The 55,128-nt window shown below is 62.4% G+C and carries 58 protein-coding genes (1 of these 58 only partly in view); 32 read left to right on the plus strand and 26 right to left on the minus strand.

From position 1 onward, the window contains the following. Positions 1-16: 16 nt before the first annotated feature. Positions 17-622 carry a hypothetical protein gene (locus tag QFZ88_RS25705; protein ID WP_024926116.1) on the plus strand — a complete coding sequence of 202 codons (606 nt, stop codon included), beginning with the start codon at positions 17-19 and terminating at the stop codon, positions 620-622. A 9-nt stretch (positions 623-631) separates the two neighbouring features. On the opposite strand, the gene QFZ88_RS25710 is transcribed toward QFZ88_RS25705, so the two are convergent. Both QFZ88_RS25710 and QFZ88_RS25715 read right to left on the minus strand, forming a co-directional pair. Then, the gene (locus QFZ88_RS25710; protein WP_024926117.1) at positions 632-1,213 is read right to left on the minus strand and encodes a GNAT family N-acetyltransferase; all 582 of its coding nucleotides are present in this window, start codon (positions 1,211-1,213) and stop codon (positions 632-634) included. Between the two features lie 98 nt (positions 1,214-1,311). Next, positions 1,312-2,238, minus strand: a complete 927-nt coding sequence (locus tag QFZ88_RS25715) for a LysR substrate-binding domain-containing protein (RefSeq protein ID WP_024926118.1) — start codon at positions 2,236-2,238, stop codon at positions 1,312-1,314. Positions 2,239-2,433: 195 nt separating this feature from the next. On the opposite strand from QFZ88_RS25715, the gene QFZ88_RS25720 reads away from it, so the two are divergent. After that, entirely contained in the window at positions 2,434-3,327 is an 894-nt protein-coding gene (locus QFZ88_RS25720) for a DMT family transporter (RefSeq protein WP_024926119.1), read from the plus strand. A gap of 295 nt (positions 3,328-3,622) precedes the next feature. On the opposite strand, the gene mutL is transcribed toward QFZ88_RS25720, so the two are convergent. After that, positions 3,623-5,464 carry a DNA mismatch repair endonuclease MutL gene (mutL, locus tag QFZ88_RS25725; RefSeq protein WP_024926120.1) on the minus strand — a complete coding sequence of 614 codons (1,842 nt, stop codon included), beginning with the start codon at positions 5,462-5,464 and terminating at the stop codon, positions 3,623-3,625. A 41-nt stretch (positions 5,465-5,505) separates the two neighbouring features. Next, on the minus strand, positions 5,506-6,408 hold the full coding sequence (locus QFZ88_RS25730; RefSeq protein ID WP_024926121.1) for a LysR substrate-binding domain-containing protein: 903 nt from the start codon (positions 6,406-6,408) through the stop codon (positions 5,506-5,508). Positions 6,409-6,501: 93 nt separating this feature from the next. Between QFZ88_RS25730 and QFZ88_RS25735 the strand changes: the two genes are divergently transcribed. Genes QFZ88_RS25735 through QFZ88_RS25745 form a run of 3 tightly spaced genes read left to right on the plus strand, consistent with a single transcriptional unit; the run spans position 6,502 to position 9,125 of the window. Beyond that, complete coding sequence (locus QFZ88_RS25735) at positions 6,502-8,058, plus strand: trimethylamine methyltransferase family protein (protein WP_373426412.1); 1,557 nt, start codon at positions 6,502-6,504, stop codon at positions 8,056-8,058. Positions 8,059-8,092: 34 nt separating this feature from the next. Continuing rightward, positions 8,093-8,569: a DUF3828 domain-containing protein gene (locus tag QFZ88_RS25740; RefSeq protein WP_024926123.1), complete on the plus strand. Its 477-nt coding sequence runs from the start codon at positions 8,093-8,095 to the stop codon at positions 8,567-8,569. 4 nt (positions 8,570-8,573) lie between these two features. Next, a complete protein-coding gene (locus QFZ88_RS25745; protein ID WP_307419718.1) occupies positions 8,574-9,125 on the plus strand; it encodes a hypothetical protein in 552 nt (183 codons plus the stop codon). A gap of 57 nt (positions 9,126-9,182) precedes the next feature. On the opposite strand, the gene queF is transcribed toward QFZ88_RS25745, so the two are convergent. After that, positions 9,183-9,641, minus strand: a complete 459-nt coding sequence (queF, locus tag QFZ88_RS25750) for a preQ(1) synthase (RefSeq protein ID WP_024926125.1) — start codon at positions 9,639-9,641, stop codon at positions 9,183-9,185. A 60-nt stretch (positions 9,642-9,701) separates the two neighbouring features. On the opposite strand from queF, the gene QFZ88_RS25755 reads away from it, so the two are divergent. Next, the gene (locus QFZ88_RS25755; RefSeq protein ID WP_024926126.1) at positions 9,702-11,747 is read left to right on the plus strand and encodes an NADH:flavin oxidoreductase; all 2,046 of its coding nucleotides are present in this window, start codon (positions 9,702-9,704) and stop codon (positions 11,745-11,747) included. Between the two features lie 12 nt (positions 11,748-11,759). On the opposite strand, the gene QFZ88_RS25760 is transcribed toward QFZ88_RS25755, so the two are convergent. Further along, the gene (locus QFZ88_RS25760) at positions 11,760-12,860 is read right to left on the minus strand and encodes a mandelate racemase/muconate lactonizing enzyme family protein (RefSeq protein ID WP_024926127.1); all 1,101 of its coding nucleotides are present in this window, start codon (positions 12,858-12,860) and stop codon (positions 11,760-11,762) included. 164 nt (positions 12,861-13,024) lie between these two features. Between QFZ88_RS25760 and QFZ88_RS25765 the strand changes: the two genes are divergently transcribed. The 3 genes from QFZ88_RS25765 to QFZ88_RS25775 all read left to right on the plus strand — a co-directional run bounded on the left by QFZ88_RS25765 (position 13,025) and on the right by QFZ88_RS25775 (position 15,915). Continuing rightward, positions 13,025-14,212, plus strand: a complete 1,188-nt coding sequence (locus QFZ88_RS25765; RefSeq protein ID WP_024926128.1) for a glycine C-acetyltransferase — start codon at positions 13,025-13,027, stop codon at positions 14,210-14,212. Between the two features lie 11 nt (positions 14,213-14,223). Further along, positions 14,224-15,258 carry an L-threonine 3-dehydrogenase gene (tdh, locus tag QFZ88_RS25770; RefSeq protein ID WP_024926129.1) on the plus strand — a complete coding sequence of 345 codons (1,035 nt, stop codon included), beginning with the start codon at positions 14,224-14,226 and terminating at the stop codon, positions 15,256-15,258. 153 nt (positions 15,259-15,411) lie between these two features. Further along, positions 15,412-15,915 (plus strand): HPP family protein, encoded by a 504-nt coding sequence (locus tag QFZ88_RS25775; protein WP_024926130.1) that lies wholly within the window; start codon positions 15,412-15,414, stop codon positions 15,913-15,915. Here QFZ88_RS25775 and QFZ88_RS25780 read toward each other — a convergent pair. Next, on the minus strand, positions 15,842-16,357 hold the full coding sequence (locus QFZ88_RS25780; protein ID WP_024926131.1) for a MarR family winged helix-turn-helix transcriptional regulator: 516 nt from the start codon (positions 16,355-16,357) through the stop codon (positions 15,842-15,844). The two genes, QFZ88_RS25775 and QFZ88_RS25780, sit on opposite strands and share 74 nt — an antisense overlap. A 102-nt stretch (positions 16,358-16,459) precedes the next feature. Here QFZ88_RS25780 and hmgA point away from each other — a divergent pair, with 102 nt between their 5' ends. The 5 genes from hmgA to QFZ88_RS25805 are packed head-to-tail and all read left to right on the plus strand — an operon-like array spanning position 16,460 to position 20,790. Continuing rightward, on the plus strand, positions 16,460-17,773 hold the full coding sequence (gene hmgA, locus QFZ88_RS25785) for a homogentisate 1,2-dioxygenase (protein WP_024926132.1): 1,314 nt from the start codon (positions 16,460-16,462) through the stop codon (positions 17,771-17,773). Next, positions 17,770-18,669, plus strand: a complete 900-nt coding sequence (locus QFZ88_RS25790) for an MBL fold metallo-hydrolase (protein WP_024926133.1) — start codon at positions 17,770-17,772, stop codon at positions 18,667-18,669. Before hmgA ends, QFZ88_RS25790 begins: the two co-directional genes overlap by 4 nt. After that, a complete protein-coding gene (locus tag QFZ88_RS25795) occupies positions 18,666-19,679 on the plus strand; it encodes a fumarylacetoacetate hydrolase family protein (RefSeq protein WP_024926134.1) in 1,014 nt (337 codons plus the stop codon). Before QFZ88_RS25790 ends, QFZ88_RS25795 begins: the two co-directional genes overlap by 4 nt. Before the next feature lie 13 nt (positions 19,680-19,692). Next, the gene (locus tag QFZ88_RS25800; RefSeq protein WP_024926135.1) at positions 19,693-20,241 is read left to right on the plus strand and encodes a hypothetical protein; all 549 of its coding nucleotides are present in this window, start codon (positions 19,693-19,695) and stop codon (positions 20,239-20,241) included. A gap of 12 nt (positions 20,242-20,253) precedes the next feature. After that, the gene (locus QFZ88_RS25805) at positions 20,254-20,790 is read left to right on the plus strand and encodes a DinB family protein (RefSeq protein WP_024926136.1); all 537 of its coding nucleotides are present in this window, start codon (positions 20,254-20,256) and stop codon (positions 20,788-20,790) included. Positions 20,791-20,814: 24 nt separating this feature from the next. Here the strand turns inward: QFZ88_RS25805 and hppD are convergent, their stop codons facing one another. Then, a complete protein-coding gene (gene hppD, locus QFZ88_RS25810) occupies positions 20,815-21,927 on the minus strand; it encodes a 4-hydroxyphenylpyruvate dioxygenase (RefSeq protein WP_024926137.1) in 1,113 nt (370 codons plus the stop codon). Positions 21,928-22,050: 123 nt separating this feature from the next. Between hppD and QFZ88_RS25815 the strand changes: the two genes are divergently transcribed. Next, positions 22,051-22,533: an Lrp/AsnC family transcriptional regulator gene (locus QFZ88_RS25815; protein WP_373426413.1), complete on the plus strand. Its 483-nt coding sequence runs from the start codon at positions 22,051-22,053 to the stop codon at positions 22,531-22,533. A 12-nt stretch (positions 22,534-22,545) separates the two neighbouring features. Here QFZ88_RS25815 and QFZ88_RS25820 read toward each other — a convergent pair whose 3' ends face one another. Both QFZ88_RS25820 and QFZ88_RS25825 read right to left on the minus strand, forming a co-directional pair. Next, entirely contained in the window at positions 22,546-22,884 is a 339-nt protein-coding gene (locus tag QFZ88_RS25820; protein ID WP_024926139.1) for a TIGR01244 family sulfur transferase, read from the minus strand. Between the two features lie 131 nt (positions 22,885-23,015). Beyond that, positions 23,016-24,017: an aldo/keto reductase gene (locus QFZ88_RS25825; protein ID WP_024926140.1), complete on the minus strand. Its 1,002-nt coding sequence runs from the start codon at positions 24,015-24,017 to the stop codon at positions 23,016-23,018. A gap of 116 nt (positions 24,018-24,133) precedes the next feature. Between QFZ88_RS25825 and QFZ88_RS25830 the strand changes: the two genes are divergently transcribed. After that, positions 24,134-25,030, plus strand: coding sequence for a LysR substrate-binding domain-containing protein (locus QFZ88_RS25830; protein ID WP_024926141.1), 897 nt, complete (start codon positions 24,134-24,136; stop codon positions 25,028-25,030). Between the two features lie 10 nt (positions 25,031-25,040). Here QFZ88_RS25830 and aztD read toward each other — a convergent pair whose 3' ends face one another. From aztD to aztA, 4 genes are all read right to left on the minus strand, one after another. Continuing rightward, on the minus strand, positions 25,041-26,249 hold the full coding sequence (aztD, locus tag QFZ88_RS25835; protein ID WP_024926142.1) for a zinc metallochaperone AztD: 1,209 nt from the start codon (positions 26,247-26,249) through the stop codon (positions 25,041-25,043). 131 nt (positions 26,250-26,380) lie between these two features. Further along, positions 26,381-27,328, minus strand: a complete 948-nt coding sequence (gene aztC / locus QFZ88_RS25840; RefSeq protein ID WP_024926143.1) for a zinc ABC transporter substrate-binding protein AztC — start codon at positions 27,326-27,328, stop codon at positions 26,381-26,383. Positions 27,329-27,348: 20 nt separating this feature from the next. Beyond that, positions 27,349-28,224, minus strand: coding sequence for a zinc ABC transporter permease AztB (gene aztB / locus QFZ88_RS25845; RefSeq protein WP_024926144.1), 876 nt, complete (start codon positions 28,222-28,224; stop codon positions 27,349-27,351). Beyond that, positions 28,221-29,066, minus strand: coding sequence for a zinc ABC transporter ATP-binding protein AztA (aztA, locus tag QFZ88_RS25850; RefSeq protein WP_024926145.1), 846 nt, complete (start codon positions 29,064-29,066; stop codon positions 28,221-28,223). Before aztA ends, aztB begins: the two co-directional genes overlap by 4 nt. Positions 29,067-29,315: 249 nt before the next feature. Here aztA and QFZ88_RS25855 point away from each other — a divergent pair, with 249 nt between their 5' ends. Further along, positions 29,316-29,657 (plus strand): RidA family protein, encoded by a 342-nt coding sequence (locus QFZ88_RS25855; RefSeq protein WP_024926146.1) that lies wholly within the window; start codon positions 29,316-29,318, stop codon positions 29,655-29,657. Between the two features lie 15 nt (positions 29,658-29,672). Here QFZ88_RS25855 and QFZ88_RS25860 read toward each other — a convergent pair whose 3' ends face one another. Beyond that, complete coding sequence (locus QFZ88_RS25860; RefSeq protein WP_024926147.1) at positions 29,673-30,707, minus strand: alpha/beta hydrolase; 1,035 nt, start codon at positions 30,705-30,707, stop codon at positions 29,673-29,675. 99 nt (positions 30,708-30,806) lie between these two features. Beyond that, positions 30,807-31,631, minus strand: a complete 825-nt coding sequence (locus QFZ88_RS25865; protein WP_024926148.1) for an SDR family NAD(P)-dependent oxidoreductase — start codon at positions 31,629-31,631, stop codon at positions 30,807-30,809. A 216-nt stretch (positions 31,632-31,847) separates the two neighbouring features. Between QFZ88_RS25865 and QFZ88_RS25870 the strand changes: the two genes are divergently transcribed. From QFZ88_RS25870 to QFZ88_RS25895, 6 genes are all read left to right on the plus strand, one after another. Further along, entirely contained in the window at positions 31,848-32,882 is a 1,035-nt protein-coding gene (locus QFZ88_RS25870; RefSeq protein WP_024926149.1) for a cysteine synthase A, read from the plus strand. After that, entirely contained in the window at positions 32,882-33,625 is a 744-nt protein-coding gene (locus QFZ88_RS25875) for an alanyl-tRNA editing protein (RefSeq protein ID WP_024926150.1), read from the plus strand. The genes QFZ88_RS25870 and QFZ88_RS25875 overlap by 1 nt, the downstream gene beginning before the upstream one ends. Before the next feature lie 35 nt (positions 33,626-33,660). After that, positions 33,661-34,515 carry a 3-mercaptopyruvate sulfurtransferase gene (gene sseA / locus QFZ88_RS25880; RefSeq protein WP_024926151.1) on the plus strand — a complete coding sequence of 285 codons (855 nt, stop codon included), beginning with the start codon at positions 33,661-33,663 and terminating at the stop codon, positions 34,513-34,515. A 5-nt stretch (positions 34,516-34,520) separates the two neighbouring features. Further along, entirely contained in the window at positions 34,521-35,081 is a 561-nt protein-coding gene (locus QFZ88_RS25885) for a GNAT family N-acetyltransferase (RefSeq protein WP_024926152.1), read from the plus strand. A gap of 95 nt (positions 35,082-35,176) precedes the next feature. After that, positions 35,177-35,734 carry an OmpA family protein gene (locus tag QFZ88_RS25890; protein WP_024926153.1) on the plus strand — a complete coding sequence of 186 codons (558 nt, stop codon included), beginning with the start codon at positions 35,177-35,179 and terminating at the stop codon, positions 35,732-35,734. A gap of 112 nt (positions 35,735-35,846) precedes the next feature. Continuing rightward, complete coding sequence (locus tag QFZ88_RS25895) at positions 35,847-36,317, plus strand: DUF1203 domain-containing protein (RefSeq protein ID WP_024926154.1); 471 nt, start codon at positions 35,847-35,849, stop codon at positions 36,315-36,317. A gap of 202 nt (positions 36,318-36,519) precedes the next feature. On the opposite strand, the gene QFZ88_RS25900 is transcribed toward QFZ88_RS25895, so the two are convergent. The 4 genes from QFZ88_RS25900 to QFZ88_RS25915 form a co-directional block, all read right to left on the minus strand. After that, positions 36,520-37,311 carry a molybdopterin-binding protein gene (locus QFZ88_RS25900; protein WP_024926155.1) on the minus strand — a complete coding sequence of 264 codons (792 nt, stop codon included), beginning with the start codon at positions 37,309-37,311 and terminating at the stop codon, positions 36,520-36,522. A 1-nt stretch (position 37,312) separates the two neighbouring features. Further along, entirely contained in the window at positions 37,313-38,191 is an 879-nt protein-coding gene (locus QFZ88_RS25905; protein WP_024926156.1) for a cytochrome b/b6 domain-containing protein, read from the minus strand. 117 nt (positions 38,192-38,308) lie between these two features. Then, a complete protein-coding gene (locus QFZ88_RS25910) occupies positions 38,309-38,989 on the minus strand; it encodes a DUF1345 domain-containing protein (protein ID WP_024926157.1) in 681 nt (226 codons plus the stop codon). A 15-nt stretch (positions 38,990-39,004) separates the two neighbouring features. Further along, on the minus strand, positions 39,005-39,478 hold the full coding sequence (locus QFZ88_RS25915) for a YaiI/YqxD family protein (protein WP_024926158.1): 474 nt from the start codon (positions 39,476-39,478) through the stop codon (positions 39,005-39,007). Positions 39,479-39,549: 71 nt separating this feature from the next. On the opposite strand from QFZ88_RS25915, the gene QFZ88_RS25920 reads away from it, so the two are divergent. Both QFZ88_RS25920 and QFZ88_RS25925 read left to right on the plus strand, forming a co-directional pair. Next, entirely contained in the window at positions 39,550-39,894 is a 345-nt protein-coding gene (locus QFZ88_RS25920) for a cupin domain-containing protein (RefSeq protein WP_024926159.1), read from the plus strand. A gap of 171 nt (positions 39,895-40,065) precedes the next feature. Next, positions 40,066-42,078, plus strand: a complete 2,013-nt coding sequence (locus QFZ88_RS25925; RefSeq protein WP_024926160.1) for an acetyl-CoA carboxylase biotin carboxylase subunit — start codon at positions 40,066-40,068, stop codon at positions 42,076-42,078. Positions 42,079-42,128: 50 nt separating this feature from the next. Here the strand turns inward: QFZ88_RS25925 and QFZ88_RS25930 are convergent, their stop codons facing one another. Further along, entirely contained in the window at positions 42,129-42,344 is a 216-nt protein-coding gene (locus tag QFZ88_RS25930; protein ID WP_244431280.1) for a hypothetical protein, read from the minus strand. Positions 42,345-42,585: 241 nt separating this feature from the next. Then, the gene (locus QFZ88_RS25935) at positions 42,586-42,813 is read right to left on the minus strand and encodes a hypothetical protein (RefSeq protein WP_024926162.1); all 228 of its coding nucleotides are present in this window, start codon (positions 42,811-42,813) and stop codon (positions 42,586-42,588) included. A 271-nt stretch (positions 42,814-43,084) separates the two neighbouring features. Between QFZ88_RS25935 and dnaE the strand changes: the two genes are divergently transcribed. The 3 genes from dnaE (at position 43,085) to QFZ88_RS25950 (ending at position 48,005) form a co-directional block, all read left to right on the plus strand. Continuing rightward, positions 43,085-46,564 (plus strand): DNA polymerase III subunit alpha, encoded by a 3,480-nt coding sequence (dnaE, locus tag QFZ88_RS25940; RefSeq protein WP_137901734.1) that lies wholly within the window; start codon positions 43,085-43,087, stop codon positions 46,562-46,564. A 61-nt stretch (positions 46,565-46,625) separates the two neighbouring features. Further along, positions 46,626-47,423: a potassium channel family protein gene (locus QFZ88_RS25945; protein ID WP_024926164.1), complete on the plus strand. Its 798-nt coding sequence runs from the start codon at positions 46,626-46,628 to the stop codon at positions 47,421-47,423. Between the two features lie 75 nt (positions 47,424-47,498). After that, positions 47,499-48,005 carry a hypothetical protein gene (locus QFZ88_RS25950; protein ID WP_036254017.1) on the plus strand — a complete coding sequence of 169 codons (507 nt, stop codon included), beginning with the start codon at positions 47,499-47,501 and terminating at the stop codon, positions 48,003-48,005. Positions 48,006-48,071: 66 nt separating this feature from the next. Here QFZ88_RS25950 and QFZ88_RS25955 read toward each other — a convergent pair whose 3' ends face one another. After that, positions 48,072-48,953 carry a DMT family transporter gene (locus tag QFZ88_RS25955; protein WP_024926166.1) on the minus strand — a complete coding sequence of 294 codons (882 nt, stop codon included), beginning with the start codon at positions 48,951-48,953 and terminating at the stop codon, positions 48,072-48,074. 75 nt (positions 48,954-49,028) lie between these two features. Continuing rightward, complete coding sequence (locus tag QFZ88_RS25960) at positions 49,029-50,357, minus strand: DNA polymerase IV (protein WP_024926167.1); 1,329 nt, start codon at positions 50,355-50,357, stop codon at positions 49,029-49,031. A 64-nt stretch (positions 50,358-50,421) separates the two neighbouring features. Between QFZ88_RS25960 and QFZ88_RS25965 the strand changes: the two genes are divergently transcribed. Both QFZ88_RS25965 and QFZ88_RS25970 read left to right on the plus strand, forming a co-directional pair. After that, a complete protein-coding gene (locus QFZ88_RS25965) occupies positions 50,422-50,997 on the plus strand; it encodes a GNAT family N-acetyltransferase (protein ID WP_024926168.1) in 576 nt (191 codons plus the stop codon). A 149-nt stretch (positions 50,998-51,146) separates the two neighbouring features. Further along, entirely contained in the window at positions 51,147-52,757 is a 1,611-nt protein-coding gene (locus QFZ88_RS25970; protein WP_024926169.1) for a hypothetical protein, read from the plus strand. Between the two features lie 108 nt (positions 52,758-52,865). Here QFZ88_RS25970 and QFZ88_RS25975 read toward each other — a convergent pair whose 3' ends face one another. Beyond that, positions 52,866-53,519 (minus strand): hypothetical protein, encoded by a 654-nt coding sequence (locus QFZ88_RS25975; RefSeq protein ID WP_024926170.1) that lies wholly within the window; start codon positions 53,517-53,519, stop codon positions 52,866-52,868. Further along, on the minus strand, positions 53,516-53,818 hold the full coding sequence (locus QFZ88_RS25980; protein WP_024926171.1) for a DUF3572 domain-containing protein: 303 nt from the start codon (positions 53,816-53,818) through the stop codon (positions 53,516-53,518). Before QFZ88_RS25980 ends, QFZ88_RS25975 begins: the two co-directional genes overlap by 4 nt. 240 nt (positions 53,819-54,058) lie before the next feature. Between QFZ88_RS25980 and QFZ88_RS25985 the strand changes: the two genes are divergently transcribed. Together QFZ88_RS25985 and QFZ88_RS25990 are read left to right on the plus strand one after the other, a co-directional pair. After that, entirely contained in the window at positions 54,059-54,430 is a 372-nt protein-coding gene (locus QFZ88_RS25985) for a response regulator (protein ID WP_024926172.1), read from the plus strand. Positions 54,431-54,463: 33 nt separating this feature from the next. Beyond that, positions 54,464-55,128 carry the beginning of a PleD family two-component system response regulator gene (locus QFZ88_RS25990; protein WP_024926173.1) on the plus strand. It continues 709 nt past the right edge of the window, so the window shows 665 of its 1,374 coding nt (coding positions 1-665); it begins with the start codon at positions 54,464-54,466; its stop codon lies beyond the right edge, outside the window.

Below are 55,128 nucleotides of genomic sequence, written 5' to 3' on the forward strand. Positions count from 1 at the left end.
ACGTCGCCGGTTACCCATGGTCGCTGCAATCTCCCGTCTGGCTTCCCTGCTCAAGCAGGCCACCTCCGGTGAAGGCCGATTGCCCGTGGCCAAGCCGAACCCGTCCGAGGCGGAACTGATCAGAACGCTGGTCAAACCGACTGTTGGGCTGCGTGGCAACAGCCAGCCGGCGCCTTTCGCGGCGCCGTCATTGCCCATGCCGGCCGGGATCGTGCCCGCACAGAAACCGGCCATGCCGCAGGTCATCGATGCCTATCGCGCGGCGATCGAGCTGGAGGAACCCGCGACGGCTGCAAGCCAGGAAGCGGCGCGGGCGAGGGGGGCCACCGAGCCGGAAGCCGGCTTGCGACCAGCTCCTGGCCAGGCGCCCACGCGTGACGAGGCCGTTTCCGGTCGCGCCCAACCTCTTCCCACGCTCGGGCTGGCGGTGCCGCTGCAGGCCGCGCCGGGTCGGCCGGCAGTGGACGAGGTCGAAAACCGCACCACATCGCGCAAGCGGGCGACGGCCTGGGCCGGCGGCTCTAAGGGCAATTCGACGGAAATAGCGGTCAGCGCCCGCGCGCTGGGGTTTGGCCTTGCCGCCTTCGCGCTCCTCTTTCTGGTGGTGCTTGTGGTGTTCTAGGCTGTCGGGTCATGCCCGGTTCGGGCTTTGGTCCTCGCGATCTTCCCAATCGCTGCGCAGCAACGTCGTCACATGTTCGATCGTCTGCCTTCCGTCCGCCATGCAGCGGCTCTGAACCTCGGCGACGCGCCGGTATCCCAATCTGCGCTGCATCGCCCAGGAATTTTCGTTGCCGTCGAAGTATCCGTTGACCAGTTTCGTCAGGCCGAGTTCCTGAAAAGCGAACCGGATCTTCGCCTCGAACGCTTCGCGCCCATAGCCGCGTCCCTGATAGGCGCTGGCGATCCAGATGCCGCCGCCGGCCGTGCCGGCTTCGCGATCGACTTTGTTGAGACTGACCCCGCCGATCGCTGTTCGCCCAGGCTTGAGTTCTACCGCGAATTCATCGGCAGTGGGCTGGCCGCTTGCGTTTGAAATCTCGCGGCATCTGTCGATCCAGCTTTGAGCGTGCGCCGTCGTATAGAGGTGAGGCACGAAGGCCAGCCACTTCGCGGTCTCGATATCGTTCAGCCCCAGCGTTAGCTGTTCGATGTCCTGCTCGCTCCAGGGCCGCAGCGTAAGGCGCGCCGTTTCGATCCTGATATTGTCCACGATGGTGCGGTCTCTTGTGCCTTGAAATCACGGGCAAACGATTTGGCTGGAGGATGATCGAAGGGCATTTCCGTCCGCCGCCTGCGGATAAGGGGAGCCTAACGCTCCGCGTCCAGAAAACTCTGCAAGCGGTCGTCCGGCACATTCGCCGAGATAGCGATGCGCCTGGCGAGTTCGATGGCGGCGGCGCGCGGCTTTCCGGCCGGTCGGTCGAGCCAGTAGCAGACCGGATTGAGCGCTGTTCGCCGGTCGACCGCCACCACGCGGCCGGCCGCCACCTGTCCTTCGGCCAGAGGCGGCCGCGCCAGCGCGATGCCCAGCCCGTAGGCGGCGGCGTCCAGCACGAGGTTATAATCCTCGAAGCGACGGTCCTGCGGTCGCGGCCGGTAGTCCACGCCCTGTTCGCCAAACCAGGCGCGCCAGCCGGAGGCGTCCGAATCATGGATCAGCGGATATTTGAGCAGCCGCGCGGCATTGCCCGCACCGACCTCTTGCGCCAGCTGCGGCGAGGCGATGGGGAACATGTGTTCCTCGAACAATTGCATGGCGATGCGTTCGGGAATGCGTCCGCGCCCGCAGCGGATGGAAAGATCGATGCCCTCGTCGGCGAGGTCGATCTGGCGGTTGTCGACATCGAGCACGATCCTGATCTTCGGATCGCCGCTTTCGAGCCTCGCCATGCGCGGCATCAGCCACAGGCCACTGATCGAGGGAATGGTGGCCAGTCGCACCACGGCCGTGCCGCGCGGTTCCACCCAGCGGTCGGAATTGGAGGCGATCAGCGCGAAGGCCTCGCTGGTGCGCAGGTGCAGCCGGTTGCCTTCGATGGTCTGCGCCACGCCGCGCGCCCGGCGCTCGAACAGTTTCAGCCCGAACCAGTCCTCCAGCCGGGCGATCTGCCGGCTCACCGCGCCATGGGTCAGGTTGAGCTTTTCGGCGGCGGCCGAAAAGGAGCCCGTCTTGGCCGCGGCATCGAAGGCTCGCAAGGTGTCGAGCGGCGGCAATGTGTCCAAGCTGTGATCCATGCTCACAGCTCATCCTCGATTTCGTCGTTTGTCAACAAGCTCGGAAAGGGGTTTTGTGGCATCGCGAACCTGCTGCATCGGCCAGAAAATCGGAATCGATTTTCGGCAGGCACGATGCAGCAGGTTCAAAGTGTTAGAGCGTCCTTTGCGCGTCCAACAGGACGCGCGGCGCTCCAGACGGGGTGGAGAAGGACGATGAGCGCACAAATGAGCATGGCGAATTCGGAACAGCGGACGGATATGACGGCGGTGCTGGCGGTCGCGCTCACCGTGGTCGGCTGGGCTTCGGCCTTCCCGGCGATCCGCGCCGGCCTCGCCGCCTTCGGGCCGCTGGAACTGGGCGCGCTGCGCTTCGCCATTGCCGCCGTGCCGGCAGCGATCTTTCTTGCCATCAAGCGTCCGGCATTGCCCAAGCTCAACGAGCTGTGGCGCTTCGGTGTCGGCGGCGCCATCTTCGTCGCGCTTTATACGGCCATGCTGAATATCGGCGAGACCACGGTCTCGGCCGGCGCCGCCGCCTTCATCATCAATGTCAGCCCGATCTTCACCGCCATCATGGCGATGTTCCTGCTCGGCGAACGGTTTCCGGCGCTGGCCTGGGTCGGGACCTTCGTTTCCTTCGCCGGCATCGGCGTCATCGCCATGGGCGAAGGCAACGGTCTCACCTTCAACACCGGCGCATTGCTGATCCTGGGGTCGGCACTCTGTTCCTCGGTCAACACCATCGTGCAGAAGCCGCTGTTCAAGAACCATCATCCGCTGACGGTCTCGGCCTGGAACATGGTGCTCGGTGCGCTGTGCCTGTCGCCATTCCTGCCACAAAGCCTCGTCGAAGCCGCCCATGCCAGTTCCGCCGGCCTTGGCGCAGTCATCTATCTCGGCATCGTGCCCAGCTTCATCTCCTACGCCGCCTGGGCGACCGCGCTGTCGCGCCTGCCGGCCGCCCGCGCCTCGAACTTCCTCTATCTGGTTTCGCCGATGGCGGTGCTGATCGGCTTCTTCTGGCTCGGCGAGGTGCCGTCGACACTCGGCATCGTCGGTGGCGTGCTGGCGCTCGGCGGCGTGATCGTGGTCAACATGAAACGATAAGTCTGGCTTATCCGAAAGCGATCGAAACGACCCGTCGCGCCACTTTCCTGGCGCGGCGGTTCTTGTTTGGGATTTCGGAGTGGAACGGGCTTCGCGTGAACGAATTCGGGGCCATTTTGACCGAAAAGGAGCGCGCGCGGATAAAAATTCCGCAACCTGTCCGGGAAGTTCGCGCAGGATTTTGAAAAGAAATGGCTTTTCTATTTCACAATTCGGGATCGGTTGTTGTCCCGTTCACATCCTGACGCCTGATGACAGAGCAAAAGCGGACGTTGTCTAAGCGCGGATCTCGCTTCTAGCGCCGGCCGAACAGCCGCTCGATATCGCCGAGCTTCAGCTCGATATAGGTCGGGCGGCCGTGGTTGCAGGTGCCGGATCCCGGCGTTGCTTCCATCTGGCGCAGCAGCGCGTTCATCTCGTCGGGCTTGAGCAGGCGGCCGGACCGCACCGAGCCGTGGCATGCCATGGTGGCTGCGATGTGGTGCAGCCGCTCGGTCAATGTCTCGATCGTGTCGTTGTCGGCGATCTCGTCGGCAAGGTCGCGCACCAATTGCTGGACGTCGGTTTCGCCCAGCATCGACGGCGTCTCGCGCACGGCGATCGCGCCCGGACCGAAGCGTTCGAGGCCGAGCCCGAAGCGCCGAAGCGTTTCGGCATGTTGCGCGAGCCGGTCAGCGTCTTCTTCTGGAAGATCGATGATTTCAGGTAAAAGCAGCATCTGCGCCGGCACTGGACGCGAATGCAGCGCGTTCTTCAACGCTTCGTAGACCAGGCGCTCATGCGCGGCGTGCTGATCGACGATGACCAGCGAATCCCGGGTCTGGGCGACGATATAGTTCTCGTGCACCTGCGCACGCGCCGCACCCAAAACCATGCCGAGCAAGGTTTCGTTCGCCTCGGTCTGGCTGGCGCGGGCATCGGCGCTCATCGACGGTCCGGTCTCGAAGGCCGGTTGATCGCTCTCGCCGAACCCCATGTCGAGCGGGCGCTGCGGCGAGCGGGCGGGATCGTAGCCGGAGCCCGAGGCCCGGTAGGCTGCCTCGTAGCTGCGATGATTGTTGGCGGGGCCGCCATGTCCAAACGAGGTAGCGCCGGGCCGGAAAGCGGCCATCATGCCGGCGGCTCCCGTGGTTGCCGCGCGGATGCCGGCATCGGTCAGCGCCTGGCGGATGGCGCCGACGATCAGCCCGCGCACCAGGCCGGGGTCGCGGAAACGGACATCGGCCTTGGCGGGGTGGACGTTAACGTCGACCGTCGCCGGATCGAGGGTCAGGAACAGCGCTACCACCGCATGCCGGTCGCGCGGCAGCACGTCCATGTAGGCGCCGCGAATAGCGCCGGCGATCAGCTTGTCGCGCACCGGGCGGCCGTTGACATAGGCGTATTGCTGCAGCGCATTGGCGCGCGTGAAGGAAGGGATCGAGACATGGCCGGTCAGCCGCACACCCTCGCGTCCGGCATCGATGGCTATTGAATTTTCAGGGAAATCGGCGCCCATCACCTGCGCCAGCCGGCGCAACTGCCCCTCCGGTGTGTCGTCGGTCGCCGGCAATTCCAGCGTCGAGCGGTCGGAGCCGGCCAGCGTGAAACGCACCGCCGGGAAAGCGATGGCGATGCGTTTGATCACGTCGCTGGTGGCCGAGCTCTCGGCGCGCTCGCCCTTCATGAATTTCAATCGCGCCGGCGTGGCGAAGAACAGGTCGCGTACCTCGACCGTCGTGCCTCGATTGGCCGCTGCCGGCCGCACTGGGGCGATACGGCCGCCCTCGATGCTGATTTCGGCGGCGCTGTCGCCCGCCGCCGTGCGGGAGCGGATCGACAGCCTTGCCACCGAGCCGATCGACGGCAGTGCTTCACCGCGAAAGCCGAGCGAACGGATGTCATTGATGTCGGTGGAGAGTTTGGAGGTGCAATGGCGCGCCACGGCAAGCTCCAGCTCCTGTTCGGGAATGCCGCCGCCGTCGTCGGTGACGCGAATGAGGTTCAAGCCGCCGCCTGCCGTGACGATCTCGACGCGGCCGGCGCCGGCGTCGAGCGCATTCTCGACCAGTTCCTTGACCACGCTGGCCGGCCGCTCGATGACCTCGCCGGCGGCGATCTGGTTGATCATCGTTTCGGAAAGCTGGCGGATGGGCATGGCGCGATCCTAGCCGGATTCGAGCGCAGGGTGAAAGCGCGTCAGGCCTGTTCGACCAGCCAATCCCGAACCTTTTGCGCATTCTCCGAAAGCGGCCGGTTTTTCGGCCACACGACATGGAAGCTGTCGCCGGTCTTCATGGCATGGTCGGTGACCCTCACCAGCAGCCCGCTTGCCACCAGCGGGTCGGTCAGATGCCGCCAGCCGAGCGCGATGCCTTGCCCCTCCATCACGGCCTGGATGACGAGGACATAGTCGTTGATCAGCAACCCACGGTTGGTGGTGCCGGTATTGACGCCGGCGGATCGAAACCACTCGCTCCATGTCGCCGCCGCCCGGAACGGTTCCTCGAGGTGAATGAGCTGATGTGATGCAATCTCTGCGGGCGTGGCAGGCAAGCCGGCGCGGGCGACATAGGCAGGCCCGGCAACGGCGTAGATCTCTTCGCCGGCGATCGGCAGCGCGTCGTAGTCCGGCCAATCCCGCGCCGCGCCACCCCGGACGCCAAGCGGGATGCCTTCGGCGATGAGATCGAGATCGCGGTCGGCGGTCTGTATGCGCAGGTCGACGCCGGGAAGATCGTCGCGGAATTTCCGCAACCTCGGCATCATCCAGAACGAGGCAAATGCGGTGGATGCGGACAAGGTGACGTGCACGCCGCCGGCCTGAGCCCGCAGCTCTTCGGCCGATCTGCGAATGTGGGAGAGGCCGAGCGTCACGTCGGCGAAGAAGCGGCTGCCCGCCTCGGTCAACAACACCTGCCGATGACGCCGTTGGAACAGGCTGACACCGAGCTGCTGCTCCAGTCCCCGCACGGCATAGGATACGGCGGCTTGCGTCATGCCGAGTTCGCGCCCGGCAGCCGTAAAGCTCGAAAGCCTTCCCGCCGCCTCGAAAACGATGAGGCGGTCGGCCGACGGCAAGAGATGGCGCAAGCTTTGCATGAATCCAGCTTATGCTGGAGATCAATATTTTCAAGCATTACAGCCATATTCGAATGAACTAGCTTCATGTCACAGGGAGCGAAGTCGAACATGATGGTTGCGGAAACGCTGGAACAGGCGGCTGGGAAACGCGAGCGCGCCGGTCGCAGCGCGCGGCGCGAACAACGCAGCCACGGGGCGGAAGGCCTTGGCCGGCCCTACATTCTTCGCAATATCCCGACCTACGACATCCTTTCGGAAGAAAACCTGATCCGCATCGAGACGACCGCGGATCGAATCCTGGCCGAGATCGGCATCGAGTTCCGCGACGATCCCGTTGCACTCGACCTCTGGAAGCGGGCCGGGGCCGATGTGACCGGCCTGTTGGTGAAATTCGAACCGGGCATGCTGCGCGAAATCCTGAAGACCGCGCCGGCGGAGTTCGTGCAGCATGCGCGCAACCCGGCGAAGTCGGTTCTGATCGGCGGCAAAAGCGTTGTTTTCTCGCCGGCTTACGGTTCTCCCTTCGTGATGGATCTCGACCGTGGTCGCCGCTACGGCACCATCGAGGATTTCCGCAATTTCGTGAAGCTGGCGCAATCCTCGCCCTGGCTGCATCACTCCGGCGGCACGATCTGCGAACCGGTCGACGTGCCGGTCAACAAGCGCCACCTTGATATGGTCCACGCCCATATCAAATATTCCGACCGTCCCTTCATGGGCTCGGTCACGACCGAAAGCCGCGCCGAGGATTCCATCGACATGGCGCGCATCGTCTTCGGGCGGGACTTTGTCGATCGGAACTGCGTCATCCTCGGCAATGTCAATGTCAACTCGCCGCTGGTGTGGGACGGCACCATGACCCTGGCGCTGCGCGCCTATGCCCGCGCCAACCAGGCGGCCGTCGTCGTGCCCTTCATCCTTGGCGGTGCCATGGGGCCGGTGACGAATGCCGGCGCAATCGCCCAGTCCTTGGCGGAAACCATGGTCGGCTGCGCGCTGACGCAACTGGAAAGGCCTGGCGCGCCGGTGATCTTCGGCAATTTCCTGTCGTCGATGTCGTTGCGTTCCGGTTCGCCCACCTTCGGCACGCCTGAGCCGGCGATCGGCTCGATGGTGATCGGACAGTTGGCCCGGCGGCTGAATCTGCCACTGCGCTGTTCCGGCAACTTCACCACCTCGAAACTGCCGGACGCGCAGGCGATGAACGAAGGCACGATGTCGATGCTGGCGGCCGTGCATTGCGGCGCCAATTTCATCCTGCATTCAGCCGGGTTTCTCGATGGGCTGCTGTCCATGTCCTACGAAAAATTCGTCATGGACGCAGACTTCTGCGGCGCGCTGCATTCCTATCTCGACGGGGTGAAGATCGACGACAACCAATTGGCGCTGGACGCTTTCCGCGAGGTCGGGCCGGGCAGTCATTTCTTCGGCTGCGCTCATACCATGGCGAACTATCAGACGGCCTTCTGGGACACCGAAATTGCCGACAATGAGCCATTCGAGAAGTGGCAGGCGGCCGGCTCGCGGGATGCCGCATTGCGCGCCAACCAGCGCTGGAAGAAGATGCTGGCCGAATATCAGGCGCCACCCCTGGACGAAGCCGTCGACGAGGCCCTGCTCGATTTTATCGACCGTAAAAAAGCCGGGATGGCGGATGCGTGGTATTAAGCGGACTGCGCAACCGTTTCATCGGGGGAATACCATGAAGCCAGGAGTTCTGCTTGCACTGTGCATCTGTGCCTTTTCCGGCCCTGCGTTGGCTGGCCCGGCATCGGATGCCGTCATGTTCTTTTATTCGCCGGTCAAGTTCGCCGCCGACGCGCAATATCGCGATCGCTTCACCGAACCGGTCACCAAGCTGTTCGAGCTGAACGACGCCGCGCTCAAGAAGAACCCGGACGAAGTCGCCTGCATCGACTTCGAGCCGGCGCTCGATGCGCAGGACTATGACGACAAGGCGGTGGCCGACAGCCTGAAACTGAGCGAGGCCGTCAACGGCGACACCGCGACGGTGACAGTAAATTTCAATCTGTTCACCGAAGGCGATGATTCCAAACGTGAAATGGTGTGGGATCTGAAGAAGGTCAACGGCGGTTGGAAGATCGCCGATATCAGCTCGAAGAGCAACAGCTGGAAACTCAGCGAGTTGGGATGCTCGGGTGAGGACAGCGCGGATTGAGCCGGTGAACAGGATCGGTCGCTTGCTGGCCTGCATCGCGGTTGGAGCCTTCGCTGCCGGCCCGGGCGGCGCCGGCGCTGAAGGCTTGCTCGGCGCCAAGCCGCAGGCAGCGCCAGCTGCTCCGGCCCCGGACCAGCCGCCTGTCGCGTCCGGCCTGGCGACACCTGCCGCGGTCGGTTCGCCCTCTGCCGTGGTAAGGCCGTTTTATGCCGAGGGCGGTACCGATCTTGCCGTCGCCGACCGCAGCCGCTTCGTCGATCCGGCCAAAACCGTACTCGAAAAGAACGAGGCGCTGAAGAAATCCGGGCAGGGTGACTGCCTCGACCAGAACATGCCGCTCGACGAAGTTCCCTACGACAAGGCGGCGCTCGACAAGAGCTTCAAGTCGCTGGAATCGATCAACGGCGACGATGCTCGCGTCGTCGTGGCGTTTGTCGCGGGCAGTGACTCGCACAGGCTCGAGTGGAAGCTGAAAAAGGTCGGCGGCGAGTGGAAAATCACCGACCTTCTCTCCGTGACCGGAGAGTGGGCGCTCAGCCAGTATCAATGCGAATGATACGCAGATTCAAAGAGTTGGAGCGTCCTTTGCAAGTCCGAGCTAACGCGCGATGCTCTAACCGCGACCGCGATAGGGCGCCACGCCTGTATCGGGCAGCCATGCGCCTTTCGGCGGCTCGCCGGTCTGCCAGAAGACATCGATGGGGATGCCGCCGCGCGGATACCAATAACCGCCAATGCGCAGCCATAACGGGCTGGTTGCCTGCACAACGCGCCGCGCGATCATGACCGTGCAATCCTCGTGGAACGCACCGTGATTGCGGAAGGATGTCAGGAAAAGCTTCAGCGACTTGGATTCGACCAAAAGTGCATCAGGCGCATAGTCGATCACGATATGCGCGAAATCGGGCTGGCCGGTGACGGGGCACAGCGACGTGAATTCCGGACAGGTGAAGCGCACGATAGCCGGCGGGCCATCGCCACGGGTGAAGGGTACCGTTTCCAGGACCGCATGGTCGGGGCTGTCTGGCGTCTCGACCTTGGTGCCAAGCTGAGTCAGGCTTTCCGTCATCATGGGCAGTCTCCTTGGGGGCAGGCTCATCCACAGCCAGCATCGGTATAGAACAGGACAACGATGGCCAGCAACGATCCGCTCCTCCAGCCCTACCAGCTCAAACATCTGACGCTGAAGAATCGGGTGATGTCGACCAGCCATGAGCCGGCCTATTCCGAGGACGGCATGCCGAAGGAGCGCTACCGGCTCTACCATGCCGAAAAGGCCAGGGGCGGCATGGCGCTGACCATGACCGCGGGCTCGGCCATCGTTTCCCGCGACAGTCCGGCCGCATTCGGCAATTTGCATCTTTACGACGATGCCATCGTGCCCTGGCTCTCGGAGCTCGCCGAGGCCTGCCACGAGCACGACTGCAAGGTGATGATCCAGATCACCCATCTCGGCCGCCGCACCGGCTGGAACAAGGCCGACTGGCTGCCGGTGCTGTCCGCTTCGCCGGTGCGCGAGCCGGCGCACCGCGCCTTTCCCAAGGCCGCCGAGGACTGGGACATCGAGCGTATCGTCAAGGATTACGCGTCGGCGGCGCAGCGCTGTCACGCGGCCGGCCTCGACGGCATCGAATTCGAGGCCTACGGCCATCTGATCGACGGTTTCTGGTCGCCGGCAACCAACCATCGCGACGACGAATTCGGCGGCTCGCTCGACAACAGGCTGCGCTTCACCAACATGGTGCTCGACGCCGTGCGCGCGGCTGTCGGCGAGAAATTCGTCGTCGGCATCCGCATGGTGGCGGATGAGGATTTTGCCGCCGGTCTGTCGAAAGAGGAGGGCGTGGAGATCGCGCGGCGGCTGGCGAAATCCGGCAAGGTAGATTTCCTCAATATCATTCGCGGCTCAATCGAGACAGACGCCGCGCTCACCAAGGTCATCCCGGTGACCGGCATGCGGTCCTCGCCGCATCTTGATTTCGCCGGCGAGGTGCGGGCGGCGACCAAGTTCCCGACCTTCCACGCCGCGCGCATCCAGGATGTCGCGACAGCCCGCCACGCGATTGCCAGCGGCAAGCTGGACATGGTCGGCATGACCCGCGCCCATATCGCCGACCCGCATATCATGCGGAAGGTCATGGAAGGGCGTGAGCACGAGATCCGCCCCTGTGTCGGCGCCACATATTGCCTGGACCGCATCTATGAAGGCGGCGAGGCCCTGTGCGTCCACAATGCGGCGACGGGGCGCGAAGCGACGATCCCGCATGTCGTCGGCAATTCCGGTGGGCCCGAGAAACATGTCGTGGTCGTCGGCGCCGGTCCGGCGGGGCTTGAAGCGGCGCGTGTGGCGGGGGAGCGCGGCTACAGGGTAACCATGCTCGAAGCCGCCTCGCAGGCCGGCGGGCAGATTCGGTTGGCGGCACAGAACCCGCGCCGCAAGGAATTGATCGGCATCGTCGACTGGCGGCTTTCACAGTTGGAGCGGCTGGGTGTCGATATCCGCTACGATGCCTGGGCCGAAAAGGACGATGTTCTGGCGCTCGAACCGGACGTGGTCGTGGTCGCGACCGGCGGCATCCCGCAGAACCCGCCATTGGAGGCGGGCGACGCGTTGGTCACATCGAGCTGGGATATTCTTTCGGGGGCGGTCAAACCGGCGGAAAACGTCCTGCTTTACGACGACAATGGCGGTCATCAGGGCATGGGTGCGGCGGAGCTGATCGCCAATGCCGGTTCGAAGCTGGAACTCGTATCGCCCGAGCGGTTCTTCGCGCCGGAAATGGGTGGCCTCAACCATGTGCCCTATATGCGCGTCTTCCACGAGAAGGGTGTGACGGTGACCATAAACACCCGCGTTCGTGCGATACGGCGTGAAGGAAATCAACTGGTTGCGGAATTGCGCTCAGATTTTGCCGAAGGCTGGAAGGTTCAGCGTTTCGTCGACCAGGTCATTGTCGAGCATGGCACGGCGCCGCTCGACGAGCTCTATTGGGCACTGAAGCCGCTGTCGCGGAACGCCGGCGCCGTCGACTATGAAAGCCTGGTCGGCGGCGGCGACATTTTCCCGACACGCAACCCGAACGGTGCCTTCATTCTCTATCGGATCGGCGATGCCGTGGCTTCCCGCAACATCCACGCCGCCATCTATGACGGCATCCGCTTCGGTCTGCGCGTCTGAACCGCGTCGGGGTCAGCAGCGAAACAGTGGTTCGCCGAAGATCGTGGGGTCGACGTCGACGCCGAGCCCCGGGCGCCGCGGCGGCGACATCGCTCCGTCTGCGATAACGAAATCGGCCTTGCCATTGGCGACCGTCACCCAGTTGTGGAAGTCGACGGTATGCTGGCGCAGCAGTTGCGGCGTTGACAGCAGCAGGCCGCAATAAGCGGCCGTGTCGATCTGCGCGCCGCCGGTGTCCTCGATGGTGATCTTGAGATTGCGGGCGATGGCGATGTCGCGCAGCAGCTTGGCCTTGGTTAGCCCGCCGACACGGGCGAGCTTGATCGTGATGCCGTCCACGAGCCCGTCGCCGATGGCGCGCAGCAAGGCATCCGTGCCGTCGATGGTCTCGTCCAGCACCAGCGCCCGGTCACAGGCCGGGCGGATCGCGAGGTTCTCCTCATAGCTCGCGCAGGGCTGCTCCAGTGTGTAGTCGAGCGAGCGCGTCGCCTGCAGAAAGCGCCGGGTCTCGGCGGTGCCCCAGCTGCCATTGGCGTCGCAGAACAGCACCGTGCCGGAGGGGACTGCCGCACGCACCGCCTCCAGTCGCGCAATGTCGTCGTTGACGTCCAGCCCGACCTTCACCTGCAGCCGGCGATAACCTTCGACGATGTATTTCTTTGCCCGTGCCGCCATGACGTCCGGGCTTTCCTGTGCCAGCGAGCGATAGAGCGGCACGGTGGTGCCTTCCGCGCCACCCGTCATCGCGGCCAGCGAAAGGCCGCTGCGTTTGCCGGCAAGGTCCCACAGCGCCATGTCGATGGCCGCCTTGGCATAGGGGTGACCTTTCAGCAAAAGGTCCATGCGCCGGTTGATCGCCTCGATGCCGGCCGCGTCCTCGCCGATCAGGCGCGGCGTCAGTTCCCGCATCGCGGCGCGCGCGCCTTCGGCGAAAGCTGGATCGTAGAAGGAACCGAGCGGCGCCATCTCGCCATAGCCGCTGACACCATCCCGCGAGGCGATCTCGACGATGGTCGAATCGAAACCCTCGGCGCTGCGCCCGCCCGAACAACGATAGGTGCCGTCGCGAAATGGCTGCCATTGCTGGTAGACCGTGATGCTGGCAATGGTCATGGCGGCTCCTCGGGCGATTTTCGAAATGGTCTGTTCGAGTTGATGCTAGCGGCGGTAGGACACGTGCGCCGCGAGGGAAACGGCAGGTGCGCTGGTCGCTTTTGTGCTAGCTTCTCGGCGGCCGATCGCAGTATCCCTTGCCGCCTTAAAGGAGCCCACCGTTCATGAGCCAAAGCTTCCTCGCCCATCTCGACACGGAACTCACCGGCCTCAAGGCAACAGGCCTTTACAAGTCCGAGCGGGTGATTTCGTCGATGCAGTCGGCCGAGATCGAGGTGGGCGGCAACAAGGTGCTCAATTTCTGCGCCAACAACTATCTCGGCCTCGCCGACAGCGAGGAGTTGCGCGACGCGGCGGCCAAGGCGCTCGATCGCTACGGTTACGGCATGGCCTCGGTGCGCTTCATTTGCGGCACGCAGGAAGAACACAAGCAGCTCGAGGCAAGGATTTCCTCCTTCCTCGGGCTGGAGGACACCATCCTCTACGGATCCTGCTTCGACGCCAATGGCGGGCTGTTCGAAACGCTGCTTGGCGAAGAGGACGCGGTGATCTCGGACGCCTTGAACCATGCCTCGATCATCGATGGCGTGCGGCTCTCGAAGGCCAAGCGGTTTCGCTATGCAAACAATGACATGGCAGCACTTGAAGAAGAGTTGAAGAAAGCGGAGGGCAGTCGTTTCAAGCTGATCGCCACCGACGGCGTCTTCTCTATGGATGGCATCATCGCCAATTTGAAAGGCGTCTGCGATCTGGCGGAAAAATACGGCGCGATGGTGATGGTGGACGACAGCCATGCCGTCGGCTTCGTCGGCAAGCATGGCCGCGGCTCGGCCGAGCATTGCGGCGTCGAGGGCCGGGTGGACATCATCACCGGAACGCTCGGCAAGGCGCTGGGCGGCGCTTCCGGCGGCTATACGTCGGGCAAGCGGCAAGTGGTCGACTGGCTGCGCCAGCGCTCGCGGCCTTATCTCTTCTCCAACACTTTGATGCCGGCGATTGCGGCGGCTTCGCTCAAGGTGTTCGACCTTGTGGCGAATGGCGACGAACTGCGCGGAAAACTCTACGACAACGCCGCCCGGTTCCGCTCCGGCATGAGCAAGCTCGGCTTCACGCTTGCCGGCGCCGACCATCCCATCATTCCGGTGATGCTGGGCGACGCGGCGCTGGCGCAGCAGATGGCGGCCAAGATGCTGGAACGCGGTATCTACGTCATCGGCTTTGCGTTCCCGGTCGTACCCAAGGGCCAGGCACGTATCCGCACCCAGATGTCGGCCGCGCATTCCACCGCTGACATTGACCGCGCGGTTGCTGCGTTCGGGGAAGTGGGTAAGGAACTCGGCGTCATTTCCTGAGGAAGAACAGAATGTCCAACATGATGCGCGCGCTGGTGAAGGCCAAGGCCGAGCCTGGAATCTGGATGGAGCGCGTTCCAGTCCCCGAGATCGGCCCGAACGACGTGCTGATCAAGGTCAAGAAATCGGCCATCTGCGGCACGGACGTGCATATCTACAACTGGGATCAGTGGGCGCAGAAAACCGTGCCGGTGCCGATGGTGACCGGGCATGAATTCGTCGGCACGATCGCCGATGTCGGTTCGGCCGTGACCGAATATAAGGTCGGCCAGCGTGTGTCGGGCGAGGGGCATATCGTTTGCGGCCATTGCCGCAATTGTCGCGCGGGCCGGGGGCATCTGTGCCGCAACACGCTTGGCGTCGGCGTGAACCGGCCGGGTTCGTTCGGCGAATATGTCGCCATTCCGCAGCACAATGTCGTGCCGATCCCCGACGATATCCCGGACGAGATCGCGGCGATCTTCGATCCGCTGGGCAACGCGGTTCACACCGCGCTGTCCTTCGATCTGGTCGGCGAGGACGTGCTGGTTACCGGCGCCGGGCCGATCGGCATCATGGGCGCGCTGGTGGCGCAATGCGTCGGCGCGCGCAAGGTGGTCATCACCGACATCAACCCGGTGCGCCTGGCGCTGGCCAGGAAACTTGGCGTTCGCCACGTCGTCGACGCCTCGAAGGAAAAGCTGCGCGACGTGATGCGCGACGAGGGCATGACTGAAGGCTTCGATGTCGGGCTCGAAATGTCAGGCTCGGCGGTCGCCTTCCGCGACATGATCGACACGATGAACAATGGTGGCAAGATCGCTATTCTCGGCATTGCGCCGACCGGCTTCGAGATCGACTGGAACAAGGTCATCTTCAAGATGCTGCATCTCAAGGGCATCTACGGCCGCGAGATGTTCGAGACATGGTACAAGATGATCGCGCTGGTGCAGGGACCGCTGGATGTGAGTGGTCTGATCACCCACCGCATTGGCATTGATGACTACCAGGCCGGCTTCGATGCGATGCGCAGCGGCAATTCCGGCAAGGTGGTGATGGACTGGTAGGAAAAATATTTTCCTGCTGGTTGAATTTTTCGAATATTGTTTGTTGCCATGTCGCTGGCGGATTTGCTAATGCGAGCGACTTTTTGTGCAAGCGCTTAGCCTCGAGAACCAGAACCGGTTTTCGAGGCGGTGGTCAAGAGCCGGAATTCCGCAATGCGCCGCCATATCCGCTCCTTCACCGCGCGCCATGAGCCGTCCGGGCAGGTTCTTTCGCATGCCAAGTCGGGGCTTGGCGCGGTTGTCGGCATCGGAGCGGTCGGTGGTCTCGCGGCGCTGACAAACATGCCGCTGCTGTTGGCGCCGCTCGGCGCTTCGGCCGTGCTGATCTTCGGTCAACCGGCGAGTCCGCTGGCGCAGCCAGCCAATGTTTTCGGCGGCTATCTCCTGGCGACGATTGTCGGCGTGGCGGCAGCGCTGACCTTTCCGGGCATGTGGCAGGTTGCGGCGCTGGCCGTTGGCCTTGCAATAGCGCTCATGCTGATGTTTCGCGTCACGCATCCGCCCGCCGGCGCGGTGCCGCTGGTGGCGCTCGCCGCGCCTCTGCAGAGCGGCTCGCTGTTTTTCACGATCCTGATCGGCTCGATCAGCCTGGTTGGCCTCGGCGTCGTGCACCACCGGCTACCACCGCGCTTCCACTATCCACGCCGGTTGGACTGACGGCGAACGCCGCCTCGATGGCATCCAGCGCCGTCTCCAGCGCTACGCGATCCTGATTTGCGATCCGTTCCAGCAACTCCCGTTCGAACGCCTTCGCCAACGGCACCATGTCGCGATAAGCGGCCAATCCCGCCTTGGTCAGTGTCAGATGCTCGATGCGCCGGTCCTTTTCGTCCGGCGTGCGGGTAAGCCAGCGACGTTTCTCCAGTTCAGCAACGGCGCGCGACACCTTGGTCTTGTGCATCGACGACTGCTCGCCAAGCGCTGTCGCCGTCATCGAGCCGTGTTGGCCGAGCCCGGCTAGCGTGCGCCATTCGGGACGGGTGAGGCCAAGCCGGTCCTTGTAGACCCTGGCGAACTCGCGGCTGACCAGATCGGCCAGATGGTAAAGCCGGTAGGGCAGGAAGCTTTCCAGCTCGAGAGTGTTTTCCGGTGTTGCCATGATGCCCGTTCCGGTCGAGCTTGGATGCTGGGAGATGTCGTTGATAGTTACATTTTCGATGGTTACAGATGTAACCAGTTTGGTCAATCCGGGGAGGATGCGATGGCCTTTTCCTACATGCCGGGCTTCGGCAACGATTTCGAGACCGAGACGCTTCCGGGCTCGCTGCCCCAAGGTCGAAATTCGCCGCAGCGGCCAGCCTACGGGCTTTATGCCGAGCAGCTCTCGGGTTCGCCCTTCACAGCGCCGCGTGGCACCAACGAGCGTTCCTGGCTCTACCGCATCCGGCCGAGCGTCAAGCACACCGGCCGCTTCAAGGGCGTGAACTACCCGCTCTGGAAGACGGCGCCGAATGTCGGCGATCACGAACTGGCGCTTGGCCAGTATCGCTGGAACCCGACGCCGATGCCGAAGGAGCCGACCGATTTCATCGCCGGCATGCACACCATGACGACGGCGGGCGACGCGTTGGGCCAGAGCGGCATGGCCGCCCATGTCTACGTCGCCAACAAATCCATGGTGGACGACCATTTCTTCAACGCCGATGCCGAGATGCTGATCGTACCGCAGGTCGGCCGGCTGAACTTTGTCACCGAAATGGGCGTTATCGAAATGCGGCCGGGCGAAATCTGCGTCCTGCCGCGCGGCCTCGTCTTCAAGGTCGAACTGATCGATGCCGAGGTGCGTGGTTATGTCTGCGAGAACTACGGCGCCAAGTTCACCATGCCCGATCGTGGGCCGATCGGCGCCAACTGCCTGGCCAATCCGCGCGACTTCAAGACGCCTTGCGCCTGGTTCGAGGAGAAGGAGACGCCATGCCGGCTGATCGTGAAATGGTGCGGCTCCTTCCACATCACCGAGCTCGATCATTCGCCGCTCGACGTGGTCGCGTGGCATGGTAACTACGCACCGTATAAATATGATCTGGCTACGTTTTCTCCAGTCGGCGCTATTCTTTTCGATCATCCCGACCCGTCGATTTTCACCGTGCTGACCGCCCCGTCCGGCGAGGAAGGCACGGCCAATGTTGACTTCGTCATCTTCCCGCCGCGCTGGCTGGTGGCCGAAAACACCTTCCGTCCCCCATGGTACCATCGCAACATCATGAGCGAATTCATGGGCCTCATCCACGGCCAGTACGACGCCAAGGAAGAAGGTTTCGTGCCGGGCGGCATGAGCCTGCACAACATGATGTTGGCGCATGGGCCTGACGCGCCGGGTTTCGAAAAGGCTTCGAAAGTGGAACTGAAGCCGGTGAAGCTCGACAACACCATGGCCTTCATGTTCGAGACGCGCTTCCCGCAGATGCTCACCCGCCACGGTGCCGAGCTGCCGACCCTGCAGCAGGACTATATCGACTGCTGGAAGGATCTGAAAAAACGCTTCAACGGCACGCCGGAGGGCGACTGGTCTTGAACGTGGGGCAGCGGAAAGGCCGGCTGGTCCTCCTCGGGTCCAAGGGCGGGCCGGCATTGCGACCCGGCGGCCCGTGGCCGACATCGTCTTTGCTTGAATTGGGCGGTCGCTCGATCGTCGTCGATTGCGGGCTGGGCGTGGCACGCGGCCTGACCGATGCGGGCCTTGGTCTCAAGACGCTCGATCTCATTTTCATCACCCATTTGCATTCCGATCACTATCTGGAACTCGGGCCGCTTTTGCACACCGCATGGACGGCCGGTCTCGCCACGCCGGTCACGGTCTTCGGTCCGGTCGGCATCGGACGCTACTGGCGGCTGTTTTGCGACGCGATGGCCTTCGACATCGATATCCGTATCGAGGATGAAGGCAGGCCCGATCTGCGCGCGCTCGTGTGCGTCGAGGAATTTGCCGAGGGGCGTGTTTTCGAAACGGACGGATTGCTGGTTACGGCCATGCGCGTCGACCACCCGCCACTGGTCGATTGCTTTGCGCTGCGCTTCGAAGGCGAGGGGCGCGGCATCGTCTTCTCCGCCGACACTGCCTGTTTCCCGCCGCTCGCCGATTTCGCAAGGGGCGCCGATATTCTCGTGCATGAAGCGATGCTGGAGGCCGGCGTCGACCGCCTCGTGGCGCGCACGGGCAATGGTGCGAGGCTGAAGCAGCATCTTCTGGCCAGCCACACATTCGCCGAGGACGCAGGCCGCATTGCTACAGCGGCAAATGTCGGTCGCCTCGTGGTCAACCACCTGATCCCGGCCGACGATCCCGCCATTGGCGAGGCCGACTGGGTGGCCGCCGTCAGGAAAACATGGGCGGGCGACTTGACGATCGCGCGTGACGGGCTTGTTGTGGGGTTGGGCGCCGGAAGTGCGTCGGGAGAGGAGATTGCATGAAGCTTGCCACATTGAAGGACGGGTCGCGCAACGGAAAACTGGTTGTCGTGTCCCGCAACCTGACGCGTTTCACCGATGCCTCGTTTCTCGCGCCGACCCTGCAGGCCGCACTCGACGACTGGCGTCGCATCGCGCCGCATCTGTCGGCACTGGCGGAAACGCTGGAACACGGCTCCGTCCCATCCGAGCGCTTTCACGAGCATGACGCGCATTCGCCGCTGCCGCGTGCCTATCAATGGGCGGACGGCTCGGCCTATGTCAATCATGTCGAGCTTGTGCGCAAGGCACGTAATGCCGAGATGCCGGCCAGCTTCTGGACCGACCCGCTGATGTATCAGGGCGGCTCGGACGCCTTCATCGCGCCGCGCGATCCGATCCGCATTGCCGACGAGGCCTGGGGCATCGACCTCGAGGCCGAAGTCGCCGTCATGGTGGATGACGTCCCGATGGGGGCAAGCAAGGACGAGGCGCGCAACGCGATCCGCCTCATCATGCTGGTCAATGACGTGACGCTGCGTGGGCTCACCGCCCCGGAACTCGCCAAGGGGTTCGGTTTCTTCCAGTCGAAGCCTTCGTCGGCCTTTTCGCCGGTGGCGGTCACCCCCGACGAACTCGGTGGAGCGTGGGACGGCGGCAAGTTGCATCTGCCGCTGTGCGTCGATCTCAACGGCAAGCCGTTCGGCCGCGCCGATGCCGGCGTCGACATGACCTTCGATTTCCCGGCACTGATCGCGCACGCAGCCAAGACCCGCCCGCTTTCGGCGGGCACCATCATCGGCTCGGGCACAGTTTCCAACAAGAAGGATGGCGGCCCGGGCAGGCCCGTTGCTGACGGCGGCGCCGGCTATTCCTGCATTGCCGAGCAGCGTATGATCGAAACCATCGAGAGCGGCGAGCCCAAAACCCCGTTCCTGCGTTTCGGCGACACGGTGCGCATCGAGATGAAGGACAAGGCCGGACATTCGATCTTCGGCGCGATCGAGCAGAAGGTGGAAAAATACGAGAATTGACGGGGGCGGTGAATTGGTAGAATCCGAGGACGATTCCGCAAGAACCTACCTGGCTACAACCGCCTTCCTGAATGTCTTTTGTGTCGTCTTCATCCCGGCGGGGCTGTTTTTTGCGCACGCCGGGCTCGTGGCGAGGTGCGTCTCCTTCTTGGCTTTTGCAGCCTTTTCTACATTCAGCCTTTTTGTGCTTGTACGCAATTTCCTCAAGGAGGGGCGCCGCCGGCTCTCGGTATTTGCCGCTGCCAGTTTTATCGCCATGGTCATCATTGGTTGGCTTTGTATTTGGCCAAGCGTGCCCAGAACGTGGGCGGTAATCCAAGCCTATAACTTCATCGAACCGGCGTTGAGTTTTGTAGCCAAACAGCACAACCGAGCGTTGGATAGGCTTGTGGGGTACTTATTCCTGACTTCCGCTGTCATTGGCTATTTGCTCTTGTTTCTTCCCATAATGCTTGCCGCCATCGCCAACCAGCAATGGTCAGAGACGAAATCTACCCTCTCAGCGCGCTTGAAGATCATTGGTGTGGTTTTGGGTAACTCAACCAAGCGTGGTGGGATGTAGCGGAACGTGGCAATGAATCTACTCGACCATTTCCGTCGCATGGCCGCCAACAATCTCTGGTCCAATGACCGGCTCTACCGAGCGGTGACGGCGCTGAAGCCGGGAGAATTCGACGCCATGCGCGCCGGCTTCTTCCCGTCGATCAAGGCGACGCTCAACCACATTCTTTCGGTCGATCTCTATTATCTCGATATGGTCGAGGAGGGCGGTGTTGGCTTGGCCGTCTTCGATGCCTGGACGGATTTCGAGGACCCCGCTAAGTTGGCGGCTGTACAGGCCGAGGCCGACCGACGGCTGATCGTCTTTTGCAACGAGTTGAACAAGTCTGGCCTTGAACGCCGCGTGCCGACCGACCGTGGCGATGACGGCATCATCCCGGAGCGCATCGGCGACCTGCTGGCGCATCTGTTCCTGCACCAGATCCACCATCGCGGGCAGGTGCATGCCATGCTGTCGAGCACTTCGGTCAAGCCGCCGCAGCTCGATGAGTTCCTGCTCGACTTCGATATCAAGCTCAGGAAAAGGGAGGTCGAGCGCTTGAAACTCTGATCCGCTCGACCTCGTTGTTTCGGACTATTCGGCCGCCTGAACCTTCAGCACGCCGCGCTTGATCTGGTCCTGCTCGATCGATTCGAACAACGCGCGGAAATTGCCCTCGCCGAAACCTTCATCGCCCTTCCTCTGGATGAATTCGAAGAAGATCGGGCCGATCACGGTCTTGGAAAAGATCTGCAGCAGGATCTTGGTCATGCCGCCGTTCACCACGCCTTCGCCGTCGATCAGGATGCCGTGTTTCTTCATGCGCTCGATCGGCTCGTCATGGCCGTTCACGCGCGCATGAGACATGTCGTAATAGGTCTCCGGCGGACCGGGCATGAACTTCAGCCCGTTGGCGGCCAGCTTGTCGGTGCCGGCATAGATGTCGTCGGTGCCGACCGCGATGTGCTGGATGCCTTCGCCGTTGTACTTCTTGAGATATTCGGCGATCTGGCTGGTGTCGTCCTTAGATTCATTCAGCGGGATGCGGATCTTGCCGCAGGGCGAGGTGATCGCACGGCTGACCAGGCCGGTGATGCGGCCGTCAATGTCGAAGAAATGGATCTGCGTGAAGCCGAACAGGTCGCGGTAGAAATCCCACCACTTGTCCATGTTGCCGCGGTAGACGTTGTGGGTGAGGTGGTCGAGGAAATAGAAGCCGACGCCAGCCGGCTTCGGGTCCTTCTCGCCAAGCCAGTCGAATTCCGCATCATAGGTCGAGCCCTTGGCGCCATATTTTTCGACAAAATAGAGCATGGAACCGCCGATGCCGACGATGGCCGGCACGTTGAGCGTCTTGTCGTTGCCTTCATAAGGCGTGGCGCCTTTGGAAAGGGCGTGCTCGAAGGCATGCTTGGCATCGACTACGCGCCACGCCATCGACGGCGCGCATGGGCCGTGTTGGTCGACGAAGCGCATGGCGTGCGAGCCGGGCTCCGCATTGAGGATGTAGTTGATGTCGCCCTGGCGCCAGACCGAGATCTTCTTGGTCTTGTGCCTGGCGACTTCGCTGTAGCCCATGCGGGTGAACAGCTCGACGAGCTTTTCGGGCTCCGGATGGGCGAATTCGACGAATTCGAAACCGTCGGTACCGGCGGGATTGGCTTCGCTGATGGTGGCGGGTGGGGCGTCGTGCGGGAAGGGACCCATGGCATATCCTCCGGTTCGTCTCGACCCCTTTGGGGTCAGCTGCACCAATTATAGTGCCGGCGGCCCGCACGGTGCTTGCATTCACGCGCTTCAGGCGCGCATTATGTGCGCACTTCGTGCATGATGGTGGCAAAAATGGCGTCAGATACGCGCATCGATCAATTTGACCGCAAGATATTGGCTCTTTTGCAAGCCGACGCGCGGCTCACTAACAACGACCTGTCGGAGCGGGTGAATCTTTCGGCGTCGCAATGTTCGCGTCGTCGCCAGCGGTTGGAAGAGGAGGGTTACATCCGTAACTACCGGGCCGTGCTCGACCGCGACAGGCTGGGTTTTTCACTGGTCAATGTGATCACGGTGACGCTGGCCACGCACAATCGCGACAATGCCCGTCGCTTCGCCGAACTGATCATGCGTTTGCCGGAAGTGCAGGAAGCGCACGCGCTGACCGGCGAGATGGATTATATCCTCAAGGTGGTCACGCCCGACCTGAAATCGCTATCGGAATTCGTCAACAACGAACTGCTGCCGCACGAATCCGTGCAGCATGTAAAGACGGCGATTGTGCTGGAAACACTGAAGGAGAACGGCGCTCTGCCGATCTAGGAGAGTGCCGGGTCAGCCCTTCATCTGTTGTATCGCTGCGTAGAGATTGGTGCAGCGGGTGCCGGAGCGACAATAGGCGAAGACCGGGCGGGGCAGGGCGTCCAGCGCCTCGGCCTGCTCCTCCACATTCTGCATGGTCATCTGGCCGCTGACAACCGGCACCCAGCGGAACTCCAGTCCGGCGGCCTCGACCGCCGTCTTGATCGTGTCGGCGCTCGGCTGGCCAGGATCTTCATTGTCGGGTCGGTTGCAGATCACGCTCTTGAAACCGGCTGCCTTGATGGCCGCCACGTCTTCGACGCTGATCTGCGGCGAGACGGCATAGTTGTCAGCGATCTGGCGGATGTTCATGGGACTGCTCCGGGGAGGAATGGCATGTTTGCCCTGTCATGCCATTCCGCGCGGGCGGTCGCAAGCTTGGCCCGTTATGATAGCGACCGACGTCCCGCAGGGCATCGGTGCCTGGTTCGGATCGGAACAGCTCAGGCCGCGCGTTCGCTGTCCAATGACGCCATCTGAAGTTCGTTGTAGCGCGAGCCGGCCGCGGCGCCCTTGGGGGCTGCCTGTTCGATCGCCGCGATATCGGCCGCCGTGAGTGTGAAATCGAGCGCGCCAAGTGCCTCGGTCAACCGGTCGCGACGGCGCGCGCCGATCAATGGCACGATGTCGTCGCCTTTTGCCAACACCCAGGCGATGGCGATCTGCGCCACGCTGGCGTTCCTGCTTTCGGCGACCTGGCGCAGCGCCTCGACAAGGACGAGATTGCGGTCGAGATTGTCGCCCTGGAAGCGCGGACTGCGGTTGCGGAAGTCGGCGCCGGTCATGGTTTTCGTCTTGTCCCAATGGCCGCTAATCAACCCGCGCGACAGCACTCCATAGGCGGTGACGCCGATGCCAAGTTCGCGGCAGGTGTCGAGGATGCCGTCCTCGATGCCACGTGACAGCAGCGAATATTCGATCTGCAGATCGACGATGGGATGCACCGCCGCCGCGCGGCGGATCGTTTCCGAGCCGACTTCCGACAGGCCGATATGCTTGACGTAGCCGTCCTTCACCAGGTCGGCGATGGCGCCAATCGTTTCCTCGATCGGCACATTCGGGTCCAGCCGCGCCGGGCGGTAGATATCGATCGCCTCGACGCCGAGCCGCTTCAGACTATAGGCGGCGGCCGTCTTCACCGCTTGGGGGCGGGCATCGTAGCCCAACCAGTTTCCATCTGGACCGCGCTGCGCGCCGAACTTGACGCTGACCCTCACGGGGCCGGCGCTGCGTGTGGCGAGCGCTTCGCCGATCAGCATTTCATTGTGGCCCATGCCGTAGAAGTCGCCGGTGTCGAGCAAGGTGATGCCGGCGTCCAGCGCTGCATGCAACGTTGCCAGGCTCTCGGTGCGATCGGCCGGACCATACATGTCGGACATACCCATGCAGCCGAGCCCAAGGCTCGATACGACAAGTCCGTTCTTTCCCAGTGTGCGTTCGCGCATGGTGTCTTCCTTTCGCGGTTGATGGCTTTCGATTGAGCCTTGTCCGCAAAGATGGCACATGCTGAACTGTGCGATAAGATGGGCTTTTCAAAACGGACTATGCGGAAATTCGTACAATGCCTGTTGATATGAATCTGCTTGCGGCCTTTGCCGCGGTTGCCCGCCGCCGCAGCTTCCGTGCTGCAGCCGTGGAACGCGGCGTGTCGCCCTCAACGCTCAGCCAGCAGGTGCGTGACCTCGAGGCTGCGCTCGATTTGCGCTTGCTGAACCGCACGACGCGCAGCGTTGCGCCAACCGAGGCGGGCATGCGTCTGCTTGAAAGGCTGACGCCGGCGCTTGCCGACATCGCTTCCGTCGTGGATCATTTGCAGGCTGAAGGCGACACGCCAAGCGGCACTTTGCGCATCAACGCACCGCAGCCGGCGATCGACCTGGTGCTGGCGCCGCTCATCGGTCCGTTTCTCGCCGCGTGCCCGCGCGTGCGGCTGGAGATCATAGCCGAGACGGCTTTTATCGATATCGTGGCGGCCGGTTTCGACGCAGGCGTACGCTGGGGAGAAAGCCTTGCCCAGGATATGATCGCCGTGCCGCTCGGCCCGCAGCAGCGCTATGTCGTCGTGGCTGCTCCCTCTGTCGTTGCGGCCGGTTCGCCGATCCTGCAGCCGCGCGACCTGTTGGGCCGCCCTTGCATTCGCACGCAGTTTCCGAGCGGCATGAAGGTGGCCTGGGAATTCGAGCGCGACGGCGTTTTCGAAAAGATCGATCCGGACGGGTCGCTCGTTTCCACCAACATCGTCGCGCAGCTGCGCGCCTGCCTCGACGGTGTCGGCTTCTGCGCGACGTTCGAGGACTATGTGCGGGAGGACATCGCCGCCGGGCGGCTGGTCAGTGTGCTGGACGACTGGCTGCCACCATTTCCGGGGCCGTATCTTTATTATCCCGGTCGGCGTCACGTGCCGGCGCCGCTGCGCGCCTTCGTCGATTTCGTCAGGCGGCAGCGGCGCGGTGGCTAGCCTTGGGAGGCTATTCGGTGGCGTGCGCTTCGCCGGAACCGCCGACCGCCACAATATTGAAGGGCTTGCCGGCGAGCGGGATGTCGCCTGTCCTGGCAAAACTCGTCGCGTCGACCAGATGGAGCAGGCCTTTCAACGGATCGGTGACGACGATGCGGTCGCCGGCAACGGCGATGCGTGGGCGCGGGTCGCTCCAGTGGCCGTCCATCGAATAGGGGTCGGTTACCTTCACCGATTGCGCGATCTTACCGGCGATGATGTCGACCTGGTGCAACTGACCGTCCTCGGTGAACACGTGAGCAAAGCGCGGTCTTAAGGGATCGACCGCGAAATGCACGCGGCGGGTCGGCAGGTCGATCAGGCGGAACGCGTCCTTCGCGGAAGGGTCGACGAGCAACAGCCTGTCGGCGCCATAATTGCCGAGGAAATATTGCAGTCCCTTGCCGCCGAGCAGCGTCGTCGCTTTGCCGGCGGGGAGGCCGGCTGGATAAGGCACATGCTCGATGCCGGGGCCGCTTTCGCCATCGCGGACGAGTAACAGGCCGGTGGCGCAGGCAAAGGCCATCAGTTTGCCGGATGTCGCTTCGCCATGCAGGTCGGGGCAGGCGTGCACGTCGCCGACCTGCTTGCCCTCGGCATCGACCGCCCGGATGCCGACCGGCAGTTCGTCCGGTTTTTCCTTGTTGGGCTGCGATAGAAGCGCAAAGTCACCATAAGTGGCGGCAACGCCATGATGCGGGGCATCGGTCTTTACCGCCCGAAGCGGCGTCCCATCTTGGAGCGCTGCTTTCTCGTCGAGGATGCGAGCCGTGCCTTCGCCGTCGAAGAACAGAGTGAATTCGCCACGGTGTTCGACGAAGTGCGACGGCTTCGGCCCCTTGATTTCGACACCGGTCAACTTGGGCGCGGTGACCTCGATATCGCCGTGGTCGCCATGGTCGTCAAAGGTGACGCCGGTGGAAACGACCGAGACTGTGTCAGCCTTGCCTTGGACCGCGAAGACCGTCCGGCCGCTGGCGCTGCGATAGAGCGAGGCCGGCCCCTTGAGCGGTAGCGTGTCGAGTTTATTGCCGCTGATGGCATCGATGATGGTGATGATCGGTTCGGCGTGGTCCGAGACGAACAGGCGCCAGACGGTCTTTTCAGCAGCAAGGGAGGGGAGTGTAGCAACGCTGGCGAGAAGGGCGGCGATCGCAGTCGCCACGGCAAAGCGCTTCATAAAGCTCTCCATGTAACGTTATCTAATTACAAATGATTGAGTAAAAAAGGCGGAGAAATTGCCCTCCGCCTCGGGATGGTGCCGTGGCCGCTCGAAGCGACCACCTGGACGCCGATAATCTGGCGGACAGCTCAGCTGCCGAGAATGGCGCCTTTGATCTGCTTGATGTTGTTACGCATCAAATCGACGTAAGTCGCTGCAGGAGCATCCGTTTTCGACAGCGCGTCGGAATACAGCGTTCCACCGACCTTGATGCCTGTTTCGGACGAGATCTGTTCGATCAGGCGCGGATTGGTGATGTTTTCGACGAAGATCGCCGCCGCCTTGTCCTGTTTAACCTGCGTGACCAGCTTGGCGACATCTGCCGCCGACGGTTCTGCTTCGGTCGAAAGCCCTTGCGGGGCGAGGAAGGTCAACCCGTATTCATGTTCGAAATAGCCGAAGGCGTCGTGGGAGGTGATGACGACGCGCTTTTCCGACGGGATGGCGTTGATCGCCTCGCGCACTTCCTTGTCCAGCGCCTCGAGTTTCTCGGTATAGGCGGCGGCATTGGCCTTGTAGCTGTCGCAACCGGCACTGTCGGCGGCGCAGAACGCGTCCGCGATATTTTTCACGTAGATCTTGGCGTTGGGAACCGACTGGAAAGCGTGTGGATCGGTGGAGCCGTGGTCGTGGCCTTCGTGGCTGTTACCGCCTTCGGTGCTCTCGGCCTCGGCGAATTCCGGCTTGAACTCGATCGGCGTGACGCCCTTGGTCAATTCGACGATGGCGGCCTTGCTGGCGCTGGCCTCCACCAGACGCTGCAGGAAACCCTCGAAATGCAGGCCATTCACCAGCACCACCTTGGCCGAGGCCATCGAAACGGCATCGGCCGGGCTTGGCTCATAGACATGCGCGTCGCCATCCGGCCCGACGAGCGTCGTCACCGCAACCCGATCGCCACCGACGTTCTTGGCGAAGTCGCCGATGATCGAGAAACTGGCCACGACCTTCAGCGGTTCGGCAAAGGCAGTCGACGCAGTGATGGACATTAATGTTATAACGATCAATGTCAGCGCGCGACGGATCGATTTCAGCATTGCTGAATTCCTTTCAATGGTTAGGCGGTTCTGTGGCGGTGATGGACGAGGCGCGAACGCAGCACGCCGCGCGATCCGGCCAGGATGGAAAGCATGTAGGCTGCCCCGGCCGACAGGATGATGGCCGGACCGGACGGCAGCGCCGCGTGGTAGGACAGAAGCAGGCCGGCGACACAGGACGCGAAGCCGATCATCACGGCAAGCACGCACATCGGCCCGACGCGCTGGCTCCAGAAACGGGCGGCGGCCGCGGGCAGGATCATCAGTCCGACCGAGAGCAGGGTACCCAGAGCCTGGAAACCGCCTACGAGATTAAGCACGACCAGCCCCAGAAAGATGAAATGCACGGGGCTACCAAGCCGGCTCACGGAGCGCAGGAACAGCGGGTCGAGGCATTCGGCGACCAATGCACGCCACAAGACGGTTAGCGCCGCGAGCGTGACGACGGCAATGCCGCCGATCAACACCAGTGCCTCGTTGTTGAGCGCAAGCACCGTGCCGAACAGCACATGCATGAGGTCGACACTGGAACCGCGGATCGAAACCATCAGCACGCCGATCGCCAGCGAGATCAGGTAAAAGGCGGCCATCGAGGCGTCTTCACGCTGGATGGAAAAGCGCGAGACAGCGCCGGCGCCGAGGGCAACGACGACACCGGCGATCAGGCCGCCGATCGTCATCGGCAGAATTTCCAGCCCATAGAACAGGAAGCCGGCGGCTGCGCCCGGCAGAATGGCGTGGGCCATCGCGTCGCCGGAAAGGCTCATGCGCCGCAACATCAGGAAGACGCCGACCGGGCAGGCGCCGAGCGACAGCATCAACGAACCGGCCAGCGCCCTTTGCATGAAGGCGAAATCGGCGAACGGAGCGACGAAGAAAGCATACAGCGCGCTCACGATGCCGCCCTCTGCCTGGCCGTATGTGCGTGATGGTCGTGCCCATGATGGTCGTGTCCGTGCTCATGATCGTCATGCGCATGGTCATGGCGGTGATCGTGGATCTGGCCATCCGGCTCGCACCAGGGCGCGTCGTCCTCCCAGGCCTCGTGGAAACGGCGGGCGCGCAGCATATTCTCGGCGTTGAGAGCCGTGGCAGTCGCGCCCCAGGCCACGGTACGGCGGGCCAGCAGCAGCGTCTCGGGAAAATTCTGGCGCACCAGTTCAAGGTCGTGCGCAACGACCATCACCGTTCTATCCTCGCCGTGCCAGCGCTTGATCAGCGCGATCAGGTCGCCGACGGTCTTGGCGTCGATGGCGTTAAATGGCTCGTCGAGCAGGATCAGGTCGGCATCCTGCACCAGCACGCGGGCGAACAGGGTGCGCTGCAACTGGCCCCCGGAAAGCGTGTCGAGCGCGCGCTTTTCAAAGCCTTCGAGCCCGACGGCCATCAACGCCTCGCTGACGGTGGCGCGGTCCTGCGCCGTAAGCCGGCCAAGCAGCCCGCGTCGTGGCCACAGGCCGAGCGAGACCAGGTCAACCACCCGCGCCGGAAAGCTGCGGTCGAGTTCCGATTGCTGTGGCAGATAGGCGATGCGCATGCCGGGCATCTTGACGACACCGCCCGCCATCGGCCGCAGCACCCCGACAATGCCCTTCATGAGCGTGGATTTGCCGGAGCCATTGGCACCGACGATCGCAGTCAGCGAACCCTTCTCGACCGTGCCATTCAGATGATGGATGGCCGGGTGGCTGCCATAGCCCAGGGTAAGGTCGCGGAAGGAAAGGGCGGCTCGGCTCATGGCAGTCGGTGACTCACTGTGTGTGAAGGTCGTATGTTATGTTATTACATGTGTCAACACAGCTGGCGAGAAAAGACGTCCTGTCCCGCGAAACTTTCATGAACCCGTGCGCGGGAATGCCCATCGGCTCTGGCGCTATGGCAGCGGCGGGCGACCGATTGCACCTGTGGCGGGATTCGGCGGCCACGACCTTGTCGGCAAGCAAGACGCTCTCTAAAGAGGCCTTTCCACTCACGAAAGGATATGTCCATGAGCGTTCGTCGCATCGATGTCGGCCCCCGCATGAGCCAGGTGGTCATCCACGGCAACACCGCCTATCTCGCCGGTCAGGTCGGCGAGGGCAAGACCGTCGGCGAGCAGACCAAGGACATTCTGGCGACGGTCGATGCGCTGCTTGCCAAGGCCGGCACCGACAAGACCAAGATCTTGCAGGCGATCATCTGGCTCTCCGACATGAGCACCTTCGCCGAAATGAACAAGGAATGGGACGTCTGGGTGCCGCAGGGCCACACTCCGGCACGCGCCACCGGCGAGGCCAAGCTGGCCGGTCCGGAATATCTCGTCGAGATCATCATCACCGCCGCCATCTGAGGCAGCGATCGAGATCTAGCTTTTTGGAGCGCCGGTCGTCGCCGGCGCTCCATTTTTATGTGCCGCGGTTGGCGTGTCGGCGGTCAGCGCTCTGACCCAGACCACGATACGCTGCGCCAGGAAGTTCGTGGTCGAAGGCGAAAGCGCATCGCCGGCAATGACGTGATTGTCGGGATCGCCGGAGCCGTCCACCGGCACCTCCTCGTGCGGGCCGCCCCAGCGGGCGGCGATTTCCTTGGTGCGATCGGGGCGCACGACCTTGTCGTCGTTGGAAAAGATGAACAGAGCCGGGATGGTGGCCTTTTCGACCGGTGCCTCATAGGCAAGCTTGGCCAATGCCGCCATCGGCAGGGTCGCTGCCATCGGATATCGCCAGGTCCAGAACTTTTCCTGCAGCGCGCCGCGCGGCTTGAATGAGCGCTCCTTGCCGGCAATCAGTTCGGCAAGCTGCTTGCCCCACGGCCAGGTAAGGATCTGCGCGCCCGATGCCTGCACGCCGTAGTTCGGCGAGATCATCGCAATCGCCTCGACATCTTTCGAGGCGTTCGGCTGCGTTGCCGCCCATGTCGCCAGCGATCCGCCCGTTGAGGTGGCGATGACGATCACCTTGTCGCCAATGGCACGGCCTATGGCGAGCGCCTCCTCATAATCGTTGATCCATGCGTTGACGCTGCCGTCGGCCATCGCCGCGCCGTCCTGACCGTGGCCGGTCAGCCGCGTATAGAAGAGATTGGCGTCGAGTTCTTCCGCGACCTTGTCGGCGAGTGGTCGTGTCTCGCCCTTCGAGGCCGAGAAGCCGTGAATATAGACGATGGCGACCGGCGTTTTGGCGTGGATCATCGGGTCGGCCCAGACGATCTCCTTTTCGAGCCCGTCGCGAATGTTGGGCACCTTGGCTTCCTCGCGGGCGAGGTAGCCCAGCGGATCGTCGCCGATCTTCGATGCGTCGAAATGCATGGTGGTGTCGACGGGAACGCGCGGTCCTAGCAAAGCCATCAGGGCGATCAGGACCACCAGACCGAGGAACATCACCGCAATACATCGCCCCATGCCGAACTCCAGACAGATCAACGCAAAGTATTGCGGCGGCTTGCAACAGGCAACGGGTCGGCTTCTTTGGGTACGGGGTCGCTTGCCGTATGGCTGGCGCTAGATCGGCTGCCTTGGCTTGCGGCCGAAGCTGAGTGGCCTGTCGCCCCATCCGGTCATGCGGTTGAGGAACCAGTGGCGAAGCGGGTGCGGCAGCATGCCGAGCACCTTCAACCACAAGGTAAAGCGGCGAGGGAAGGTGATTTCGAAACCGCCGTTCTGGATGCCACGCATCATCTTGTCCGCAGCGCAGGCCGAAGAAATCAGCGCCGGCAGCCGCACCCCGTTCTTCTGGGTCATCGGCGTGTCGATGAAGCCGGGGTTCATCACCTGGATACGGATGTTCAGCTTGTCGAGATCGAATTTCAGCGACTGCGCCATGATGTTGATGGCCGCCTTGGTGGCGCCATAGGCGGCGGTCGTCGGCCAGCCGAAATAGGCGCTGATCGAACCCACCATCACGATGTGTCCGCGGCCGTGCCTGCGCATGAATTTTACCACGGGAACCAGCCCGTGAACGATGCCCATCACGTTCACATCGTAAGTGCGGCGGAATTTCCGGACCGACAGGTTGTCGCCCGCCACCTGCGTGTAGCTGCCTGCATTGAAGATCGCGAGCGCTATCGGTCCGATTTCGGCTTCGATGGTGGCCACCGTGTCGGCCATGCCCAATTCGTCGGTAACATCGCAGGGATAAGCGACGATCCGGCCGGGCAGGCTGGCCACCTCGGCGATCAACAGGTCAATGGGATCTTCCTCGCGCGCGGTGATCGCCACGGTGAAGCCCTTTGCCGCCAACTCCTTGGCAAGTTCCCTGCCAATGCCGGAACTACCACCGGTGATCCAGGCAACGCCGTCTTTCGGGCTGGCCCGATAGAGTGTCATACAGTGTCTCGAAAGCTCCCTCGTCTCGTGATCTAACGGGGCGGAAGTCGAAAGAAAAGCCTGTTCTTGGATCCTCACCATATTAGTCTCGGCTGACATTGCACTCCATGCGACGGCGTCGCTTGCCGCGAATGCGACTGGTCCAGGTTAAATCCAGCCTTGAAAGGGCGAGCCGGCATTTCTAGGGTCTGCCTGCAGACACGAGAAGGATTCCTCATGCACCGTTCGGTGATCGACGCCATCGGCAACACGCCACTGATCCGGCTCAAGCGCGCCTCGGAAGAAACGGGCTGCGAGATTCTGGGCAAGGCCGAGTTCATGAATCCCGGCCAGTCGGTCAAGGACAGGGCTGGTCTGTTCATCATTCGCGATGCAGAGCAGCGTGGTCTGTTGAAACCGGGTGGCGTGATCGTCGAGGGCACCGCCGGCAATACGGGCATCGGCCTGACCCTGGTTGCGAAGGCGCTTGGCTACCGTACGGTCATTGTCATTCCGGACACCCAGAGCCAGGAGAAGAAGGACACGATCCGGCTACTGGGCGCCGAGTTGATCGAAGTTCCGGCGGTTCCCTACAAAAACCCCAACAACTATGTGAAACTGTCCGGGCGTCTGGCCGAACAGATGGCGCGGAGCGAAGCGAACGGTGCCATCTGGGCCAACCAGTTCGACAATGTCGCCAACCGCGACGGCCATATCCGCACGACGGCAGAGGAGATCTGGGCGCAGACTGGCGGCAAGGTTGACGGTTTCGTATCGGCTGTCGGCTCGGGTGGCACGCTGGCCGGTGTCGCGGCCGGATTGAAAGCCAAGAGCCGGGACGTCAAGATCGCGCTCGCCGATCCGCTCGGCGCCGCACTGCACTCCTTCTACACCAGCGGTGAATTGAAGGCTGATGGAAGCTCGATCACGGAAGGCATCGGCCAGGGACGCATCACCGCCAATCTTGACGGCTTCGCTCCGGACTTTTCCTTCCAGGTGCCCGACGAGGAAGCGCTTCCGATCGTTTTCGACTTGATCCAGGAAGAGGGTCTGTGCCTTGGCGGCTCGACCGGCATCAACATTGCCGGCGCCATCCGCCTTGCCCGCGAATTGGGGCCCGGCCACACCATTGTGACGATCCTGTGCGATTACGGCACGCGCTATCAGTCGAAATTGTTCAATCCGGCCTTCTTGCGCACCAAGAACCTGCCGGTGCCGGGCTGGATGGAAGGCACAAGCACCATTTCGGTGCCGTTCGAGAAGGTGGCGTGATGGCCGGCAAGACCGAAACGCTGTTTCGCGACGATTCCTACCTGAAAACGACGGAAGCGACGGTCGTCGCCATCAACGAGCGGGGCGGGATCATCCTCGACCGTACCGTGTTCTACGCGACCTCCGGCGGCCAGCCGGGCGATACCGGCCATATCGAGCTGGCCAATGGCGACCGCATCGAAGTCGCGGCGACGGTGACGGGCGAGACCAAGGACGAGATTATTCACGTTCCGGGGGCAGGGCAGCCAGTACCCTCAGTGGGTGAGAAGGTGAAAGCCTCGATCGACTGGCAGCGCCGCTACCTTTTGATGCGCATGCACACCGCCTGCCATCTGCTGAGCGTCGTTTGCCCGTTTCCTATTACCGGAGCTTCGGTCGCCGAAGACGATTCCCGCGTCGATTTCGATCTCCCCGATACCGGTTACTCCAAGGAGGAAGTGACGGCGCGGCTGATGGAACTCGTGCGGGCCGATCATCCTGTCTCCATCGAGTGGATCACCGACGAGGATTTGGCCGCCAATCCCAGTCTCGTCAAATCGAAGAATGTGCGTCCGCCGACCGGTACCGGGCGCATCCGTCTGGTTCTGATCGGCGAAAACGCGTCCGTGGACAGTCAGCCTTGCGGTGGCACCCACGTCGCCCGCACCGGCGAGGTTGGCGAGATCCATATCGGCAAGATCGAGAAGAAGGGGCGCGAGAACCGCCGCTTCCGTATCCGTTTCGGAGCGATGCCCGCGGCCTGACGGCGCGGCGACAGCGAAAGATCAGGGAGAACAGCATGGCCGAGGACAGTCCTTTCACCGTCGATGCCGACTGGCTTGAGCAGCGGCTCGGCCAGCCCGGCCTGTCGATCGTCGACGCCTCCTGGTATCTGCCGGCGCAGAAGCGTGATGCGCGCAAGGAATACGATGCCGCGCACATTCCCGGCGCCGTATTCCTTGACCATGACGCTGTTTCCGACCGGAATTCGCCGTTGCCGCACACGCTGGCTGCGCCGCGCGACTTCGCCCAATATGTCGGCAGCATGGGCATCTCCGCCGACGACACCATCGTCGTCTATGACGGGCCTGGTTTCTTCTCGGCGCCGCGCGCCTGGTGGATGTTTCGCGTCATGGGCGTGTTCCAGACCTATATTCTGGACGGCGGTTTCGATCACTGGAAGGCTGCCGGGCGCCCTGTGACCGCGGAGCCGACCAAGACCGCGCCGGGTATTTTCCATGCTGACTTCGATGCCGCCCGGGTAGCGTCCCTGGCTGACATGCGCCGCATGGTGGCAAGCGGAGAGAGCCAGATCGCGGACGCCCGTTCGCCCGGTCGTTTTGCCGGCGCCGAGCCGGAGCCGCGCGCTGGCGTGCGCGCTGGCCATATGCCGGGCGCCCACAACGTTCCCTACAATCGCCTGTCGGAGAACGGCATGCTGTTGCCGAAGTCCACGCTGCGCGAAGTCATCGAGGATGCTGGCATTGACCTCTCGAAGCCGGTTGTTACATCCTGCGGCTCCGGTATTACCGCGGCCGTGATAACGCTGGCACTGGAGACGCTCGGCCACACCGACAACCGGCTCTATGACGGTTCCTGGACCGAATGGGGCGGGCTGGCGGACACGCCGGTGGTCACGGGCAAGGAGCGCTGATTGTAATGAGCGCCGATGCGCTGGAGCGGATAGACGTCACGGTAACGTTCCTCGAGATGGATACGCCGCCGGCATATTATCCATCCTTGCCCTACAACCGGCAGATCGCGCTGCTGAAGACACGGGCCATCCCGCTGCATTTCTATCGCTATCTGCAGGATCGCGTCGGCCGCAAATGGCAGTGGGTCAATGTGCTGAGGCTGAATGACGAGGAACTCTCGGCCGGACTTCATCGCGAAGATCGCGACATCCGCGTGCTTTATGTCGACGGTGCGCCGGCGGGCTTCTTCGACATCAAGCCGCATCTGCCCGACGAAGTCGAATTGGCCTATTTCGGCATGATGGAACACGCGACGGGGCAGGGCATCGGCCGCTGGTTTCTCGGGGCGGCGATCGAGGCTTGCTGGTCGCACAAGCCGAGGCGGGTCACCGTGCAGACCTGCACGCTCGACCATCCCGCCGCGCTGTCGCTCTATCAGAAACTCGGCTTCCGGCCGGTCGCGCAGAAAAAAGAGGTTGTTGTCCCGCTGTCTTTTGCCGATCGCTCGGCCAGCGTCATGCGTTAGGCACTCCTGAACGATCCATTCATGCCGGCTTCAGCTTGGCTCCGCCATGGTGCGGTCGACATCAATCCGATCGCGCCGAAATGAGGAGCCAATATATGATTTCCCGCCGTACTGTCGCCGCAGCACTCGTCGCCGCCATCGCGCTTCCCGGTCTTGCCCTTGCGCAGGCGCAAACGCCGTCGGCAGCCCAGATCGAGCGTACGCTGGAGGCTACGCCCCGCATGAAGCTGCGGCCCAGCGAACGCGTCACCATTCGCGAATTCAAGCGCCGGCCGGATCTGCGCCGCATGGCGCCGTCCATCGACATCCAGTCGATCAACTTCGCCTTCGGTTCGGCTGCCATCGCGCCGTCGCAATATGGGAAGGTCGAGAACATTGCCGACGGGCTCCATCGTCTGCTGCGACGTGACCGCCACGCCCGTGTTTTGATCGAAGGCCATACCGACGCGGTCGGTTCCTTCGCCTCCAACCAGGCATTGTCCGAGCAACGGGCAGCCTCGCTGAAGCGGACGCTGGTACGCGAATTCGGCGTGCCCGGCTACGCGCTGGAAACGGTCGGTTATGGCGAGGAATTCCTGCTCGTGCCGACGCAGAACGAGAATTGGCGCAATCGGCGCGTCACATTGCGCCGCTTCGACGACTTCATTCGATAACGTCGAACCGCCCGGTCGTTTCTTGCATGGCCGATTGCTATGCAGGAAACGGGTGGGAGGCGCCGGTTGACGATCATAGCTTGTGGTTCACGGAAATCGGAGAACCACAGCCATGTCCATCCTGTTCAAAGCCTTGCCGACCGATGCGGTGCGCGCGCTGCAATCCGGCGGCGCCGATGCCTATGGCCACGTGCCGGAGCGCGCGATCTCGGACGGCGATGGTGTACCGTGCCGGCATTGTCTCAAGAATGTCGCCGCCGGCGAAGCCTACCTCATCCTCGCCTACCGGCCGTTCGCAGAATTGCAGCCTTATGCGGAGACCGGCCCGATCTTCCTGCACGCCGAAGAATGTCCGCGCGCGGAGGAGGCGGCCGCTATCCCGGAGCTGTTTTTGAAGACAAAGGACTACATCGTGCGCGGTTACAGCGCCGATGACCGTATAGTCTATGGCAGCGGCGCGGTGGTGCCCACGCCGGATATTGCCGCGCGGGCAGCGGAGCTTCTGGAACGCGAGGAAATCGCCTATCTGCACATGCGCTCGGCTCGCAACAATTGCTACCAGTGCCGGATCGAGCGCGCCTGATGATGGCGGTAACGTGTGGTTAACCAAAATCGGTGGAAGATCATCCCAGCCTGTCATCTGGTCGTCGTATCGAGTGGCTATGAGGTGGGTGTCGAACGATTTCATCGACCGCGGATGAACCGGCGGTGAAACTCGACGGACGAGGAAGCGGGGTGCTAACCCCGCTTTTTTGTTTTCCAAGGTGCTTCAGGCGGGCGGCGGGTCAGATGCCGCCATACCAGTCATAGCCGTTGTCTTCCCAATAGCCGCCGCGACCACGCCCGAAAGCGCCGAAGGAATCGACCAGTTCGATGCCGCGCAGATATTTGGGCATCTTGTAGCCGAGCTGCCGTTCGACGCGAACGCGCAGCGGCGCCCCGTTTTCCACCGGAAGCGGTTTACCGTTCAATCCATAGGCCAGGATTGTTTGCGGATGGCGCGCGTCGATCAGGTCGATCGAGCCGTAATATTTGATGTCGCCGGACAGGTCGCGGTCGATCGTGTCGAGACAATGGAACATGACATACCGTGCTTGCGGCTTGACCACGGCCTGGTCGAGCACGAGCGACAGCGGCGTTCCCGTCCATTTGGCGATGCAGCTCCAGCCTTCCACGCAGTCGTGGCGGGTGATCTGGGTGCGGCTCGGCATGGCGATGAGCTGTTCGCGTGTCAGCGACAACGGCTTCTCCACCAGCCCGGTGACTTCGAGCCGCCAATCGACGAAATCGTTGGCAAGCAAGGCTTGGTAGGCATCGTCGTCCGGTGTGGTAACGCCGTTCGGACGCATTGGTTGGCGGATGTCGGCTTCGCCGAATTCCGGCGCCAGGGCATTGCGCCCGGCAAGCAGCCGCTGCGCCCGATAGGTCAGACCGTTAGCCCCCTCGAGGAAATTGCGCAGGCCCTGGCCCATGCCGAGTTGGTTATCGAAAGCATCGCAGCCCGAGAGCGCGATGCCGGACGCGCCAAGGCCGGCGGCGGTCAGGAACTTGCGGCGGCTGATCTGAAACTTGGCCATATCAGTTGCTCCGCTCGGCAGAAGAGGTTCCGTTTTCGGGCGGATCGGTCCGGTACCAGCCGGTGATGATGGAGCGCAGCTCGTTGATCGGGCCTGCGGCGAGGATCATCAGCATGTGGATGAGGAAGAACAGGACAAGCAGCACCATCACGGTGAAATGGATGGTGCGCGCCGTCTGCCGTCCGCCGAAGAGCTCGTTGAGGAAAGGCAGCACCGAATTCATCGATGGCGACATGGCGAGGCCGGTCAGGATCATCAGCGGCAAAGCCACGAACAACACCCCGCCATAAGCGAGCTTCTGCAGCGTGTTGTAACGACCGGTGTGATGGAAACGCAGGCGAGCATGGTCGAAGACATCGCGCGGAAGATTGCGGATATCGGCCAGGCGAGGGGCAAGGTCACGGCGAATGTGACCGTTGAACAGGCCGGCAATCAGCCACACCAGCAGCGTCGCGCTCAATGTCCAGGCAAAGAAGAAATGCACGACACGGGCGGTGCCAAGATCGTAGTAGGAGGGGATTGTCGCCCAGGACGGGAAGGCGCGGGCCGTCTCGTTGCCGGGCGGGCCCGACCAGCCGAGCACGCCGGTGGTGTCAAAGCGTCGACCGAAGATTTCGAGATAGCCGCGTGAGCCTTCATCGGCCTCGTCGGCGCCGATCTTCAGGATCGTGTTGTCGTAGCCGAAGCCGGATTCCTTGCCGATATAGAGCTGCGGCCGCGCATTGAAGATCTGCAGGCCGCTCAGCAGCAGGAAAAACAAGGCGAAGGCCCACACCCAATGCGTGAGCCGCGTCCATCGTGATTGCCGGTAGATGAGCGGGCCTTTTTGTGGCCGCCCGGTCTCGGCTTCTGCATTGCTGGTCTCGGCGGTTGCGTCCATCTTGCACCCCTTCAACCGCATTCCGCGGTGCGATTGGTCTCGCATCGTAATACGGACCATCGCCTCGTGATGTTTCACTCCATCACGATTTTGTGCTTCGTGCCTCGCTGCCTTGCATCAGCTTCCGCCGAGCGTAACGGCGAGATTGACCGCCGCCGCGACGATAATCGTGTTGAAGAAGAACGCGACCACCGAATGCACGATGACCAGACGGCGCATGCGTGTGGTGGTGACTTCGACATCGGCGGTCTGCGCCGTCATTCCGATGACAATCGCGAAATAGAGAAAGTCCCATCCTTGCGGCGGCGTGTCGCCACCCGGGAAGGAGAGACCACCGACCGGTTGGCGGACTGGCCTGCCTCTGGCGTCGCGCACTTCGTCGTCGCGCCAGTAGACATGGGCGTAGTGCAGCGCGGCCATCATGTGGATGGTGATCCAGCCAAGCGGCAACGACAGCAATGCCGCCAAGAGCTCCAGCGGGGGATGCTTGTGGTTGGCGTTGATGATGAGGAACAGGGAACCGATCGCCACGGCGATGACGACGGCGACCACAGCGAAGATAATGAAGATCGGCAGGTCGTCGCTGCGTGCCTTGAGCCGCAGATGTTCCGCCGTTAGGCCCGGCATTCGCCGCAGGATCATGACGATATACATCACGAAGAAGACGTCGGCGCCGATCGAGAAGGCGATGGCGATCTGGAAATAGCGCGCGACCAGGAATGTCGCGAGCCCTGTCGCAGCCGCGACCAGGAAAGGCAGGAGGCGGATCGCCGTGTTCTTGGTGAATGTCGTTTTCATGTTGGGCCGATGTCCTCAGCCGATTGCGGCTGATTTGAGAGCACGACGTAGGATGCGGTCCAGTTCGCCGAGGAAGCGCGAACGGTCCTGCGGCGTGAAGCCAGCATTGTAGCCTTTGCTTTCGCCGGTTTCGCGCAAATGCTGTTTCAGGTCGCGCATGGCAACCGCCATGCCGATGGTTTCAGGCGTGAAGGGCCGGCCGGTCGGGCCAAGCACATGGGCGTTGAGCGCCACCGCCCGCGCCGCCAGCGGAATATCGGCCGTAACTACGACATCGTTGGCTTTGGTGTTTTCGACGATCCAGTCATCGGCGGCGTCCGCGCCCTTGCTGACGACGACATTGCGGATCATCGGATCGCGCGAGGGCCTGAGCCCGCCATTCGAAACGAAGACGACCCCGACCCCGTGTCGCTCGGCGACCTTGATGACCTCCTCCTTCACCGGGCAGGCATCGGCATCGACATAGATGGCGGGGGCGGGTGGGGTCATCGTTTGCATCATGTTCCGGCAAGCGACTTCTTTGACTAAGGTCGATTCCGGCAGAAGGGAGTGAGGCAAGCATGGCACATGTGATCGAGCGCGAGCAATGGGCCGAGAAGCCGGATGTTTGGCATGGGGAGTTCCAGGGTGGGCCATACGGAGCGGAAGTTTCGGTGGTGTTCTACTCTTCCGACAGGATCGGCGGCGGTCCCAAGCTGCATAAACACCCCTATCCGGAGGTCTTTATCGTCAGGCAAGGCAGGGCGCTGTTCATCATCGGCGACAAGACGATAGAGGCCAGCGCTGGCCAAATCCTGGTTGCGCCGGCAAACACGCCGCACAAATTCTCCAATCTGGGTCCCGGACGGCTTGAAAGTACCGATCTGCATGTCGCCGGCGCCTTTGCAACCGACTGGCTGGAGTAATCGGGGATCATTTCTCGGCTTTCCTGTACATCGTTCGCGCCTGCAAGATTGCGCGGCTGGGCAGGCAAACCCGATTTGCATCCAACGAATGCCGGCACGGTGCATGCCGTAGCTTGAGCCCGGTCGTGGAAGTCCATAAAAGGTAAGGACTTACCGGAGGAAGCGGCGTCCATGTTCAACAAGATATTGATCGCCAATCGTGGCGAGATCGCCTGTCGCGTCATCAAGACGGCACGCAAGATGGGCATTTCCACGGTAGCGGTCTATTCGGACGCCGATCGCGACGCCGTGCATGTCGAGATGGCTGACGAAGCGATCCATATCGGCCCGGCCCCCGCCGCCCAGAGTTATCTCGTCGCCGACAGGATTATCGAGGCTTGCAAGGCATCCGGGGCCGAGGCCGTTCATCCCGGTTACGGTTTCCTGTCCGAACGTGCGTCATTCTGCGAAGCGCTTGAGGCGCAGGGGATCGCCTTCATCGGTCCGAAGCCCAAGGCGATCAAGGCCATGGGCGACAAGATCGAATCCAAGAAATTCGCCAACGCTGCCAAGGTGAGCACCGTCCCTGGTTGGCTGGGCGTCATCGAGAACGCCGACCACGCGGAAAAGATCGCCGGCGAGATCGGCTATCCGGTCATGATCAAGGCGTCGGCCGGGGGCGGCGGCAAGGGCATGCGCATCGCCTGGTCGCAGGCGGAAGTTCGCGACGGCTTCGACCGTGCTCGTTCCGAGGCGAAAAGTTCCTTTGGCGACGACCGTGTCTTCATCGAGAAGTTCGTTGTTGATCCGCGTCACATCGAGATCCAGGTTCTTGCCGACGCGCATGGCAACGCCGTCTATCTGGGCGAACGCGAATGTTCGATCCAGCGCCGCAACCAGAAGGTTGTCGAGGAAGCACCGTCGCCCTTCCTTGACGAGAAGACCAGAAAGGCCATGGGCGAACAGGCGGTGGCGTTGGCGAAAGCGGTCGACTACCAGAGCGCCGGCACCGTCGAGTTCATCGTCGACAAGGACAAAAACTTCTACTTCCTTGAAATGAATACGCGATTGCAGGTCGAGCATCCGGTGACCGAGCTCATCACCGGCATCGATCTTGTAGAGCAAATGATCCGCGTCGCCGCCGGCGAGGAACTGGCTTTCGGCCAGGGCGACGTGAAGCTCGACGGTTGGGCGGTCGAGAGCCGGCTTTACGCGGAGGATCCCTATCGCAACTTCCTGCCGTCGATTGGCCGGCTGACGCGTTACCAGCCGCCCGAGGAAGGCCGCTTCGGCGATATCGTCGTGCGCAACGACACCGGTGTCACCGAAGGTTCCGAAATCTCGATGTTCTACGATCCGATGATCGCCAAGCTGTGCACCTGGGCGCCGACGCGAGGGCAGGCGATCGATGCCATGTCGGAGGCGCTGGACGAATTCGTCGTGGATGGCATCGAGCACAACATCCCCTTCCTGTCGGCCTTGATGCAGCATCCGCGCTGGCGCGAGGGACGGCTTTCGACGGGTTTCATCGCCGAGGAATATCCGGACGGATTCGCGCCGATCGCGCCGGATGCGAAGGACAGGGCCGTTCTGGCGGCGATCGCCGCTTCGGTGGAATTGCTGCGCCGCGACCGGCTGGACCGGCTGAGCGGTCGGCTTGCCCCGCATTCGGGGGCATTGAAGCGTGATTGGGTGGTGAAGCTCGGCAAGGATTACCTGTCGGCGACGGTTCTTGAGGGCATGATCTCGATACCGATGGAACTCGATCTCTCGATCGAAGGCGGCAAGGCACTCACGGTGGCTTCCGACTGGCGGCCGGGCGAACCGGTCTGGCGTGGCACGGTTGGCAAGCACAGGGTCTCGGCCCAATTGCGGTCGCTGCCCAATGGCACGCGCATCGCCTGGAAGGGCATGTCGGTGACGGCGCTTGCCATGCTGCCGCAGACGGCGGCGATGGAACGGATAATGCCCGTGAAGCTGCCGCCGGACACTTCCAGGTTGCTGCTGTGTCCGATGCCGGGTTTGGTGGTCTCGATCGCCGTCGCCGAAGGGCAGGAGGTCAAGGCGGGCGACACCTTGGCCGTGGTTGAGGCGATGAAGATGGAAAATGTGTTGCGCGCCGAGCGCGATCTCAGGGTTACGAAACTGAATGCCAAGCCGGGCGACAGTCTGGCGGTCGATGCCGTGATCATGGAGTTTGCCTGAGGTCTGGCAAGTCATCCGGGGCGAGCCATTCGCCGCCCCGGATTTTGTCGTTAGGCCGAGACTTCCTCGACGCGCTGGTCGGTGACGACATAGATGCAGGCCCGGCAGGCCTCGCCGCCGCGTTGTGAATACCAGCGGCAACTGCCGCGGATGGCGCAGCGCGGCAAGTTGGCGGCCGGATCGATCTTCTGGTCGGCCATGCCCGCAAGCACCCGTTCGATGACGCCGCAGGAATTGCCCGTCCATTGCCGGCATTTTCCTTCCACGCACTTTCCAGCAAACCGAAAGCGCGCTTCCGGGGCACCGGTTTTGCCTGCCAGCGTTATGAAATCAGCGTCGATTTCCAGGCGTGTCGGGACAGGCTGCACGATGCCGTCGTCTCCGACGATGCCGATCAGAAGCGCGCCCGGTTCGGCAGGCGCGCTCGGGCACGATCTTTGACCGTCGTCCGAGCGCGGCGGTCTCGTTTGGCGTTGACCGGAAGGCTGCGCTGGAATGGGCATGGCATCAGCGCATCAGACCGCCGATTTCCTTTTCGATAGCGGGAAGCTGGCGCTGGTCCAGATGCAGGATCAGCCCCAGCCATTCCTTTGGAAAGCGCAGCACCATTTCAGGTTGAGTATGTGTTTCGGCCAGCCCGGTGAGGACCGCCTGCTGGATATTCCTGGCCAGTTTCTCTTCCATACCCTTGGCGAGCTTGACGCCCGACAGATCGACGACGAAACGATTGCTCATGATGATATCCTCCGTGAAGGTATTCTCGCAGGACTATCGTGCCGGCTTCGCGGTACAGGTGCTATGAAGCGCTTCACACAGGTTGAAGCGGACAGTTGTGCGCGGCGCGGGAGCTGTTTCTTGTGATCGAAGAGCGCGCGGTGACGACGAAGCTGGCAGGCAGCGGTGTGGCTGACTAGATTGATGGCAGCCGGATCGAGATTCGTTCACCAGATCGGAAATAGCCGTGACTAACGACGTCAGGACGCGAGATCCTCTCAAACGCGAGGCGATGATCGCAAGGAAGGGAGAAGCGCCGGCGCGCCCCTTCGTGCATTTGCGCGTGCATTCCGCCTATTCGCTGTTGGAAGGGGCCTTGCAGCTTGGCGCGATTGTCGGCCACGCGGTCAAGGACCAGGCACCGGCCGTTGCGATCAGCGACACCAACAATCTGTTCGGTGCGCTCGAATTCGCGCAGAAGGCCGTGAAGGACGGTATCCAGCCGATCATCGGTTGTCAGGTCGATCTGGCGTTCGTCGGCGAAACCAATGACGGCCAGCGGGATCGGCGCAGGCAGGGGCCGGACCTGAGGCCGGTCGTTTTCCTGGCGGCCAGCGAGGCAGGCTATGCCAATCTCGTTCGCCTCATAAGCCGCGCCTATCTGGAAACGCCCGCCGGTGAGCCGGTGCATGTCTCAACCGATATGGTTGGCGACTGCGCCGGCGATGTCATTTGTCTGACAGGCGGCCCTCGTGGGCCGATTGGCACCGCACTGTTTGACGATCGCAACGATCTGGCCGAGACACGTCTGCTTGCCCTGAAAACATTGTTCGGCAACCGCCTCTATGTCGAGCTGGAACGGGTGACCAACTACGATCGCGAGGTCGAACAAGCCACGATCGAATTGGCCTACCGCCACGAGCTCCCGCTTGTCGCCACCAATGAAGCCTTCTTCTCCTCACGCGAGGATTTCGAGGCACATGACGCGCTCATCGCGATTGCCGAGGGCTCGGTCGTTGCCGCCGATGAACGCCGACGCCTGACGCCGGACAATCACCTCAAGAGCCAGGCCGAAATGGCGCGCCTGTTCGAGGATTTGCCGGAAGCGGTGGACAACACGATCGAGATCGCCCGGCGTTGTTCCTACTACCCGAAGAACCGCAAGCCGATCCTGCCGCGCTTTACCGGTGCCGACGTTTCCGATGCCGAGGCGGCCGAGAGCGCTGAAGCGGAAGAACTTGCGCGCCAGGCCCGCGAAGGACTGAACGTGCGCTTCGCCACTCGCGGCCTCCACTCGGGTTTCACCGAGGAACAGTATCGCGAAAGGCTGGAGTTCGAGATCGGCATCATCCAGCGCATGAAGTTCCCCGGCTATTTCCTGATCGTGTCGGACTTCATCAAATGGGCCAAGCAACATGACATTCCTGTCGGCCCGGGCCGTGGCTCGGGTGCGGGTTCGCTGGTTGCCTACGCGCTTCTCATCACCGATGTCGATCCGCTGCGCTTCTCGCTGCTGTTCGAGCGCTTCCTTAATCCCGACCGCGTCTCGATGCCCGACTTCGACATCGACTTCTGCCAGGATCGCCGCGAAGAGGTGATCCGCTACGTACAGGCCAAATACGGCCGCGACCAGGTCGGACAGATCATCACCTTCGGTACGCTGCAGGCGCGTGCCGTTTTGCGCGACGTCGGTCGCGTTCTGCAGATGCCCTACGGCCAGGTCGATCGGCTCTGCAAGATGGTGCCGCAGAACCCTGCCAATCCTGTCAAGCTCGCCGAAGCAATCGCCAACGAGCCGCGCTTTGCCGAGGAGGCGGAAAAGGAGCCGATCGTCCAGACGCTGCTCGACATGGCGCAGAAGCTGGAAGGCCTCTATCGCCATGCCTCGACGCACGCCGCCGGCATCGTCATCGGTGACCGACCCTTGTCGGAACTGGTGCCGATGTATCGCGATCCGCGCTCGGATATGCCGGTCACGCAGTTCAACATGAAGAAGGTGGAGGATGCCGGGCTGGTGAAGTTCGACTTCCTCGGCCTGAAAACGCTGACCGTGCTGGAGAAGGCGGTAAAGCTCATCCGTCGCCGCGGCATCGACATCGACCTTGCCACTATTCCGCTGGACGACCCGCAGACCTACGCCATGCTGTCGCGCGGCGAGGTTGTCGGCGTGTTCCAGGTTGAAAGTGCCGGCATGCGCAAGGCGCTCATCGGCATGCGTCCCGACCGCATCGAGGACATCATCGCACTGGTCGCCCTCTATCGGCCGGGGCCGATGGAGAACATCCCGACTTACAACGCCAGAAAACATGGCGAAGAGGAAATCGCCTCGATCCATCCCAAGATCGACCATCTGGTGAAGGAGACGCAGGGCGTTATCGTCTACCAGGAACAGGTGATGCAGATCGCGCAAGAGCTTGCGGGCTACACGCTCGGTCAGGCCGACTTGTTGCGCCGCGCCATGGGCAAGAAGATCCGCGCCGAAATGGACCAGCAGCGCGGCATCTTCGTGTCCGGCGCCGTGGAACGTGGCGTCGCCAAGCCGCAGGCCGATTTCATCTTCGACCTTCTGGCGAAGTTCGCCGACTACGGCTTCAACAAGTCGCACGCCGCCGCCTACGCCATCGTCTCTTATCAAACCGCCTATCTGAAGGCGCATTATCCGGTGGAGTTCCTGGCCGCGTCGATGACGCTCGATATGTCGAACACCGACAAGCTGGCGGATTTCCGCCAGGATGCGATGCGGCTCGGTATCGAGGTCGTCGCGCCCTCGGTGATGACCAGCTTCCGCGATTTCGAAGTTGGCGAGAACAAGATCTTCTATTCCATGGCGGCGCTGAAGGGCGTCGGCGACGCAGCCGTCGAACACATTGTCGAAAGGCGTGGGGACGGTCCGTTCAAGAGCCTGGCAGATTTCTGCGAGCGGATCGACCCGAAAGTCGTTGGCAAGCGTGTCTTCGAAAGCCTGATCATGGCTGGCGCGCTTGATTGTTTCGGGCACGACCGCGCGCAGATGATGGGCGGTGTCGAGCGGATGATGGGGCTGGCGGCGCTGGCGCAGCAGAATGCCACTTCCGGCCAGGCCGACATTTTCGGCGCTTCGCTGGGAGCGCAGTCGCAAGCGCTCAACCTGCCGTTGAGCGAACCGTGGCTGGCTGCCGACCGCTTGTACCGCGAATTCCAGGTGGTCGGGTTTTATCTCTCCGCGCACCCGCTCGATGAATACAAGGTCGCGCTGCAGAAGATGCGCGTGCAGAACTGGGCGGAGTTTTCCGCGGCGGTGAAACGTGGCGCCTCGGCCGGACGCCTTGCCGGTACAGTGACCGCCAAGCAGGAACGCAAGACGCGAACTGGCAACAAGATGGGTATCGTGAACTTCTCGGACATGACTGGCCAATATGAAGCGGTGATGTTTTCGGAGACGCTGGCGCAATATCGCGACATGCTGGAAGCCGGCAAATCGGTCGTCATCACCGTCGCGGCGGAGGACAGGCCGGAAGGGGTCAATCTTCGCATCCAGACAGTGCAGTCGCTGGAGGATGAGGCAAGCCGCATCCAGAAAGCCCTGCGCATCTTCGTGAGGGATGCCGCCCCGCTCAATGCACTTGCTGGGCAGCTTGGCGTGAAGGGCGAGGGGCAGGTGTCCTTCGTGCTGATCAAGGACGGCGGGCAGGGGGAGGTCGAGATCGAGCTTCCCAATCGCTACCGCATCTCGCCGCAAGTGGCGTCGGCGATGCGGGCAGTGCCCGGAGTGATCGAAGTCGAGCTGGTTTAGGCAATCGGAACTCGTCCTGAAAACGCTGGACGAGCGGCATGGCTGACGCTACCCGATAGGCATGGCGTCTGAAGCGAAGCCCGAGAGCGGTACCTCCCTGGCGACATTGCGTGATCGCTTGCGCCGGCTCTATCACGGGCGCACACCCGAGGCCGTTCGTTTTCAGGCGGCGGTGGTGCTTGTCGACATCGTCATCATCGCCTTCTTCATCGCCACGCCCTTGCTGCAGGGTACGGCTTCCTTCCTGTGGCTGGACTATGCGGTGGCGATCCTCGTCGCCGCCGACCTGCTTGCGCGCCTGCTTGCATCCACCGACATGGTTCGGCTCATGCGGCAACCGACATCCTGGGTCGATCTGTTCATCCTGCTGACGCTGCTGTTTCCGACGGCACTGGCCAATCTGAGCTTCCTGCGCATCCTGCGCCTGTGGTCGCTGTCGCGAAGCGGGGTTCTGTGGCGGCATCTCGGCGGAGGTCGGTTTCTGGCCTGGCGCGACACCACCCACGCTGTGGTCAATCTCCTGACATTCCTGTTCGTGGTAACGGGCTTCGTCTACACCTTCTTCTTCCGGCAGGCTTCTGGGCTCGTTGGCTATGTCGATGCGCTCTATTTCACCGTGGCAACCGTCACGACCACCGGCTTCGGCGACATCGTCTTGCCGGGCGTTGCCGGCAAACTCACCTCGATCGTCACCATGATCATCGGCATTTCGCTGTTCGTGCGTCTCGCCCAGGCGATCTTTCGCCCGACCAAGGTCCTCTTTCCTTGCCCGCAATGCGGGCTCCAGCGCCACGAGCCGGACGCCGTGCATTGCAAGGCTTGCGGCCATGTCCTCAACATACCGGACGAGGGTAGCTGACCGTTTCGGAACGAAACTGGCGAGCGAACCGCAAGAAGTGACGTTAAAGTTCGTGCTTTGGAGAGAACAGAACGAATGTTGGTCCGCCTCTACCTGGGTGCAGTTCTCGTCGCCCTTTCCCTTGCGCAACCAGCTCATGCCGCGGAGCCGCGGTTCTTTGTCTCGATGGCCGGCAAATGGAGCGGCAAGGGCAGCTTCCGCATCAACACAAAGGCATCACCGGTCAGCGTTTCCTGCTCCTTCACCGCGAAATCCGGTGACGCGTTTCTAACGCTCGACGGCAATTGTCGCGGCTTGATACTGATTTCGCGCAGCATCGGGGTGCGGTTGAAGACCGACGGGCAGCGCTACAGCGGGACCTATATCGGCTCGCGAACCGGACCTGCCGCGTTGTCGGGGCGACGCAAGGGCCAGGCGCTCAACCTCGCCATCCGCTGGGCGAAACTGGTGAATGGCGACCGGGATGCCGAGATGCGCGTCGAGAAGATCGGAACGAATGCCATGCGCATCGTTACCATCGACAAGGACCTGCCGAGCGGCAAGTCGGTCGTCACAGCCCAGATCGACCTGAAGCGCAACTAGCGCGTCAGAACGAGAATCGACATCGGTTTCAGACAATCGGAGGGCGTAGTCGAAGCGCTGGGCGCGTCAACTCGCCGCCACTTCGGCGGGTTTTGCCGGTCGCTTCTGCAGGTTGAGCAAATTGCCCATCAAAATCAGCGCGGCGCCACCGGCGGTGAAGGCATCGATCTGCTCGTGATAGACCAGCCAGCCCAATAGGGCCGACAAGGGCACGCGCAGGAAGTCCATCGGCGAAATCAGCGTGGCGTCAGCATAGGTCAAGGCCCTCGCCATGCAGAAATGCGAGGACATGCCGGTGAATGCGATGGTGAAAATCCACGGCCACAGTGAAAGCGACGGATTGCGCCATTCGAGCAGAGCCGGAACGAGGCCGAGCACCGATTGCACGACGAGCATCCAGAAGATGATGCGCACCACGCTGTCGGTGCGCGTCAACGCCTTCACCATGACCACCGAGGCGCCAAAACAGGCGGCCGCGCCGAGAACAATCAGGTGGCCGGTATCAACCGAGCCGGTGCTCGGACGCACGATGATGACGACGCCGATAAGACCAAGCACGATCGAGGCGATGCGGAACTTGTTGAGGCGTTCGCCGAGGAACAAAACGGCAAGCAGGGCGGTCCAGATCGGGGTGGTGAATTCGATGGAGATCAGCACGCCGAGCGGGATCAATGTCAGCGCATAAAGCCAGGCACCCTGACCGACATAATGGATCACGTTGCGCGCGATATGCAGCGGCAGCCGTGGCGAGGCCATGGCGGCGAAACCACCCTGGCTGATGACCAGAGGCAGCAGGATGAACCAGCCGATCACCGAGCGCATCTCCAGAACCTGGAAGACGCTGAGCGCGCTTGTCGTCGCTCGTCCCGCGACCGACATCAGCAGGAAGGACGCGATCGACAACGCCATCCAGAACGCCGCTTTGGGGATCGAGGGAGCCGGTGCCATGAACGTTGTTTCGCAAGCCGGCCGTTATCCGGCAATCTGTAGACCCGCCAATCTTCTGGGCCAGAGGATGCGGCGTCAGTCGTCGAGATGTTCCGGCGGATGGGCATTGCGTCCCTTGCCGAACGTATAGCCGGTTTCCACCGCCTTGCGTCCGAACTTGTCGCGCAACGTGTCGATTGCGCCCTCGGCCAGCGCCCGCTTGCGCGATTGCAGATCGACAAGATCAGGCGGATCGGCCTTCTCGTCGTCGGAAAGGTCGCTGACGCCGATGCCCAGAAGGCGATATCTGGTGCCGTCCGCCTCCCGGCGCAACAGGTCGAGCCCGGTTGAAAAAATGCGGTCGGCGAGTCGGGTTGGATCGGCAAGCTGCCTGTTGCGTGTGCGTAGCTTGAAGTCCTGGCTCTTGAGCTTGAGCACGACTGTGCGGCCGGCTATGCCGGCCTTCTTCAGTCGCGCCGATACTTTTTCGGACAATGCCCGCAGCACCGGAAGAAGGTCGTCCATCTTGGCGATGTCGGTATCGAATGTCGTTTCGGCGGATACGCTTTTTGCGTCATGGTCTGGATGAACGCGTCGATCATCCTCGCCGCGCGACAGGCGATAAAGCCGATCCCCCATCACTCCATAGCGCCCCATCAGGTCGCTGCGTTCCATCTTCTGCAATTGGCCGATCATGCGGATGCCGTCGCGGGCCAGCACTTCGGCGAAGGCCTTGCCGACCCCCCAGATCATCGTCACCGGCTGCTCGGCGAGGAACGACACCGCTTCCTCCTCACCGATCACTGCGTAGCCGCGCGGCTTGCGGAAGTCCGACGCGATCTTGGCCAGAAACTTGCAGTAGGAAAGCCCGGCCGAAACAGTGATGCCGATCTCTTTCTCGACGGCTTGCGCGAAACGCGCCAGCACCAGCGCCGGCGGCAGGCCATGCAGTTTCTCCGTTCCGGCAAGGTCCAGGAACGCCTCGTCGATCGAGATCGGCTCGACCAGAGGTGTCAGCGCCAGCATCATGGCGCGCACCTCGCGTCCCACCCGCACATACTTCTCCATGTCCGGTTTGACGACGATGGCCTCGGGGCATGCCTCGAGCGCCTTGAACATCGGCATCGCCGAGCGTACGCCATGGATGCGGGCAATGTAGCATGCGGTCGAGACCACGCCGCGCTTGCCGCCGCCGACAATGACCGGCTTGTCGCGCAGCGCCGGATTGTCGCGTTTCTCGACCGCCGCATAGAAAGCGTCGCAGTCGATATGGGCAAGGTGCAGGCTGTAAAGTTCGGCATGGCGAACGATGCGCGGGCTGCCGCATCGTTCACAGCGCATCGCTCTGCTGCGCTGTGGCGTCAGGCAGTCGCGACAAAAACCATGCTCGGGATCGTTGACAGGTGCCGCCATCACTGCGAACATAAAGAGAACATTGTCAATGTAGTCTACACGGCCGGTCCATGCAAGGCGACTGGAGGGACGCGTCATGAGCATCGAAATCCACCATTTGACCCCGGATCTATGGCCGCAATTCGAAGATTTGTTCGGCAAGCAGGGCGCCTGCTATGGCTGTTGGTGCACGCATTTCCGGCTGCCTCCGGCGGAACGGCGGTCGGGCAGTCGCCAGAGCAACAAGGATCATATCAGGACACGCATCGAGGCTGGGCCGCCGCCGGGCCTGCTGGTGTTGGAAGATGGCGTGGCGAATGGCTGGATGCAGATCGGTCCGCGCGCCGACGTGCCCGAGTGGAACAACAAGGGCAGGGGATCGGCGCCGGTCGATGCAACCGATGCGGACGATCCAGCTGTGTGGGCAATCTCGTGTTTTTTCATCCGCACCAAGGCTCGTGGTCAGGGACTGACCCACCGGCTGGTGGCCGGCGGCATCGATTTTGCCCGTAGCAGCGGAGCCCGGATGATCGAAGCGTGCCCGATCGACCTGTCGCGCGATTCGCGTTCCGTCGGGCTGTTCGTTGGCTCTTCGCGCGTTTTCGAGCAGGCAGGCTTCCAGCGTCTTGTCGAACGCAAGGCGGGGCGACCGCTGATGCGGCTGATTCTGTAGTCCGTCGGCGCACCTGCAGCGCCATCGGCCTTCAAGCCACGCCGGCTGCGTTGGCCTTGTCATGTCGCCTTGTGATTGAGGCTGTAATTTCCTACGAAGGGTCCGATCGGATTGGGCTTTTCGTCCTTGAACAAAAGTGGAGACCATAAGTGCGCCGTGTTTTGACGACTGTTTCGGCTTTGGCGATCTGCGCCCCGGCCTTCGCACAGGGCATCGATGCCCAGGGTGCCGCCCAAATCCAGAAGGACATTGCCCGCTATCTCGGAAATCAGGCTTTCGAGAAGGGCGTTGTAAAAGTGGAGCCTAAGGGTGACGCCTACCAGCTCACCGTCGATTTCAAGGCGCTCGTCAAGGCGATGCCAGAGCAGGATTTCGTCAAATTCGACCTGCCGCCCTATGTGCTGAATGTCAAACCGCGCCCCGACGGCACCTGGGATGTCGGCAGCACCTTCTCGTCGAAGGGAACGTTCGAGGTAAAGGGCCCCGAGGGACAACAGACTACCGAGTTCGATCTGAAGGACGGCAAGATGGCCGGCGTCTACGACCCGGCCCTCGCTGCCTTCACCAATCTGACGTCCTCGATGGCCGGCATGACTATGGCTTCGAAGGATGCGAAGTCGAGCGTCGAGGCACGCGCCGGGGCGACAACGATGACCGGCACTGCGACCAAGGCGGCGGACGGTGGCGTCGATTTCGCCATGTCGCAGACTATGGCTGACTTCAGCGAGACGGTCACGATCGACGATACCGAAACCGGCATGAAGATGCCGCTGACCTTCAACTCGCCGAGCCTGGTGGTGGATGCGACGGCCAAGGGACTGCGCAGCCGCGCGATACTCGATCTCGTCGGTTTCGGCGTTGCCAATGAGGACGAAGCCAAGCTCAAGGCCAATCAAGCGGAGCTCAAGACCTTGCTGCTGGCGGCGTTGCCGGTTTGGCAGCGCTTTGACGGCACCTATAAGTTCAAGGATTTCAAGGTCGGTACGCCACTCGGCGAGTTCAACACGACCGAGCTGGTGGCCAAGTTCGGTGCCGACGGCGTCAGCAAGAACGGTACGGTGAGCTACGGGCTGAAGGCCAGCGGTCTGACCGTGCCGGCAATCGCGGCGCAAATGCTGCCGACCTGGAGCGCTTCGCTGTTGCCCACCGATATCGAGCTCAATTTCGGCGGCGCCAATCTCGATCTCGATACCATGGCGCGCAAGTCCATCGACGCCTTCGACCTGACCAAGGAGCCGCCGCTGCCCGCCGAATTCGGCGACCAGATCGGAGCCGAGTTCCTGGCCAAGTCGCCCAAGGTACTGATCGAGCCCAGCGTCATCAAGAACAAGGACACCGAGATCGCGTTCAAGGGCGAGGTCCGTTTCCCGTATGACAAGCCGGACCCGACCAAGAAGCCGGACGTCGACATGACGGTGACCGTCTCTGGCTATGACAAGATCGTGGAGACGCTGCAGGAAGCTTCCAAGACCACACCGGATGCAAGCAATGCCGTTGCCGCCGCGCTGGCAATGAAGGGTTTTGCCAAGACCCTGCCGGACGGCCGCATCGAATGGGTGGTGAACGGCAAGTCGGACGGATCCGTCATCGTCAACGGCGTCACGGTCAAGGCAGCCGACCCGGTCGTGCAACCCGGCGAGGAAGGCGTGACGGACGACAACGCGACGGACGATCAGGCCACCGATCCGGCGCAGGACCCCGACCAGAGCGAGGAGGCGCCGCAGGATTCCGAACAGGAGCAGCCGGCGCCACAGCAATAGAGGCCACGCGGCTGCCGGTTCGACCGCGATAAAAAATGGAAAAGCCCCGCCCAGAGATCATGAGCGGGGCTTTTCTTTTGTGGGATATCCGCGCGTTAAGCGGTCTTTCTAAACGCCCAGCGCCTGGGCGATCTTTGGAGCGGCTTCGTGCCAATCCTGTACCACGATCAGGTCGTCCGGCAGCGGCGGCAGGAACGCACGCAGCGAATTGTCGGCCATCAGGTGGAAAAGATGCGCATCGGCAACCGAACCACGCGCCGAGATCAGATTGTTGGGCTGATCGTCGACGAAAGCGATCGGTCGCCCCTTGTCGCCGCGAAGTTTTGCCACCGCCGGGCCCTTGGCCATTTCGGTGGTGAGCAGCGGGTAACGGAGGCCGAGCTGGTCGAGATGGGCGCGCCGCGCGGAGCGATGCTTGTGCGGCATCGCCGTCAGCAACACGATTTCGGCCCGGTCCTCCAGTGATTTCAAGGTCTCAGCAGCGCCTTCAGCAACATACTGCCACTCAGCCTGGCCGGCGAAGAAGTCGTCCAGCAGCGTGTGCACTTCATGCTGCTCGGCCACCCGGCCTGTGCCACGCTCGGAGACATTGCCGGTCAGCCTGAACGAGGCGAAGGTCAGATCGTAGCCGCGCTGTTCGAGAAAGCGCGGAAACGGGCGGATGAATTCGAGGATCACGTCGTCGACGTCGAGCACCAGCAGCGGACGGTGGTCGCTGGCCAGTTCGGCGATCTGGCGGGCTGTCTCTGGATCGTCACTCATGTCGAACGCTCATAATCGTCTTGGTTTCCGAGCGGCAAGGCGTGCAACGCCTTGCCGACCGCTGCCGGCGGGGTGCCGGTCTCCTCGCAGAAGCGCATCAAGGTCGGTTCATGCGCCAGGATGAATTGCAATACTCCGGCCAGGAAGCCAGGTTCCGCCGCCGCGCGCCGGATCGAACTGGCTTCGATGCCGGTAATCGCAAGGAAGCGGGGCAGCAATTCTGCGTCGCTGGCAACAAAGGCCAACGCGCCGACGGCGAGGGCCTCTGCCTGCTCACGCATTGACGCTGCGTCTGCCATCGCTACCTTTGATTCCGACAATGGTGATGAGTCTGCATCTGGAAGTAGTCACAAGCGTCGCCAAGGGCAAGGCTTGTGTGATGTTGCTGTTGTCTTGTTGTGTGCAGACTGGTCGGATTTCACACCGCCGGTTTGCGTTTCGTCAATCATCTCGCGCTAATGTGGAGCCGGGTTTGGGCGCTTCGGGATGGAGTGCATCACGACGGTTTCCGCGCGGGAATGTCGTCGGAGCGGGAAAGAATGCCGAAGAAGGTAATGATCGTCGAAGACAATGAGCTCAATATGAAGCTCTTTCGCGACCTCATCGAGGCCAGCGGCTATGAAACCGTGCGCACCCGTAACGGTCTCGAAGCGCTCGATCTTGCGCGCAAACATCGGCCCGACTTGATCCTCATGGATATCCAACTGCCGGAAGTGTCAGGGCTGGAAGTGACCAAGTGGCTGAAGGAAGACGACGAATTGCACGTCATTCCGGTCATCGCGGTCACCGCCTTCGCCATGAAGGGGGATGAGGAGCGCATTCGCCAGGGTGGTTGCGAAGCCTATATTTCGAAGCCGATATCGGTGCCGCGCTTCATCGAGACCGTGAAATCCTATCTGGGTGACGCCTGATGGTTGTTCGCCACCAGCCCGGAGCCGCATGAAATGACTGCCCGCATCCTTGTCGTCGACGACGTGCCGGCCAACGTCAAGCTACTGGAAGTTCGGCTCCTAGCTGAATATTTCGACGTGCTGACGGCGACGAACGGCCCCGATGCGATCGAGACCTGCGAGAACGGCAAGGTCGATGTGGTGCTGCTCGACGTCATGATGCCGGACATGGATGGTTTCGAAGTCTGCCGCCGCTTGAAGAGCGATCCGGCCACGGCCCATATCCCGGTGGTGATGGTCACCGCTCTCGATCAGGTGACCGACCGCGTGCGGGGGCTTGAGGCTGGCGCGGACGACTTCCTCACCAAGCCCGTCAACGATCTTCAGTTGATGACCCGGGTGAAAAGCCTGGTGCGCCTCAAGATGCTGACCGACGAGCTGCGCCTTCGCGCTTCGACTACACGCAACATCGGCATCGAGGAATTGCTGGCGCGCAACATCGCCGACGACGATACCTTGCCGCGCGTGCTTCTTGTCGATGAGCGCGAAGCCTCTTCGGAACGCATTCGCAAGGCCTTGCGGGATCGGGTCGCGCTTGACACGGCGAAGGATCCGCATGCCGGCTTCTTCCAGGCAGCCGAGACGCCTTACGAATGTGTCCTCGTGTCGACCGATTTCGCCGACTTCGATCCGCTGCGGCTTTGCTCGCAATTGCGCTC

The organism is Mesorhizobium sp. YL-MeA3-2017 (assembly GCF_030814575.1).
Taxonomy (GTDB): Bacteria; Pseudomonadota; Alphaproteobacteria; order Rhizobiales; family Rhizobiaceae; genus Mesorhizobium; species Mesorhizobium terrae.

Bases quoted from the DNA above. Each gene is read 5' to 3' on its own strand.
- QFZ88_RS25705 (WP_024926116.1), top strand. From the start codon at position 17: ATGGTCGCTGCAATCTCCCGTCTGGCTTCCCTGCTCAAGCAGGCCACC.
- QFZ88_RS25715 (WP_024926118.1), bottom strand. From the start codon at position 2,238: ATGGATCACAGCTTGGACACATTGCCGCCGCTCGACACCTTGCGAGCC.
- QFZ88_RS25720 (WP_024926119.1), top strand. From the start codon at position 2,434: ATGAGCGCACAAATGAGCATGGCGAATTCGGAACAGCGGACGGATATG.
- mutL (WP_024926120.1), bottom strand. From the start codon at position 5,464: ATGCCCATCCGCCAGCTTTCCGAAACGATGATCAACCAGATCGCCGCC.
- QFZ88_RS25730 (WP_024926121.1), bottom strand. From the start codon at position 6,408: ATGCAAAGCTTGCGCCATCTCTTGCCGTCGGCCGACCGCCTCATCGTT.
- QFZ88_RS25735 (WP_373426412.1), top strand. From the start codon at position 6,502: ATGGTTGCGGAAACGCTGGAACAGGCGGCTGGGAAACGCGAGCGCGCC.
- QFZ88_RS25740 (WP_024926123.1), top strand. From the start codon at position 8,093: ATGAAGCCAGGAGTTCTGCTTGCACTGTGCATCTGTGCCTTTTCCGGC.
- queF (WP_024926125.1), bottom strand. From the start codon at position 9,641: ATGATGACGGAAAGCCTGACTCAGCTTGGCACCAAGGTCGAGACGCCA.
- QFZ88_RS25755 (WP_024926126.1), top strand. From the start codon at position 9,702: ATGGCCAGCAACGATCCGCTCCTCCAGCCCTACCAGCTCAAACATCTG.
- QFZ88_RS25760 (WP_024926127.1), bottom strand. From the start codon at position 12,860: ATGACCATTGCCAGCATCACGGTCTACCAGCAATGGCAGCCATTTCGC.
- QFZ88_RS25765 (WP_024926128.1), top strand. From the start codon at position 13,025: ATGAGCCAAAGCTTCCTCGCCCATCTCGACACGGAACTCACCGGCCTC.
- tdh (WP_024926129.1), top strand. From the start codon at position 14,224: ATGTCCAACATGATGCGCGCGCTGGTGAAGGCCAAGGCCGAGCCTGGA.
- QFZ88_RS25775 (WP_024926130.1), top strand. From the start codon at position 15,412: ATGCGCCGCCATATCCGCTCCTTCACCGCGCGCCATGAGCCGTCCGGG.
- QFZ88_RS25780 (WP_024926131.1), bottom strand. From the start codon at position 16,357: ATGGCAACACCGGAAAACACTCTCGAGCTGGAAAGCTTCCTGCCCTAC.
- hmgA (WP_024926132.1), top strand. From the start codon at position 16,460: ATGGCCTTTTCCTACATGCCGGGCTTCGGCAACGATTTCGAGACCGAG.
- QFZ88_RS25795 (WP_024926134.1), top strand. From the start codon at position 18,666: ATGAAGCTTGCCACATTGAAGGACGGGTCGCGCAACGGAAAACTGGTT.
- QFZ88_RS25805 (WP_024926136.1), top strand. From the start codon at position 20,254: ATGAATCTACTCGACCATTTCCGTCGCATGGCCGCCAACAATCTCTGG.
- hppD (WP_024926137.1), bottom strand. From the start codon at position 21,927: ATGGGTCCCTTCCCGCACGACGCCCCACCCGCCACCATCAGCGAAGCC.
- QFZ88_RS25815 (WP_373426413.1), top strand. From the start codon at position 22,051: ATGGTGGCAAAAATGGCGTCAGATACGCGCATCGATCAATTTGACCGC.
- QFZ88_RS25820 (WP_024926139.1), bottom strand. From the start codon at position 22,884: ATGAACATCCGCCAGATCGCTGACAACTATGCCGTCTCGCCGCAGATC.
- QFZ88_RS25825 (WP_024926140.1), bottom strand. From the start codon at position 24,017: ATGCGCGAACGCACACTGGGAAAGAACGGACTTGTCGTATCGAGCCTT.
- QFZ88_RS25830 (WP_024926141.1), top strand. From the start codon at position 24,134: ATGCCTGTTGATATGAATCTGCTTGCGGCCTTTGCCGCGGTTGCCCGC.
- aztD (WP_024926142.1), bottom strand. From the start codon at position 26,249: ATGAAGCGCTTTGCCGTGGCGACTGCGATCGCCGCCCTTCTCGCCAGC.
- aztC (WP_024926143.1), bottom strand. From the start codon at position 27,328: ATGCTGAAATCGATCCGTCGCGCGCTGACATTGATCGTTATAACATTA.
- aztA (WP_024926145.1), bottom strand. From the start codon at position 29,066: ATGAGCCGAGCCGCCCTTTCCTTCCGCGACCTTACCCTGGGCTATGGC.
- QFZ88_RS25855 (WP_024926146.1), top strand. From the start codon at position 29,316: ATGAGCGTTCGTCGCATCGATGTCGGCCCCCGCATGAGCCAGGTGGTC.
- QFZ88_RS25860 (WP_024926147.1), bottom strand. From the start codon at position 30,707: ATGGGGCGATGTATTGCGGTGATGTTCCTCGGTCTGGTGGTCCTGATC.
- QFZ88_RS25865 (WP_024926148.1), bottom strand. From the start codon at position 31,631: ATGACACTCTATCGGGCCAGCCCGAAAGACGGCGTTGCCTGGATCACC.
- QFZ88_RS25870 (WP_024926149.1), top strand. From the start codon at position 31,848: ATGCACCGTTCGGTGATCGACGCCATCGGCAACACGCCACTGATCCGG.
- QFZ88_RS25875 (WP_024926150.1), top strand. From the start codon at position 32,882: ATGGCCGGCAAGACCGAAACGCTGTTTCGCGACGATTCCTACCTGAAA.
- sseA (WP_024926151.1), top strand. From the start codon at position 33,661: ATGGCCGAGGACAGTCCTTTCACCGTCGATGCCGACTGGCTTGAGCAG.
- QFZ88_RS25885 (WP_024926152.1), top strand. From the start codon at position 34,521: ATGAGCGCCGATGCGCTGGAGCGGATAGACGTCACGGTAACGTTCCTC.
- QFZ88_RS25890 (WP_024926153.1), top strand. From the start codon at position 35,177: ATGATTTCCCGCCGTACTGTCGCCGCAGCACTCGTCGCCGCCATCGCG.
- QFZ88_RS25895 (WP_024926154.1), top strand. From the start codon at position 35,847: ATGTCCATCCTGTTCAAAGCCTTGCCGACCGATGCGGTGCGCGCGCTG.
- QFZ88_RS25900 (WP_024926155.1), bottom strand. From the start codon at position 37,311: ATGGCCAAGTTTCAGATCAGCCGCCGCAAGTTCCTGACCGCCGCCGGC.
- QFZ88_RS25905 (WP_024926156.1), bottom strand. From the start codon at position 38,191: ATGGACGCAACCGCCGAGACCAGCAATGCAGAAGCCGAGACCGGGCGG.
- QFZ88_RS25910 (WP_024926157.1), bottom strand. From the start codon at position 38,989: ATGAAAACGACATTCACCAAGAACACGGCGATCCGCCTCCTGCCTTTC.
- QFZ88_RS25915 (WP_024926158.1), bottom strand. From the start codon at position 39,478: ATGACCCCACCCGCCCCCGCCATCTATGTCGATGCCGATGCCTGCCCG.
- QFZ88_RS25920 (WP_024926159.1), top strand. From the start codon at position 39,550: ATGGCACATGTGATCGAGCGCGAGCAATGGGCCGAGAAGCCGGATGTT.
- QFZ88_RS25925 (WP_024926160.1), top strand. From the start codon at position 40,066: ATGTTCAACAAGATATTGATCGCCAATCGTGGCGAGATCGCCTGTCGC.
- QFZ88_RS25935 (WP_024926162.1), bottom strand. From the start codon at position 42,813: ATGAGCAATCGTTTCGTCGTCGATCTGTCGGGCGTCAAGCTCGCCAAG.
- dnaE (WP_137901734.1), top strand. From the start codon at position 43,085: ATGATCGCAAGGAAGGGAGAAGCGCCGGCGCGCCCCTTCGTGCATTTG.
- QFZ88_RS25945 (WP_024926164.1), top strand. From the start codon at position 46,626: ATGGCGTCTGAAGCGAAGCCCGAGAGCGGTACCTCCCTGGCGACATTG.
- QFZ88_RS25950 (WP_036254017.1), top strand. From the start codon at position 47,499: ATGTTGGTCCGCCTCTACCTGGGTGCAGTTCTCGTCGCCCTTTCCCTT.
- QFZ88_RS25955 (WP_024926166.1), bottom strand. From the start codon at position 48,953: ATGGCACCGGCTCCCTCGATCCCCAAAGCGGCGTTCTGGATGGCGTTG.
- QFZ88_RS25960 (WP_024926167.1), bottom strand. From the start codon at position 50,357: ATGTTCGCAGTGATGGCGGCACCTGTCAACGATCCCGAGCATGGTTTT.
- QFZ88_RS25965 (WP_024926168.1), top strand. From the start codon at position 50,422: ATGAGCATCGAAATCCACCATTTGACCCCGGATCTATGGCCGCAATTC.
- QFZ88_RS25975 (WP_024926170.1), bottom strand. From the start codon at position 53,519: ATGAGTGACGATCCAGAGACAGCCCGCCAGATCGCCGAACTGGCCAGC.
- QFZ88_RS25980 (WP_024926171.1), bottom strand. From the start codon at position 53,818: ATGGCAGACGCAGCGTCAATGCGTGAGCAGGCAGAGGCCCTCGCCGTC.
- QFZ88_RS25985 (WP_024926172.1), top strand. From the start codon at position 54,059: ATGCCGAAGAAGGTAATGATCGTCGAAGACAATGAGCTCAATATGAAG.